This is a genomic window from Paenarthrobacter nitroguajacolicus (assembly GCF_007786235.1).
In the GTDB taxonomy this organism is placed as follows: domain Bacteria; phylum Actinomycetota; class Actinomycetes; order Actinomycetales; family Micrococcaceae; genus Arthrobacter; species Arthrobacter nitroguajacolicus_A.
Genome location: NZ_VNFK01000005.1, coordinates 113950 through 169411, shown reverse-complemented (window position 1 = coordinate 169411; position 55462 = coordinate 113950). Strand labels below are relative to the sequence as shown.

Below are 55462 nucleotides of genomic sequence, written 5' to 3'. Positions count from 1 at the left end.
ACTGAATGTGGCCGCGGCGGTGGCTGAGGCCGTGGGGAATTGGGACAACGTCCAGGTGCGGCTCACCGCGGACCCGGCCGCGGCGCTGACCACCCACATCATCGAAGCGAACGGCCCCAGTGGAGAGTATCGATTCGAAATGCGGAACAATCCCAGCCCGGACAATCCCCGGACCAGCGCGATAGTTCCATTCGCAGTGCTTCGATCCTTGGAGGCTGCCATTGGAGAGCGTGGCGGGCTGGTCTAGCGCACGCCTCTTCTGCCCAAGGCCGCTGCTGCTGAAGCCAGGGAGCGCTTGCCCCCAGGCCAGTATTGGATGGCGACATCGACGGCGAGTGCTAAGCCTGCTTACGATGGACTGGCGGGCCTTTCATACCCCACGAGCACGGACTACCGAACGCCGATTGGAAAGCTGAACTCACATGGCACAAAGAAACGCCAGGAAGCTGATTCACCAGAAGTCAGGAACCGAGCCCATTGCCGTTGGCAAGCGGCGTCCGGGACGGGCATTGTGGCTTGTGGCCGCGGGACTTGTCGCTGGTGTGGCGGGTGGAGTTTTTGCTTTCAGGATGCTGTTTCCGCAGGCCTCGACGCCGGAACCTTCGCCATCGCCGTTGGAGCAGCCCAAGGAAATCCTGGTCCCCGAAGAACCCGTAGAGATTTCCACCAGGATGCGGCCCGGCGAGTGGACCGAGGAGTCCTTGCAAGAGCACCTGGAGGACTACCGGCAGCAGATCCGGAACATGGGCGCCAAGGAATCGCAGATCGTCACCAACGTCGAGCGGACCGAAGAAGGCGCCGCCCGCGTGGTGGTCAGCTGGGACCGCAGCCGGGCGTAGGTCCCACAGTCAGCCGCGGCCCTCCCCCGCCCGCGGACGCCACACCACAACAGCCTGCGATCGTGCCCGGGGCCGTTGCCCGCGGGACAAGCTGACGACGTCGCCCGCGGCTCCCGCAGCAAAGATGCGGGCGTCCACTGGCGTACGGCGGCGTGTGAGCTCCTCCGTCAGTTCAGCCACGCGGTACTGCAGCGCGGCGACCTGGTTTTCAAGGTCGAGGATGCGCTTGATGCCCTCCAGCGAGACGCCGGACTGCGAGAGGCGCTGGACCTCCCGCAGCTTGTTGACGTCGTTCTGGGAGTAGCGGCGGGACTTGCCGGGCGCACGGCTGGGCGAGACGATGCCCAGGCGGTCGTACTGGCGCAACGTCTGCGGATGCATGTCGGCAAGCTCCGCAGCAACGGAGATGACAAAGATCGGCTGGTTGACGTCGATGCCCATGGCCGCCTCCTTACAACCGGGCCTTCGCGGTCAGATCGTGACGCGGGTTGGCGTCGGTGGTGGCAGCAGCGAAGGCCTTGACGGCTTCTTCCGCTTCCTTGTTGAGGTTCTGAGGAACCGCGACGTCGATTGTCACCAGCAAGTCTCCGGTCGCCTTGGACGTCTTCACGCCTCGGCCCTTGACCCGGAGGGTGCGACCCGAAGGTGTTCCGGCCGGGACGCGAACCTTGACGGTGTCGCCGTCCAGGGTTGGTACTTCGATCGTCGCGCCAAGCGCCGCTTCCGCGAAGGTGACTGGCACGTGGATGCGGATGTTGTCGCCGTCGCGGTGGAAGAAGTCGTGCGGCTTCACGCTCACCGTGATGATGAGGTCGCCATTGCCGGCCGGCCCAACGTTACCCTTGCCGCGCTGACGGACTTTTTGCCCATCCTTGATGCCTGCTGGGATCTTGACGTCGATCACGTTGCCGTTGCTTTCACGCAGGCTCACCGTGGTGCCCTTGATGGAGCCGGCGAAGGAGATGGACGTCGTCGCATTGCGGTCTGAGCCCTTCTGCGGTGCCCGCTGGAACCCGGTCTGGCCGGCACCTCCGAAGCCGCCACCAAACAGGTCAGCGAACTCGGGCGGAATGCCACCTCCGCCGCCCGCCGGTTGACGAGCGCCCGGCCCGCCACCGAACAGGCCGCCGAACAGGTCCTCGAACCCGCCGTTGGCTCCAGCACCGCCGCGACCAGCGCCGGCACCCGGAGCAAACCTGGCGCCGCCCATGGCACGGATGGCGTCATACTGCTGCCGGTCCTCAGGACTCGACAACACCGAGTAAGCCTCGGAAATGTCCTTGAACTTCTTCTCCGCAGCAGCATCCCCGGAATTCGTATCCGGGTGGTACTGCCGGGCTAGCTTGCGGTAAGCCTTCTTGATATCCGCGTCGGACGCGTCCTTGGCGATACCAAGGATCGCGTAAAAATCCTTTTCAACCCAGTCCTGGCTGGCCAAGAGCGTTTCCTTTCGATTGGGAACGAGATGGCAGTTCATCCCAATGTTTCAATGAAACACTGTCACGAACTGCCATCTCGAAGGGTACTAAGCCGGGACAGCCACGATCACCTGGGCTGCACGCAGGACCCGCTCACCTGAGCGGTATCCGGAGCGCAGCACCTGGCTGACCGTGTCAACCTCGATGTCTTCGCCGGGCTGCTGGATGAGTGCTTCGTGGATGGTGGGGTCGAATTCGACACCCGTGTCCGCGATGCGCTCCAGTCCGTACGTCTTCAGCGCGTTTTCCAGCTTGGTGGCGATGGCGGCGAAGGGGCCGTCTTCGAGGTCACCGTGCTGGCGTGCGGCGTCGACGTCGTCCAGCACCGGGAGCAGCGAGTTCAGGACGCCGATGACGGCCATCTCTCCTGCTACGGCGCGGTCGCGTTCGACGCGCTTGCGGTAGTTGACGTACTCAGCCTGAAGGCGGAGGAGGTCGTTGCGGAGCTCCGCTGCCTGGGCTTCAGCCGCGGCACCGGAGGCAACCGACTCCTCAGCCGGCACCTCTACCCCGTTGAGGATTTCCTCAGCCTGGGAGAGGGCGTCGCCGTCCGTGGGAGCGGCATTGCCTTCGGTGGGAGCCGCAGCTTCGCCTTCGGGGTGACGGGCCGCCCCGGTTTCCGGGTCAACCTTGCGGTTGTCACGAATAACCGGCTTGCGCGGCTCGTTGCCTTCTGAGTGCTCTGCTTCGTTGCCGTGGTGAGGCATGACTACTTCTTCGCTTCGTCTTCGTCGATGATTTCGGCGTCAACGATGTCTTCATCGTCGGCAGCCTTGTCACCAGCGGGAGCGCCTTCTGCACCGGCACCCGGAGCGTCAGCTGCAGCGGCCTGCGAGTAGATCGCTTCGCCAAGCTTGGTCTGGGAAGCCTGGAGCTTCTCGAACGCAGTCTTCACAGCGGCGTCGTCGGTGCCTTCCAGCGCGGACTTGAGGGCGTCGACGTCGGCCTTGACCTCGGTCTTGACTTCCTCGGGCAGCTTGTCGTCGTTGTCGGCGATAAGCTTCTCGACGGAGTAGGCGAGCTGCTCTGCGGAGTTACGGGTGTCCGTAGCTTCGCGGCGGGCCTTGTCCTCAGCAGCGTGCTCTTCGGCTTCACGGACCATGCGGTCGATGTCGTCCTTGGAGAGCGCCGTGCCACCGGTGATGGTCATGGACTGTTCCTTGCCGGTGCCCTTGTCCTTGGCGGACACGTGGACAATGCCGTTGGCGTCGATGTCGAAGGTGACCTCAACCTGCGGGACGCCACGGGGTGCCGGAGCGATGCCGGTCAGTTCGAACGTGCCCAGCGGCTTGTTGTCGCGGGTGAATTCACGCTCGCCCTGGAAGACCTGGATGGCCACGGACGGCTGGTTGTCGTCAGCGGTGGTGAAGGTCTCGGAACGCTTGGTGGGGATAGCCGTGTTGCGCTCGATGAGGTGCGTCATGACGCCACCCTTGGTTTCGATGCCGAGGGACAGCGGGGTGACGTCGATGAGGAGAACGTCCTTGCGCTCGCCCTTCAGGACACCGGCCTGGAGTGCGGCACCAACGGCCACAACTTCGTCCGGGTTGACGCCCTTGTTGGGCTCCTTGCCGCCAGCGAGTTCCTTGACGAGCTCGGAGACAGCAGGCATACGGGTGGAGCCACCGACGAGGACGATGTGGTCGATGTCGGAAACCTTGATGCCGGCTTCTGCGATGACGTCCTGGAACGGCTTCTTAGTGCGGTCCAGGAGGTCCTTGGTGAGGTCCTGGAACTTGGCGCGGGTCAGCTGCTCGTCCAAGTGAACCGGGCCGTCGGGGGTGACGGACAGGTACTGGAGGGAGATGTTGGTGCTGGTGGAGGAGGAGAGTTCCTTCTTGGCCTGCTCTGCAGCTTCACGGAGACGCTGGAGGGCGATCTTGTCCTTGGAGAGGTCGATGCCCTTGACCTTGAGCTGGCTCAGGAGCCACTCGACGACGCGGTTGTCCCAGTCGTCGCCACCGAGGCGGTTGTCACCGGCGGTTGCGCGGACCTGGATGGTGGAGAAGTTGTCTTCGTCCTTGCCAACCTCGAGGAGGGAGACGTCGAAGGTTCCGCCACCGAGGTCGAAGACCAGGATGAGTTCGTCTTCCTTGCCCTTGTCCAAGCCGTAGGCCAGTGCAGCCGCGGTGGGCTCGTTGACAATACGGAGGACGTTGAGGCCTGCGATTTCACCGGCTTCCTTGGTGGACTGGCGCTCGGCGTCGTTGAAGTAGGCCGGAACGGTGATCACAGCGTCGGTGACCTTTTCGCCCAAGTAGCTCTCGGCGTCGCTCTTGAGCTTCATGAGGATACGCGCGGAGATTTCCTGCGGCGTGTACTTCTTGTCATCGATGGCGACGTTCCAGTCGGTGCCCATGTGGCGCTTGACGGAAGCGATGGTGCGGTCGATGTTGTTGACGGCCTGGCGCTTGGCGATTTCGCCGACCAGGACTTCGCCGGACTTGGAGAACGCAACGACGGACGGCGTGGTGCGGCCGCCTTCTGCGTTGGCGATGACGGTGGGCTCGCCACCTTCGAGAACAGAGACCACGGAGTTGGTGGTTCCGAGGTCGATACCTACTGCACGTGACATATCTTGTTTTCCTTTCAATGGCCGATGTTGGAGATCGCGCCTGACAACGGTCCGCTGGGCGGTTTACGTGCTGGGAGCCTGCTCAACAATCGGCTAGTTGAGCGTTCTGCACTCAACTGTACTCAGCCTCAGATTTAAGTCAATCCAAAGTTGAGTCTAGTACGCTCAACTTTCTGAACCACGGCCCGGAAAGCCGCAGAATCACGCGGCAAAAAGGGGTGGTTTCGCCTACGGTGAACTGGCAGACGAAGCCTCAGGACACGCAAAATGCACTCCGCCACTCACCCGGAGCGGCGACACCCATATCCGGGTGTCACTACTGAATATGCGCGGCGTCAGCCGTTTGGGTGGCGTCAGCGGCGTCGAGCGGTTCCGGCTTGTAGACCCACGCCACCAGGACCACGGAGATGATCATCAGCAGGAACCATGCCAGGAGCTTGTCGATGGAGACCGCCTGCCAGCCCTCCAACTGGTTCGGATACAGCCACGCGCGGGACCACGTACCGATGTTCTCCGCGAACCAAATGAACAGCGCCACCAGCAGGAACGACACCAGAATCGGCATCTTGAAGCGGCGGCGGAACACCCGGAAGTGCATCACGCACCGCCCGTAAACAAGCACGACGGCGGCAAGCAGCACCCAGCGAAGGTCAAGGATGTAGTGGTGCGAGAAGAAGTTGACGTAGATCCCCGCCGCAACAAGGGCCGTGATCCAGCGCCGCGGATACCGATCAAAGCGGAGATCGAACAGCCGGAAGACCCGCACCATGTATGAGCCCACGGCTGCGTACATGAACCCACTGAACAGGGGAACCGCGCCGATCCGGAGGAAACCCTCGGCCTCGTAAGCCCACGAGCCAACGTCCGTCTTGAACAGCTCCATCACCGTCCCCACCACGTGGAACAGCAGGATCACCCGCAACTCCCGCAGCGTCTCCAACTTGAAGCTGATCATCAGGACCTGGATGACGATCGCGGCCATGGTCAGGAAGTCGTTCCGAGCCAACGCGGCATTGTCCGGATACCAGAGGCGGGCTGCGATGATCACGGCGAGCAACGCTGCACCGAACACGCAAGCCCACGCCTGCTTCAGCCCGAACACCACGAACTCGGTGAGTCCCGCCCGGGCGCGTCCTCCGGGGGCTCGGTCCAGGTAGCGGTGCGCGAGATCGTCGATGGACTGTTCCACGGACGTGGAGTTACGCATGGTCCGCCTTGGTAGACCCGAGTTGGCCCAGGTAGTAGTCTCGCGGCCAGTGGCGGATCCGTTGGGGCAAGCGAGGATAGACCTTGCCCACCATCCGCATGATCCGATCGAACCGGCGCGCCTGCCCCGGCCCCCAGTCAAGCCCGAAACCCTCCCGAAGATGGTCCGGCAACAGACCCGCAGTCAGGAACCGCGCCAAGGGCATGGCCAAACGTAGGAGTTGCGGCCCGGCCGCTGGGTAGAGGAGTTCCTGCGCTACCTTCAGTGCTTTGGCGTCCGGCTGGAGTTTGCTGACATGCGCGTCCCAGTACGTCGCGAACGCGCCCCGATCAACTGGCCACATCGTCGCCGGAAGCTGCAGAGCCGTTCCGATCCGCGCGTACTCGCTGTAAATACGGTCGGCAGTCTCGTCGTCGAGCGGTCCGTGAACCTGCTCATAAACAGTCACGGCGGTGTCGTAGAGGGTAGCCACCACCCATAGTTGAGACTCGGCGTCGAAAGCGTTGTAGCCCTTGGACGCCTCATCAGGTCCGCGACGGACCGGCGCATGGGCTCGGTTGACCGCGCGGCGAACGGCCTTCAGCTGCTCCTCCGAGCCGTACACCACCGCATACACGTACGTCATGGTGGCGCGAAGCCGGTCCATGGGGCGCTCCGCGAAGTTGCTGTGCTCGGCCACGCCGTGACCCACTTTGGGATCGGCGATCTGCAGGAGGATCGCCCTCCCCGCACCGGCGAGCAGGACGCCCTCAGCACCGATGTCAGCAAGTCCACGAACCATCTGAATACTGTAGCGCCCTAGCCTTGGAGCCCCACGACGCCTTGAAGCACGCCAAGTTGATGTTCGAAAAGTTGGTCGCGGGCTTTAAAAGTGTCTAGACCATATTGCCCAAAGACCTCAAAGCTGACAGCCCCGAACACCGACGTCCACGCCAGCACGCCCCGTGCGAGCGAAGCGTCCGGCGCCGCGAGGTTCATCTCCGAGCGGATGGCGGCCAGGTCTTCGGCCAGAGCGGGAGGAATCACGACGGCGGGACTCACGTGGGCGTCCAGGGCACCTGCGCGGTAGGCGGCATCGAAGATGCCCACCAGACGAAAGATCACACGGGTACCCGGGACGGTGGTGCGCTCGCCCGGAGCCTGATACCCGGGAACAGGACTGCCGAAGAGGAGCGAATAGCTGGCCGGCTCACGGAGGGCCCAGGCACGGACTGCCACGCCAAGGGCCTTGAACTGTCCGGGGAAATCATCCTCCGGTACGGCGTCAACGGCTGTGTCCACTTGGTCGCCGAGCTCGTTGTACCCGTCGATGAGCAGGAGCGTGAGAAGCTCATCCCGATTCTCGACGTACCGGTAGACGGCCGAAGATACGACACCCAGGTCCCGCGCTACTGCACGCAGGGAAAGGGCTGCTGCGCCATGGAGCGCCAGGTGCTCGCGACCGAGTCGGATGATGTCGGCGATGGTCTGCGCGCGGGCACGTTCGCGGGGAGTTGGGGGCTTGGCCTTGATTGCTTCGGCGGGCGTCATGCCCCCAGCTTGCCATAACAGAGAGCGCCGTCAACAAATGAGAGCATTGCTCTTGACTTTGAGGGGATAATCGATCACCCTGAATTCAGAGAGCACTGCTCTCGCTTTCAATCCAGAGCGTTATCTCCCGAAAGAAGGACCTCATGTACGTCGTCATTGGAGCAGGACCGGTGGGTTACACCATTGCCGAACTGCTCGCCGAGCAAGGCCACCAAGTCCGCATCCTGACCCGCTCGGGCAGCGGCCCGGACCATCATTTGGTGGATCGGATGCGGGTGGATGCCTCCGATCCCAGCCAGGTTTCCCGGGCCATACAGGGCGCCAAGGCGGTGTTCCACTGCATCCACGGTTCGGCGTACCGCGCCGCGGCCTGGGCAGCCGAACTCCCCCAGGCCGAGCAAGTGGTGATGGATGCAGCGGCAGCCGCGGGCGCCGTCGTCGTCTTCCCTGAAAGCCTTTACTCGTACAGCGAGCCGGATCGGATCATGACAGAGTCGAGCCCCCGGGAAGCTTCCGGTGGTAAGCGCGGCATCCGGACCGCATTGCTGAAGGCGCGGCAGGCGCATGCGGCAAACACCGTGAGCGTCGTGGCGGGCGACTTCTTTGGGCCGCGAGTCAAGATGGCGCATGCCGGCGAGCGCATGGTGACGCCCATCCTGGCAGGCAAGGCGGTGCAGGTCATAGGAAGTACCCGCCAGCCGCACTCCTTTACCTATGTACCGGACCTCGCAGCCGCCATGATCGCTGCGGCGAAGAAGCCGGAACTCTGGAACCGCGTGCTGCATGCCCCCACCGGCGCCGCCGTGACCCAGCGGGAAATAGCCGAAGCGCATGCGGCAGCCGCCGGTGTTGCTGCACCCAAGGTGAGCGCCGTGCCCGGATGGGTGCTTCGGATGGCGGGCATTTTGTCCACGGACATGCGCGAGCTTGCCGAATTGCTGTATCAGTTTGAGCGCCCGTTCGTGATGGATTCGTCGGAAAGCCAGCGGCTCCTGGGCCTGGAACCGACTCCCCTGCCCGAGGCCGCAGCGGCAGCGGTGGCCTGGTGGCAGGACGCTGCCCGGCTACCCAACTAACTGGCAGTAGTGGTTGTTCTGAGCGCTGAAAACAACCACTAATGCCAGTCAGTTGGGTGGCTCTGGCGAGCAATATCTTGCCTACCGGCGAAACGTCCCGGGGTGGTGGCCGCGGCTGACTCCGCGGCGGAGATCGAGGACTTAACCCTTCCCGGCTGGCATACTCATTCCCATCGCTCCACCGGCTCAACAATGGGGGCATGAGTGCCAAACGATAAAGACCTGACAGGGGTAGGCGTCCGTGTAGTGGGGTCCTCGGTGCAGGGACTCAGCACTGCCGAAGTCGCTGAGCGGGTGGCCGCCGGACAAACCAACGCCTTTGTCCAGGACACCAGCCGCAGCGTCTGGAGCATCGTCCGTGCCAATGTCCTCACCCTGTTCAATGGCATCATCCTGGCCTGCTTCATCGTCCTTTTCGCGATTGGCCGCTGGCAGGATGCCTTGTTCGGCTTCAGCGCCATCGCCAACGCTGTGATCGGCAGCGTCCAGGAGTACCGGGCCAAACGTGCCTTGGACCGTCTGGCGCTGCTGAACGCCCCACACGCGCGGGTGTTGCGTGAGGGGTCAGAGGCGGAAATCTCCTTGGACGATGTGGTGTTGGACGACACGCTTGTGCTGAGGGCCGGCGATCAGGTTCCCGCGGACGGGCTGGTGGCCGCATCAAAGGGACTGCAAGTGGATGAGTCCATGCTCACGGGCGAATCCGATGCCGTGGAGAAGAGCGAAGGCGACCGTGTCCTGTCCGGCTCAGTAGTGGTGGCCGGCGAAGGCACCGCCGTTGTGGACCGGGTGGGTGCGGACTCCTTCGCGAACTCACTCGCCGCTGAAGCCAAGCGGTTCTCGCTGGTGGCGTCGGAACTCCGCTCCTCGATTGACCGCGTCCTGAAATGGGTCACATGGTTCGTTGGGCCGGTGGCGTTGTTGGTTCTCAACGCGCAGATGCTGGCCCAGGGCGGGTGGGCCGAAGCTTCGGCGAGTGGAGCGTGGCGGGACGCAGCGACGGCGACTATCGCCGCCGTCGTCGCCATGGTCCCGCTGGGGCTGGTGCTCATGACCAGCATTACCTTCGCCGTTGGCGCAGTGAAGCTGGCCCGCCAGCAGGTGCTGGTGCAGGAGCTGCCTGCGGTTGAGGGCCTGGCGCGGGTGGACATCATCTGCCTCGACAAGACCGGCACGCTCACCCAGGGCGACATCGTTTTCGACGCCGCGCATCCCCTGACCGCCCGCCCCGGATGGGAGTCCGTGCTCTCCTGGTACGGGGTGCAGAAGGATGCCAACGCCACGGCCCGCAGTCTCGCCGGGCACTTCAACGAGCCTCCCGGCCTCCCGCTTGACCGCGTGCCTTTCTCCTCCGCCCGCAAGTGGAGCGCCGTGGTGTTCGACGATGGAATGTGGATCCTGGGCGGTCCCGAAATGGTGTTCCCGGCACGGCATTCCACCGATCCCGTGCTTCAACAGCTCGCCACCCAGGCCGCGGAGTTGGCGACCACCGGCCGACGGACACTGGTCCTGGCCCACGGCACCCCCACGGATGACGAAACCGTTCCGGCTGATGCCGTCCCCGTGGTTCTCCTGACCTTCAAAGAGAACATCCGTCCCGACGCTGCCGAGACGTTGAGTTACTTCGCCGCACAGGATGTGGATGTCCGGATCATCTCGGGCGACAACCCACAAACGGTGGCCGCGATCGCCCGCGAAGTTGGCCTCGACGCACCCCACGGCTTCGATGCCCGCGAGCTGCCTGAAGGGGACGATGAGTTTCTGGACGTTATCAACAACAACGTGGTCTTCGGCCGGGTGACCCCCGACCAAAAGAAGCGGATCGTGGTGGCGCTGAAGGCTGCCGGGCGTACCGTGGCCATGACCGGGGACGGGGTCAACGATGCCTTGGCCATCAAGGAAGCCGATATCGGTGTCGCCATGAATTCCGGCGCCGCGGCGACGAAGGCTGTGGCGCGGCTGGTGCTCCTGGACGGAAAGTTCTCCCACCTGCCATCCGTGGTGGCGGAGGGCCGCCAGGTGATCGCCAACATCGAGCGCGTTTCCATGCTGTTCCTGACAAAGACCGCGTATGCGACGTTCCTTGCCATTTCCTTCGGCATCCTCCTGCTGCCGTTCCCCTTCCTTCCCCGGCAGCTGAGCGTGACGGACGGCCTGACCATCGGCATTCCGGCGTTCTTCCTGGCCTTGCTGCCCAACGCCCAGCGCTATATTCCGGGATTCCTTCGGAGATCACTCACGTTCGCCGTGCCGGCGGGTGTGGCCGTCACGCTGGGGTTGGCGTCATATGCCCGCCTTGCCGCGAACCTGCAGATACCCGAGGCCGAGATCAGGACCGGGTCCACCCTCATCCTGGCGATCATCGGTATCTGGATCCTGGTGGTGTTGTCGCGTCCTGTCACCCGTTTCAAGGGGCTGGTCATCGGGGCCATGATGGTGGGGCTCATCCTCGTTTATTCCGTGCCGATCGCCCGGGACTTCCTGCAGTTCACGGATCCGACGCTGCCCACTGCTCTGCTGATCCTCGGAACATCAGCGGCCTGCATCGCGCTGATCGAGATTGTCCGGTTCGTCCACCGCCGTGTGGCGTATCGGGATGCCCAGGAAGCCTTGCATCAACGCGTCTCGAAGTAGCGCCGTCCACGGCCCACCCACAGCGGAACCACCACGGCCACCGTTGCGATGGACTGGGAAATCACAGCCGACCAATCTCCATCTGCCGCAATGATCAAATCCAGCACGGCAAAAGCCAATCCGAGCACCATGACCGCTGTAGCGCCACGGCGAGCAGCCTCGCTCCCCCGAGCCACTCCGGAGGCCAGCCCGATCACCAACAAACCGAACAGGATCATCCCTGCCCCGAGCAAAGTGATGGGCAGGGCGATGCCACCGGACTGGGCCTCCGGTGTGTAGCGCAGGAATATGGTCAGGATCCCCAGAATGATTTGAGCGATGCCACCGATGTACATCAGCACCACTGAAAACGTCACCGCACCAGGCCGCTTAGGGCTCTCCCCCGTCGTCATGAACTGAGCATAGACGAGCACTGCTCAGAGCGAGCTGCAAGTCAGCCCGGGATAACAACTTTTGTCACACAGTTAACCACTGATTCACACCACCCTTGAACCGAGTCAACCCGAGCCTCCTAGGGTCGGATGAATGGAAAACATTTCACGCAGGTCCCTCATCTCAGCCGGCCTCGGGGCTGGACTCGTCGCAGGTGTATCCGCCGCCCTGCCAGGCACCGCCGTCGCGGTTTCGACAGCGGACGACGCCGGGCTCCGCACCGATCCGTTCACCCTGGGCGTCGCGTCGGGCGAACCGTGGCCCGACGGCTTCGTCATCTGGACCCGGCTTGCCGTGAACCCCGTGGCCGAAGACGGCCTGGGTGGCATGCCCTCCCGCAACGTCGCCGTCGCCTGGGAAGTAGCGGAAGACCCTGCGATGCGCCGGGTGGTAGCCCGCGGCGTCGAACATGCCAGGATCGAAGCAGCCCACTCGGTTCACGTCGAACTGAGGGGCCTCAGGCCGGGCCGGGAATACTTTTACCGTTTCCGCACCGGACGGCACGTGAGCGAAGTTGGCCGCACGCTGACAAGCCCTGCACCCGGCGAGACCCCCGCCGCACTGGCCATGGCGTTCGCCAGCTGTGCCCAGTACGAACACGGGTACTTCACCGCCTACAAGCGACTGGCCGAGGACCACCCGGACCTGGTGCTGCACTTGGGCGACTACCTCTACGAGTACAAGAAGGACAGCTACGTGATCGGCGGTGGCAACCCCCGCGACCATGAGGGACCGGAGACCGTCAGCCTCGCCGGCTACCGGCAGCGCCACGCACAGTACAAGGCCGACGCCGAGCTGCAGGCTGCGCACGCAATCGCACCGTGGCTGGTGGTGTGGGATGACCACGAGGTAGACAACAACTGGGCCGATGACATTCCGGAGAACACGGACGCGGGCCAACAGAACGACACCACTGAGCACTTCCGGCAGCGCCGTGCAGCTGCATTCCAGGCGTACTACGAGAACATGCCGCTGCGGCCGTCATCTGTTCCTGCCGGTTTCGACATGAAGATCTACCGCACCATCCAATGGGGCCAGCTGGCCAATTTCCACATGATGGACACACGCCAGTACCGGGACGACCAGCTCGCAGGTGACGGCTGGCGGAAGAACGTTGCCGAGCGCCTGGACGAAAACCGCACCATCACCGGTGCCGAGCAGGAAAGATGGTTGCTGGACGGCTTCAAGAACTCCACGCAGCGCTGGGACATCCTGGGCCAGCAGGTCTTCTTCGCCGAACGGGACCGCGACAAGGCGCCAGGGATCGACGACGTCTCCATGGACGGCTGGGACGGGTACGCCGCCTCCCGCCGCCGCATCACCCAGGGCTGGGTGGACGCGAAGGTGCGCAACGCCGTCGTACTGACCGGCGACGTTCACCGCCACTGGGCGACAGACCTCAAGGTGGACTACAAGGATCCGGAGTCCCGGGTGGTGGGCTCCGAACTGGTGTGCTCGTCCATTACGTCCACAGGCGATGGCAGTGGCTCCACTACTGATCCCACCATGGCGTGGAACCCGCACTTGAAGTTCTACAACGACAATCGCGGGTACGTGAACACGCGCATCACCAAGGACGCTTTGACCGCGGACTTCCGCGTGCTGGACTACGTCACCACGCCGGGCGCCCCGGTCCGCACCAAGAAGTCCTTCACCATCAACGACGGCGTCCCAGGCCTCACCTGAATCCCCGTGCCGTCCCCTGTTTGGCCTAGCCGCCGAGAATCAGTTCAGCAGCCTTCTCGCCGATCATGATGGACGGGGCATTGGTGTTGCCGCTCGGCACGAACGGAATAATGGACGCGTCCGCCACACGGAGCCCCTCGATTCCCCGGACGCGGAGCTGCGGATCCACCACCGAGAGATCGTCCACGCCCATTTTGCAGGTGCCAACCTGGTGGTGATAGGTCCCGGCCACTTGACGGGCGAACTCGCGCACCTGGTCGCGGGTCTGAACGCCCGGACCAGGCGTGAACTCGTCCTTTCGAAAGGGTGCAAAGGCCTCCTGCCGGCCGATTTCACGGCACAGGATGATCGCGTCCACCAAGGCCTCAACGTCGTACTCGTCGGCCAGGATGTTCGGATCCACCAACGGCGCCGCAGCCGGGTCCGCCGAGGCCAACCGCAGTGTGCCTCGTGAGCGGGGTCGAACAATCCCGGGGGCGATGGTGTAGCCCTGTTCGGGCGCAGCGCCGCCGTCGGTGGGGTAGGGAAGGTGAAGGAACAGCGGCTGCAGGTCCGGCGCTTCTTCGTCCGTCTGGTTGCTGTGGGCGTAGAGCTGGCTTTCCAACAGGTTGTGCCGGCCGGCCACCAACGGTTGCTTTGCCTCGTAGATGTTGCCCGCCAGCAGGTGGTCGTGGAGGTTCTCGCCCACCCCGGCCAGGTCCACCACCGAATCAATCCCCAGCGCCCGTAGCTGCACTGACGGACCGATGCCGGAGAGCAGCAGGATCTTCGGGGAGCCAATGGCGCCTGCGCTGATGATCACCTCAGCGCCCGCTTCGGCACGAAGCACCTCACCGTCGAGTTGATATTCGACGCCGGTGGCCCGTCCGCCGTCGACGACTATCCGCGTCACCAACGCGTCAGTGGTGACCTTGAGGCCGGGGTCTTCCAGCACAGGAGCCACAAAGCTCTGCCACGCGCTGGCACGCTTGCCGTCCTTGGTGGTGGTGTGGTTGAACCCGACGCCGGTCATCTGGATGCCGTTGAAGTCTTCCGTTTCCGTGTGGCCCAGCGCCTTGGCAGCGTCTACGAAAGCTTGGGCAACCGGGTGCCGCTCGGCGATCCGTTCAACGTGGAGCGGCCCGCCCTTGCCGTGGAATTCACTGGCGCCGTCCTGGTGGTCTTCGGACTTCTTGAACAAGGGCAGGACCTCGTCCCAGGACCAACCCTCCGCCCCGTTGGCTGCCCAAGAGTCGTAGTCATTCTTGTGGCCGCGGATGTAGATCATGCCGTTGAGGGAGCTGCTGCCGCCGAGGACCCTGCCGCGTGGCCAGTAGAGGCTGCGGTTATGGGCGTGCTTCTGCGGCGTAGTCATCACTGCCCAGTCGTTGGCTCCGGTCAGCAGCAGCGGCCACCCTTGCGGGCTGTGGATGTTGGGATCGGTGTCCACGGATCCGGCCTCGACAACGTGGACCGTGTGTCCGGCGTCGAGCAAGCGCCGCACAACAACGCTGCCTGCCGAGCCTGCACCTACTACTACATAGTCAGCGCTGTGGGTTGGGTTTCCAGCCATGGGGTTCCTCCTTGAACGGGCATGAAAGTGAGCTTCTCCAGCAGTCTGCCGCGGTCCGCCGTCGGGAATCTTGACCCGGCGCGCACAGCACTGCGCACCATCCGCACGCTTGTGATCCGGATCACGGCGCAGCCCGCAATCGTGGGACACTAAGGAGGCCGCCACCAAGTTCCGCAGCGTCATTTCAAAGGAGAGCCGACGTGACCGGTGCCATCGCCAAGCAACCACGAGAAGAATTCAGCACCACGGCCCTCGCCAGGACCGATCGCTTTGATGCCTGGAACCAAGCGGTCAACAGCGCGTTCGTGCCGCTCTCCGTGGCGGCCCGTGAGCCGGAACAGTTCGACGGCGGACTCATCAACCAGACAGTCGGCCCGGTGTTCCTCAGCGCGGTCTCGGGGACGGCGAGCCATGTCAGCCGGGGCCAGAAGGAGATTCAGGCCAACGATCCCGGACTGGTCAAACTTGGCCTACAGTTGCGGGGTTACTCGGTGGTGGCCCAGGACGGACGCGAAGCCGCGCTCACCCCCGGGGACTTCGCCATCTACGACACCACACGCCCCTACGATCTCTATTTCGACGACGCCTTCCGGATGATGGTGGTCATGTTCCCACCGGAAGCCCTCCACCTGAACCGCAAAAGCATCGCCACGCTCACGGCGTCGAGGGTGTCCGGACGCCAAGGACTGGGCTCGCTGACATCGGCGCTGCTCGGCGCAGTGGCCAAGCAGTTGCACGAAGGGTCCGTTGCCGAGGCCGCTACCGTTTCGGATGCCTTGATGAACCTGGTCTCCGCTGTCTTCGCCGAGCGGGTGCCGCCGTCGTCGCCGTTATCCCAGGAGCGACTCGCGCTCATGGAACGGATCGAAGCGTTCGTCGTGGCGCGCCTGGGCGACCCGGAACTGACCGTCAGTGACATCGCCGCCGCCCACAACGTCTCCGTCCGATACCTCCAGAAGCTGTTCGAAGAGCGCAACGACACCGTGAGCGCCTGGCTGCGCCGGCAGCGGTTGGAGAAGTGCCGGACCGACCTCGTGGACCCCCGCCTGCAGATGCGGCCGGTGTCCGCCGTCGGAATGCATTGGGGCTTCACCGACGCCTCCAGCTTCTCCCGTGCCTTCAAGAGTGCCTTCGGCTACTCACCGTCGGAGTACCGATACTCCTACCGGCCGGCGTGAAGGGTGCCCGATCGATTGGAGTTACCCCCTCATCCCAGTGACTACGGGGATTTGCGGGAGTAGCCTAGTTCCAGTTGAAGTTGTGGATCTTTGTCCGGCTGGGGTTCTGCCGTGGGCCATGTGCATTCGTCGCTGTCCGACCTTCTGGGGGTACTTTCCAACGCCGTCGCTCCCCAGCATGTCAGGTTCGACGACGGGTCCCCCACTGCCGGCGTTCCCCCACCGGACGCTCCGGTCACCGTCCGCGCAGTCACGCTCAATCGCGTGGGTAGGTCGCGGCGGGAGGGTCCTGTCCTTGATCTCGAGCTGAGGGTGGCTGTGGAGTGCCACGGCCCGGAACAACTGGACAACATGGAGCAGTTGCTGCTGGCCGTTGAAATCCACAGTCAGTATTCAGTGGTATCCAACGGCGAGTTCCGGCCCGAGGAGTACTCCGGCGCCATCCGGCAAGGGCTCGGATTCCTGGTCCGCATTCCGGTGGCGCTCCCGTTCGAAGAACCCAGTGAACCCCGCGCCCGGGAGCCCGTGATCGGCAAGGCCGGAGCGGGCCGGCGAATCCGTGGGCGGCTGGTGGACGCCCACAACAAGGGCATCCCCGATGCCTACATCCACGCCCATTCATCAGCCACGGCCGTGGTCAGCGATGCCACCGGGCACTTCGAGGTCCTGGCCTCCCCTGATGACCTCCAGCACTTCGCGGTTGCGGTGGACGGTACCGAACGGGAAATGTCGACGCGGACCAGCAGCCTTCCAGTCATCATTCGCTGGGTCTGATATCTGGACCGGTTGCCTGCCCGGGCCAGTGCCATGAAAAGATCAACCATGCGTCCGATGCAGCACTCCAGCAAACTCCAGAACGTCCGCTACGAACTCCGTGGGCCCATCCTCCAAGCCGCCAAGGCCATGGAAGCCGAGGGGCACCGCATCCTCAAGATGAACCTCGGCGATACAGCGCCGTTCGGGTTGGAGGCGCCGGAGTCCGTGGTGGTGGATATGATCCATCATCTTCGTGGCGCGCAGGGCTACAGCGATTCCAAGGGCATCTTTTCCGCCCGGACCGCCATCTCGCAGTACTACCAGACCCGCGGACTGATGAACATCGGCGTCGAAGATGTCTTCATTGGCAACGGCGTCAGCGAACTCATCTCCATGACCCTGCAAGCGTTCATGGAGAACGGCGACGAGATCCTCATCCCCGCACCCGACTACCCCTTGTGGACAGCTGCCGTGACGCTCACCGGCGGCAACCCGGTGCACTATCTGTGCAACGAGGAAGAGAACTGGTGGCCGGACATGTCGGATGTCGAAGCCAAGATCACCCCGCGCACCAAGGGCATCGTGATCATCAACCCGAACAACCCCACAGGCGCCGTTTACCCCCGGCACATCCTGGAGCAGTTCGCGGCGTTGGCCAGGAAGCATGACCTCGTCCTGTTCTCGGATGAGATCTACGAGAAAATCCGCTACGTCGATGCCCCGCACATCCACACTGCCGGCGTGGCCGACGACGTCTGCGTCTTGACCTTCAGCGGGTTGTCCAAGGCTTACCGGATGCCCGGGTACAGGGCGGGATGGGTGGCTGTGACCGGGCCCTTGGCGGCGACGGCAGCCTACCGGGAGTCATTGGAACTGCTGGCCTCGCTCCGCCTGTGCGCCAATGTTCCTGCGCAGCACGCCATTCAAACCTGCCTTGGCGGTTACCAGAGCATCGAGGCACTGATCCGCCCCGGCGGCCGCCTCCGGGAGCAACGGGATCTGGCGTGGAAGCTGTTGACGGCCATCCCCGGTGTTTCCTGTGTCCCCGCAGCCGGTGCGATGTACCTGTTCCCGCGGCTGGATCCCGAGATCTATCCCATTGAGAGCGACGAGAAGTTCGTCCTTCAACTCCTCCAGGAACAGAAGATCCTGGTCTCGCACGGCACCGCCTTCAACTGGCCCACCCCGGACCACTTCCGGTTCGTGATCCTGCCGGCGGTGGAGGACATCGAGGAAGCCGTCCGCCGGATCGACCATTTCCTGGCCGCGTACCGGAACCGCCCCACTGATGCCCCCAACTAGGGGTACTTACAGCGCCGGGTCCACCATGGTCATGCCTGCCGGGTTGGATTTGTCGAAGCCGGGCAACAGTGCAGCAGCGTCTCCCAGCCCGATAGTGCGTTCGATCAGCAGCTGCGGCTGAAGCGCACCCTGTTCAATGAGCGCCATCATTCCCGGGTAGTCCACCGCGGCCATGCCATGGCTGCCCAGCAAATCCAGCTCCCAGCCGATCACGCGGGCCATGGGCACCTGCGGGTTGCCGTCGATGGAGGGCAACAGGCCGATCTGGACGTGCCGTCCCCGCCTGCGAAGGCTGAGGATTGCGTCGGCACAGGTTTGTTCACTTCCGACGGCGTCAACCGCCACGTGGCTGCCTCCGCCGGAGAGGACGTTGACCGCGGCGGGGATGTCCGAGCCGTCGGCAAGGACGGTGTGGTCGGCGCCCAAGCGTGCGGCCACGGCCAGGGCGTCCGGGTTCCGATCCACGGCAATGACCTTGGCTCCCATGGCTTTGGCGATCATCACAGCACTCAGCCCAACACCGCCCGCGCCCACCACGGTCACCCATTCGCCGGCTTTCACCTCGGCACGGGCTGCCAAGGCACGGTATGCCGTGGCGAAGCGGCAGCCGAGGCTTGCCGCCGTCGTAAATTCGATGCTCTCCGGGATGGCAACCAGGTTGCTGTCGGCGGCGTGCAAGGCGACGTATTCGGCGAATGATCCCCAGTGGGTGAACCCGGGCTGCTGCTGCTCGGGGCAGACCTGCGCGTCGCCGGCCAGGCACCATTCACAGGCGCCGCAACCGCAAACGAAGGGGACGGTGACGCGATCGCCGACCTTCCAGCGCTGGACGCCTTCCCCGACAGAGTCGATCACGCCGGCGAGCTCGTGGCCCGGAACGTGGGGCATCTCAATGTCATCGTGGCCGGCCCAGGCGTGCCAGTCGCTGCGGCACATGCCTGTGGCCAGGACTTTCACCACCACACCACCGACGGGGGCTACCGGCTTGGCGACCTCCCTGACATCGGGCTGGGTCCGGACTTCGTCGAAAACTACTGCGCGCACGGATTGACTCTAACAACTGTCACACTTCCGGCGCCCCTTCCGACATTCCTCATGTAAGCACCAACTCTGAAGGGAAGTCAGCATGACCCGCATCAACATCGGCCGCAGCAACAAACTCGGCTACGCTGCCGTCATTGGCCTGGAAGGTTACGCCCGCACCTCGGTCGATCCCGATCTGTACGAGCTGATCAAGCTCCGCGCCTCCATCCTCAACGGCTGCGGATTCTGCGTGGACATGCACGCAACGGACGGCAGGAAGCGCGGTATCCCGGACCGGAAACTGCACGCGGTGGCAGCCTGGCAGCACTCCAAGGTGTTCTTCGATGCCCGTGAGCAGGCTGTGCTCGCCCTGACCGACGCCTTGACTCAACTTGGGCCGGAAACGGTGACGGACGAGATCTGGAACGCGGCCGCCACCCATTTCGACGACAGCCAGATGGGTGGCCTGATCCTGGCGATCTCCACCATCAACGTGTGGAATCGGATTGCCATCAGCACACAGATGGAGCCGCCGGTGGATGAGAAGAATCCGCTGGTCTGAAAGGTAACGTGGGCAGCATGACCCTTGCAGTCTCCGCCACTACGGCGTGGCAAAGCGAACGGAACCGCCTGTTGGGGATTGCGTACCGGATGCTGGGCGACTTCGGCCACGCCGAAGACGTGGTCTCCGAGGTGGCGATCGAGGCGGTGCGCCAGGAACGGAACACCGCCTCGGGCCACGTGGACTCGTGGCCGGCGTGGCTGACGACGGTGTGCGTGCGCCGCTCCATCGACCGGGTGCGCCAGCTCGCTGCGGTGCGGGAGGACTACACAGGGCCGTGGTTGCCCGAGCCTGTGGACAACGCTCAATTGCCCGAGGAGACCGTGGCCAACCGGGAATTATTGTCCTTGACCCTGTTGCACCTGGCGGAGCAGTTGGCACCGGAGGCCCGGGCAGCGTTGGTGCTGCACCGCGCCTTCGGGATGCCCGCTCCGGAAATCGCGGCCATCCTGGACAAGACACCCGCTGCCGTGCGCCAGATGATTTCGCGTGCCGAACGCCGCCTGGACATCGACCCCAATGCGCCCGCACCCCGGGCCAAGGACCGTGCCGTCCTGGAGAAGCTCGTGCAAGCCATCGAACAGGGCGAGATCGGCACGGTTGTGGCGATGCTCCACCGGGACGCGGTGCTGTGGGCCGACGGCGGCGGCAAGGTCAAGAGCGCCATGAACCCCTTGTTCGGGTCGGCGAGGATCGCACGCTTTTTTGCGGGCATCCTGGGCAAAGCGGTTGTTTTCGATCCCGTGGAGCCTGTCCGGGCATGGGTCATTGGGATCAACGGCGGAGCGGCTTTGGTGCTCAGGCACCACGGCCGTTCCGACGTTCTCGAAGTGGATGCGGGTCCCGACGGGAGCATCCGCGGGCTCCGGCAACTGTCCAATCCGGACAAGCTGACGCGGCTTTCGCAGCTTACGTAGCCCGGCTCACGATTTCACCATGCTGCGGTCCGTCGCGGCAACAGCCGAACGCCAGCCGCCAGCCCGAACGCGGTGACAGCGGTGAAGCACGCGGATGCTGCTCCGATCTGGAACTCAATGCTGCTGCCGAATTTTCGTGAGCCTGTTGCTTCCTGACCTCCTTTTGCCCCAGAGCGGCGGAAAATCAGCCTTTTAGGGTTGGGGTTCCGTGCTTCTGGCGGCAAAGAGGGTCAGGACGCTACAGCCGCTCGACGCCTCAGGCGCGCCACCAGCGTGGCGGCGAGGAACGCCGTCGTGATTTCCAGTCCGATGACCAGCAGCAGTTGCGCTGCGCCGGATGAATCTACAGCGTTCGACGACGGCCTGCCGCCGTGGGTGGTCCGGCACCGCCCGCTCCCAGCAGCAGGAGGGCGTGCAGTCCCACCATGGCGAGGGCAGAGATAGTCACTTGGTGGAGCGCGCCCACCCTGCTGTGCCGCCAAATGTGGACTGTGCACGGAATGCAGACAGCGGCCAGGCCGATCATGAGAATGCCCAGCCAGGCGGCGTGGTGTCCCGAAGTCGCGAGCCAGAGATGCACGGCGCAGGAGACCGCTGTCAGCGCCGCACAGAAGCGGGGATGGAGGACGGGCCCGCGTGAACGGACCCGCCCTGCAGTGGTTGTCATGGTCCCGGTTGGTGGCGTGCCGGTTAGTGGCAGTGCCCGGCGGGTTCGCCGTGGTGGTCGTCGTCGGAAGAGGCTACGCTGTGGCAGCTTGAGCCTGAGGTGTTGGCCGGAACATCCAGAACGGGGCTGCGATCGAAGAACCCTTCGGGGCGGAGTTTGAAACCAACCGTGTCCACGGGCATGATCGGCCAGTCCTCCACGCGCGGGAAATGTGTGAGGCCGAAGGTGTGCCAGAGGACGATGTCCTGGCCGTCGATGTCGCGGTCCTGGGCAACGTAGGCCGGGAGGCCGGCGCCGCCTGAGTGCTGGTTCACGAAGTCGCCCGTCGGGTAGCGCTCCTCGTCGGCGTAGCGGGTGACCCATACGTCCTTGGTGGCGAAGGCCGCGCGCTTGGCGATGGAGGAGCCGGGATCGGCCAGCAGCGTGGGCTGGTTCTCGGAGTGGAGCTTGTAGCCGACCGGTTCACCGAGACGGTTCTTGGACTCCGGGTTGGAGATGATCCAGGTACGGCCACTGCGGGCATCGGCTTCGCGGACGGCCTGGGATTCTTTGGTCAGGAGCGTGCGCTTCCGAGAGAACGCGTTGCCGCGCTCGTTGCCTTCGCCCATGGCCTGGCGGATCACGTCTTCTTCCTCCACGCGGTTGGTGAAACCGTCGATGGCCATGTCCAGGCGGGCGCTGAAGAGGTGCTGGTGGAAGGGTGCGCCGAGGCCGGGGGCCAGCTGGGAAATGTTGTCCGAGCCGCCTTCCGGGAAGGCACTGGTGAACACGACGCCGGTGGCTTTGGCTTCGAACTCGATGGTGCCGTCCAGGTAGAGGTACCAGTAGAAGCCGTAGTCGTAGTTGCCGATGGTGGTGAAGAAGGAGATCACCAGGCGGCGGTTGCGGCGGGTGTAGTTGATGCCGGTCCAGAGGTCGGAGTGCTTGGACAGGATGCCCCAGTCTTCCTCGTGCATGCAGATGCCGTTGCGGATCTCGCGGGGGTTGCCGAAGGCGTCACTGATGACCGGGCTGAGGTAGGTGATGTCACCCAGGCAGTCGCAACCGAGTTCCAGCGAGTTGGCGTACTGGCCCACCAGGTATTCGCCGGTGTCGAAGTAGTTCTGCCACGACCGGATAGGCGAAGGGTCGCCGTAGGGAACCACCATCTCGGCGATGGAGGCGCGGTTGATGATGGGCCGCTTCTTCTCGCCGTCCTGAAAGGCAAGGTTGTGGAGGACAACTCCTTCGCGGACATCGAAGCCGACGTCCACGCTCCACTTTTCCCACTCGACATGGTTGCCGCCCGTGACGGTGAAGCTTGGACCTTCGGGCTGGGTGATGCTGATGGGTTTCTGGGTTTCCCGGAGCGGGCCGGTCAGTTCAGGATCCGTGTAGTTTCCGTGTTCTGCAGGGATGGGCATGGCGCCGAGGTCGATGACCTGGGTGACTTCCTTGTTGACCACGTCCACGTACGCCACCAAACCATCCACCGGGTGGGCCCAGGCGCTGTCCTCGGGGAAGTCCTGTACGAAGGCCAGGCCGCGGAGGATGCGACGGCCGCGTTCGTCGTCGTATTCAAAGACGCCGGCGGACAACGGAGCGACGCGGACCTTTTCCACGTCCAGGTTCCGGGCGGCGAGGGCTGCCAGCCAGCGTTCATCTGTGGCGAGGAGCGTTTCCACTACCTCAAACTCTTCCTCCAGCACGGGGAGTTCGCCGGAGACCTTGGTGTCCAGTTCCTTGGCAGTGAGGATTTCGCCGCGGGTCACCGAAACCAGGACGTCCGTGGGTGCTCCGCCGGAGATGTCGTGGATGAACACCCGGAATCGGCGGTCTGCCTCTGCCTGCCCACGGGAAGGATCCACCAACCCCAGGTAGGCGATCCGCTTTTCGGAACCGAGGTGTCCGGCGGCCTGCAGGATTGCCTGGACCTCGGAGATCTCGGTGCCCGTGGCCAGGCGGTACTGGGTGGCTGTCTCAGTTGCTGTGGGCGTCATGGCTGCCTCTTGTCCGGGACCTATGATGGGTCGGGATTTATTTTCTATAGGTGTAGAGAATAACCAAAACGTAAGATGGGTCACAAGACCTTTCCGCCAATTATTTTTCCGGGAGCCCAGCCAGTGCCAAAGATTGTGGACCACGATCAACGACGCCTCGAACTGGTGGATGCAACGTGGCGGATCATCGCAAGGCTCGGCATGGAAGGCGCCACCATGCGGGAGATAGCCGAGGAAGCTGGCTTCGCCAACGGCGCCCTCAAGCCCTACTTCCCCACCAAGGACCTGCTGCTGACGTCGGCTTTCGGGCACGTCTTCAACCGCACCAACCAACGCATCGCCACCATAACCGACGGACTCTCAGGGGTGGCGGCCCTCCGCGCATTCTGCGCCGAAGTCCTGCCCCTGGATGAGGAACGCGTCAACGAAGCCCGCATCGTGATCCCGTTCTGGCAGAAGGCACTCAACGACGCCGACATGGCCGCCCTCCACAGCGAGTCCATGAGCCAGTGGCACACCACCATCACGGCCCACTGCGCAGCAGCCCGGGCGGCCGGTGAGATCGCCACCCCCATCGGGGACGCCGCCGTCGCCGATCACCTGCTCAACATGATGCTGGGCGCACAGATCGTGGCCGCGCTGTCCCCCAACGAGCACTTCTCGCTGGACCTCGAGGGGCAGTTGGACAATTACCTGGCACTGCTGGCGCCGTAGGCAGCAGGCGGCGCCATTAGCTCGTGGCGCCCGATGCCACCACGCCGACGCCCAGCCCGGCAATCACGCCGCTGCTGACACGCTCGACGACGGTGCCCACCTTGGGCCGCTTGAGCCATCGCATCGCTTTGAACGCCACCACGGCGATAATCGAGAGATACGCGAAGGCGATGACGGCCACCACCACGCCCAGAATGAGCGAGGTGCCCATGGTGTCGCCGCCGTGCGGGATGAACTGAGGGACCACGGCCAGGTAAAAGAGGCCAACCTTCGGATTGAGGAGGGTGGACAAGGCTCCGGCGCCCAAGGCCGAGAGTCGGCTGTACGGAAGTGGCTCATTGGCGCGCTCACCGCCGGCAGCTGACTTGGCCGCCTTGCGGGATTTGATGAACGACGACACCCCCAGATACAGCAGGTACAGGCCGCCTGCAATCTTGACCCAGCGGAACAATTCCGCGGACTGCTCCAAGATGGCGGCGAGTCCAACGCCCACCAGTCCAGCCCAAGCAATGGCGCCCACGGCAGATCCCGCGGCAGCCGCAATACCGGCACTGGGACGGTTCAACGCGATGCGCAGGACAAGGAACGTGTCCGGTCCGGGCGTTACGGACAGGACCAGGCAGAGGCCAGCGAAGGCTGCGAGGGAAGCAAGAGTCACAAGGTCGATTATCAAGCAGGACCGTCGTAACTGAAAGCGTTCACTTCCCGTCAAGGGCTGTTCGTGCATAGACAAGGCCCAGCCGCGTGACGCCGACCACACTGGGAATATCGCCGCGCGCCTTACTGGCCGCCAAGACTTACTACCCGAGCGGAGTACCAATGGAGACTTACGACGCCCTGCTGGCCTCGATCACCCCAGCCCCCGGCCAGAACAGCCGCACCATCCTTGACCCGGCGACGGGTGAGGCTGTTGGCGAAGCACCAGTTCACACCGTCGAGGACCTCGAAGCCGCCATCACCGCCGCCACTTCCGCGCAACCTGCGTGGGCTGCCTTGGGCCACGACGCCAGGTCCGCTGCACTCATGAAGGCCGCCGACGCCGTCGAACGTTCCGCTGAAGAACTCGCCCAACTGCTCTCCCGCGAGCAAGGCAAGCCGCTGAACGGCCCGAACGCGCGCTTCGAAGTCGGTGCCTGCGCCGCTTGGCTCCGCGCCACCGCCGCCACGCCTTTGGATCCCGAGACTGTAGTGGACGACGGCGAAACCCGCGCCGAGCTGCACTACCGGCCCATCGGCGTCGTGGGTGCCATTGGGCCGTGGAACTGGCCCATGATGATCACGGTCTGGCAGATCGCCCCGGCCCTGCGCATGGGCAACGCCGTGGTGGTCAAGCCGTCCGAATACACGCCGTTGTCCGTGCTGGCACTGGCTTCGATCATCAACGAAGAGCTGCCCGAAGGTCTGCTGTCCGTGGTCTCCGGCGGCCGCGAGGTCGGCGAAGCGCTCGCCTCCCACGACGCCATTGGCAAGGTCATGTTCACTGGCTCCACCGCCACGGGCAAGGCGATCATCCGTTCGTCGGCCGATACCGTCAAGCGGCTCACATTGGAACTCGGTGGCAATGACGCCGGTATCGTCCTGCCGGACTCCGACCCCAAGGCCATCGCCGAGGGCCTGTTCTGGGGCGCGTTCATCAACACCGGTCAGACCTGCGCCGCCCTGAAGCGCCTGTACGTCCACGAGTCGCAGTACGACGCCGTGTGTTCAGAGCTCACTGCTGTTGCTGCTGCGATGCCCATGGGTAACGGCCTGGATGAGAACAACGTTCTGGGCCCGTTGCAGAACAGGCAGCAGTACGACATCGTGGCCCGACTCGTGGACGCCGCTAAGGCTTCGGGTGCCCGCGTGCTGATCGGCGGCAACCCGGACGCCGAGCAGCCCGGCAACTTCTACCCCACCACGCTGGTGGCGGACATCGACAACGACAACCCGCTGGTGGCCGAAGAACAGTTCGGACCCGCGTTGCCCATCATCAAGTACAGCACCGTTGACGAGGCGGTGGCCAAGGCGAACGCGCTCGACGTCGGCCTGGGCGCCTCGGTGTGGTCCTCCGACGTGGGTGCCGCACGGGAAGTCGCCTCACGAATCCAGGCCGGCACCGTGTGGATCAACAAGCACGGCGCCGTGGACCCGCGCATCCCGTTCGGTGGCGCGAAGCAGTCCGGCTACGGCCTGGAATTCGGCGCCGAAGGCCTCAAGGCACTCGGCGTCCCGCAGATCATCAACGGCTAGCACTTTTTGTTTCCCCCAACTGACTGGCATTAGTGGTTGCTATGAGTCCTCATTCCAACCACTAATGCCAGTCAGTTCGCTTTCCAGCCACAGGGTGGACGCGGTTGGGTTGCCGGGGGTTCGGCGTGTAACTATGAGCACCATGCCCCAGAAGATTGCGTACCAAGGTGAGCCGGGAGCCAATTCGGATCTCGCGTGCAAGGAAATGTTCCCCGAACTCGAGAGCGTTCCGTGCGCGAGCTTTGAGGACGCCTTTGACTTGGTAGCCTCGGGCGAAGTCGATCTGGCCATGATCCCGATTGAGAACTCCATCGCCGGACGAGTGGCCGACATCCACGTCCTTCTGCCCCAGTCCAAGCTTCAGATCGTGGGCGAGTACTTCCTGCCCATCCGCTTCGACCTCCTGGGGATTCCGGGCAGCACCATCGAAGGCGCAACAGAGGTCCACAGCCACATCCATGCGCTGGGTCAGTGCCGCAGGATCATCCGCGAAGCCGGGCTCAAGCCTGTTATTGCTGGCGACACAGCGGGATCAGCCCGTGAAGTCAGGGATTGGAACGATCCCCGAAAGCTGTCTCTCGCTCCGCCGCTCGCCGCCCAACTGTACGGGCTGGACGTCTTGGCCTCCGGCGTCGAAGATGACCCCACCAACACCACCCGTTTTGTTGTTTTGGCCCGTGAACGCGAGCTCCCCACGAAGGCAGAACTACCGGGGCCCGCGATCACCAGCTTCGTGTTCCGCGTCCGCAACGTTCCTTCAGCCCTTTACAAGGCACTGGGCGGCTTCGCGACCAACGGCCTCAACATGACCCGTTTGGAGAGCTACATGGTGGGCGACGAGTTCGCTGCCACCATGTTCCTCTCGGACGTCGAAGGGCACCCGGAGGATGCCCGGCTCCGCCGGGCATTGGAAGAGTTGGAGTTCTTCACCACTGAGGTCCGGGTCCTCGGTGTTTACGCCGCTGACGGGTACCGCGAGCGAAATACCGTCAGCGCCTGACTCAGCCCTTGGTCGAGGCAGTTATCCGCCGGAACGGCCGTGGGCCAGCCCGGTGGGGATACCGATCAATACAGGTTCAGGGGTGCCGCAGCAGCCGCCGGCCTCCTCGATCTCTTCAGTCGCAGATGAGGCGGCAGGAACGTCGCAACTGGTACCAGCGTCGGATGAGCAGACACCGGTTTCCGGTAGTTCCAAGTGCACCGTGTCAGCCGCCACCTGATCTCCAGCCAGTGCAGCAGCTACAGAGCGAACCTGCTCATAACCGGTGGCCAGCAAGAACGTTGGAGCGCGTCCGTAGGACTTCATGCCAACGATGTAGAAGTCTTTCTCCGGGTGGGCGAGTACCTTGGCGCCGTGTGGTGGGACGGTCCCGCAGGAATGGAACTCGGGGTCAATGAGCGGCCCCAGCTCCGTGGGCGCTTCAACAGCAGGGTCCAGGTTCAGGCGCAGTTCCCGGAGCATGTCCAGATCAGGGCGGAACCCCGTACAAGGCACGACGACGTCCGTCACCAGGGCGCGTCCATCGCCTGACGTTACTGTCAAGCCGTGCTCCGAATCAGTGAACGAACTGATACCGAAGCTCGTGTGCAACTCGATCCTGCCCGACTCCACCAAGCGGCGAAGTCGAGCGCCAAGCTGTCCACGCGCCGGTAATCCATCGGCATCGCCGCCGCCGTACACCTTCTCTGCTGAGGCTCCCCGCACCGCCCAAAGAATGCCTGTCTCCGGCTCTTCCTTTGCCAGGTCAGCGAGGTTGATCAGGGTGTTGGCTGCAGAGTGGCCCGCTCCGACTACCAGGACGCGCCGTCCGGCGAAGGAGCCTCGGTCGCGGCCGGAAACATCCGGCAGCGGCGAGGAGATCCGGACCGCCGCACGGTCCTCACCAATGGCCGGCAACCCCGAAGTTCCCAACGGATTGCGCGTGGACCACGTGCCAGAGGCGTCGATGACTGCTGACACGGTGTAGTCGCGCACCTCCCCCGAAGTGTGTTCAACGCGCACGGTGAAGGGGGTAGCATCGCGGTCACGCACGTGGGTTTTGTCCATGCCCTTACGGGTGACCGCCACGACCTTGGATCCTGTCTGGAGCCGGGCGGCGATCTCCGGGGTCGCAGCCAACGGTGCCAGGTAGTTGTCGACGAGTTCTCCGCCATATGGCAGGGCGGTCAGCCGAGGCGACTCCCAGCCCGTGGGCTCCAGCAACCGTACTGCCGCTGCGTCGAGATTGAACCGCCACGGGGAGAACAAGCGGATGTGCCGCCACTGCTCAATGGCGGCGCCCGCTGAGGGCCCGGCCTCAAAAATCATCGGCACCAGGCCTCGCTCGAGCAGGTGGGCCGCTGCAGCCAAACCGATAGGGCCGGCGCCGATTACGGCAACAGGAAGGTTCTCATCCATGGGTTACTCGTACCTCCGTAGGGGATTTGCTCAGAAGTGCGTGGGCTCTTCGACCAGTGCCGTGGCGATGCTGTCAGCGTCGTCCAAGGCGGCAAGGTAGCGCTCGGCGTCCAGTGCCGCCGAACATCCAGTGCCGGCCGCTGTGATGGCTTGCCGGTAGCGGTGATCCACGGCGTCGCCGCACGCGAAGACGCCGGAGAGATTGGTGCAGGTGGTGGGTGAATCCACCTTGATGTAGCCCTCGGCGTCGAGGTCCACCTGTCCTTCAACCAGTTCGGTCCGCGGCAGGTGACCGATGGCTACGAAGATTCCGGTTGCAGCCTGCTCACGGGTCTCACCGGTTCGCGTGTCCTTGAGCGTCACGCCCGTGACCTTGGTGTCCCCGTGGATGGCCGTAATAGCGGAATTCCAGGCAAACTTGATCTTGGGATTGTCCTTGGCACGCTGGGCCATGATCCGGGAAGCCCGCAATTCTCCCTTCCGGACCACTACCGTGACGGACTTACCAAAGCGCGTGAGGAAGGTGGCTTCTTCCATGGCTGAGTCGCCGCCGCCGACAACAATGATGTCCTGCTCGCGGAAGAAGAAACCATCGCACGTGGCGCACCAGGACACTCCGTGGCCACTCAGCTTCTTCTCTTCCGGCAGGCCCAGCTCTTTGTAGGCCGAGCCAGTGGCGAGAATAACGGCAGTTGCCTCGTGGGTCTCACCGGCTCCGGTGACAACACGCTTCAGGTGACCCTTGAGATCAACCTCAGTGACGTCGTCGAAGACTATGCGGGCGCCGAACTTTTCTGCCTGTTCCTGGAGACCGTCCATGAGCTCGGGGCCTTGAATACCACCAGGGAACCCGGGGAAATTTTCCACATCCGTGGTGTTCATCAGGGCGCCACCAGCGGTGACGGAACCGGCCAGAACCAAGGGGTTCAAGCCCGCGCGGGCGGCATAAATGGCCGCCGTGTAGCCGGCAGGACCGGACCCGATGATGATGAGTTGTTCGTTGCTCACGAGAGTCGCTCCTGGTAGTCGTGGTTACTTGGCGGCGGGGATCAGTGACGCGATCAGAGCCTCGATGCGGGTCTTGATATCGTCGCGGATCGGCCGGACAGCGTCCACACCCTGCCCGGCAGGGTCCTCAAGAACCCAGTCCTCGTAGCGCTTGCCGGGGAAGTACGGGCATTCGTCACCGCAGCCCATGGTGATGACCACGTCCGATTCCTTGACCGCCTCAGTGGTGAGAACCTTGGGGATTTCCGCGGACATGTCGATGCCGAGTTCAGACATCGCCTCGACGGCAGCCGGGTTAACCTTGTCGGCCGGCTGAGAACCGGCGGAGCGGACCTCGATGGCTCCTTGGGCAAGGGTGGTGAGGAAAGCCGCGGCCATCTGCGAGCGCCCCGCATTGTGAACGCAGACAAAGAGAACGGACGGTTTCTTGGCGGTTTCGGTGCTCACGGGGTTCTCCTGTATCGAGTGGGTTGGTCTGGTTGGGGTCGTTCCGCACCAACGCCGCGATGATATTGATATCTATCGATGCATTGAGTATCGGTCAATAAATTGATGATTGTCAATATTCGATTTTTGAGGGACTACGCTGCGCGCAACCTGGGGGCCAAGTCGTTGACGCGGCGCGAGATGTCGGCGAAGGCATCCTCGAATGCTTTCTCATTGTCGAGGCGCACCGGGTCCGGAATGGACCAGTGGATGCCACGCAACCCCGGCAGTTCCTCATGGGCGTTATCGCAGACGGTAATCACCAGATCTTCATCACGCGCTACCTGGTCCAGCCGCTGGGGCTTGGAACCCCCAAGGTCCAGGCCATGGCGGAATGCAACGTCCACAGCCCCCGGCGCTACACGTTCTGCGGGATGGGTTCCGGCCGACGCCGACGGGATGTCACTGGCTGTTCGCCACAACGCAGTTGCCAGTTGGGAGCGAGCGCTGTTGCGTGTGCACACAAACAGGACCCGACGCGCGCCGTGCTGGTGCCCCGGAATGAGGCCTTCCAGCGCACCGGGCGCCAGTCGAACGTAGCTACGCCGCTTGTCAGCCTCCGAGCGATGCCGGACCGCGAGCCCCGCATCCTCCATGGACCGCAGGTGGTGCGACAGCAGATTTGCAGGCATGCCCAACTCCGACTGCAACTCCGTGGGGGACAGGTCTCCCAGGGTCAGCAGGTCCACGATGCGCAGACGCGCGGGATCGGCGAGGGCCGCATATTTGGCAGCCCTCTCCAAAAGGCTGGAGTTTTGCTCAATAGTCATTGATTCAATTTTGACTGAAGTAGTTTCATCGGTCAAGCTATTGGCATGACTTCACACCCGCCTCTCCTGTGGCGTCGCGCGCTCGCCGAAGCCTTGGGCACCTGCCTGCTGGTTGCCATCGTTGTCGGCTCCGGCATTGCAGCGCAGCAACTCTCCCCGAGTGACGTCGGCCTGCAATTGCTGCAGAACAGCACCGCCACCGTGCTGGGCTTGACGGTCCTCATAGTGATCTTCGGACCAGTCAGCGGGGCCCACTTCAACCCGGTCATCTCACTGGTTGACTGGGTCCTGGGGAGGCGGAACGGCAGTGGACTCTCGCCGACGGAACTTTGCACATATGTTGTGGCGCAGACTGCTGGGGCAATCGGCGGCAGTGTGCTCGCGAATACCATGTTTGAGGTTGGAACCTCGATCTCCGGCAAGGAACGCGCCACCCCCGGCCACCTGCTGGGTGAAGTTGTGGCAACAGCCGGACTGGTTCTCCTGGTCTTCTCCCTTGCTGCCACCAGGCGAGGCGCCCTGGCTGCCCCTGCCGTCGGCGCCTACATCGGTGCGGCGTATTGGTTCACGTCCTCGACGTCCTTCGCGAACCCGGCCGTGACCGTAGGACGCATCTTCAGCGACACGTTCGCTGGAATCGCCCCCAGCTCCACTCCGGGCTTTGTCCTGGCCCAACTGATGGGCGCGGCCCTTGGGCTCGGCCTTCTGCTGCTACTTTTCCCCATGGGCTCACAGGTCCCCGCGGGCTCACGGGCCGCTGACGATGTCGTCGCGCCCCGCGCTACGGACAAGCACGCGTGACCTACCCTTATACCCGGGGGTAAAGGGTAATTGAGGAAGTTGAACCAGTGGTCCGCGCAAATCTTTTACGGCGGATTGATCGCGGTCATCACGGCTGTCTTTGTGTGGATGGCCCACAGCGTATTGCTTGCGGCATCGCTGTTCTTTGCCCCGGCAGTCGTCTACGCGTTCCTTCTTTTCCGCGTAGTATCGCGCTCGGCTCGCGCGTCCACGGTCATGCACTTCGCTGTACTCCTGATCCTCTACTCTTTGCTGTCGATACAGGACCAGCTGGGAGTCCCGGTAGCCGCCGCATGGCTCCTGGGGTTCATCGCAGGAGCAATCGCCGGTGGGTACACATGGTCAGGGAAGCGCCCCGGCTCCGAAGTTCGCCGGAAGCGTGAACGCAACGGCGAGGGATTCACAGGGGGCTGGCACCTTGCGTTGATCAACGCTGCCTGCGCTGTCGTCCTGATGGGAATTGGCATCGCCCACCTCTCCCTTCAAACGCCGACGGCGCCAGTCGGCGCCGTGTTAGCGGGCGCCTTGATTGCTGGATGGGCTTTGTTCCGCTTTCCACCATCGCTTCGGACCAGGAACGTGCTCCTTTTGGTGATACCCGTGGAGTTCTTGCTACTGATTTTCGTGGGCGGCAATACCGGGCAGCAGGCCCTTCCGTTTGCGTGGGCGTACGGCACCCTCGCCGGCATCTTGCTGGGTGGGCGGCACTGGAGTGGCCCCAAGGTTGGCGAACCCAGACCACCGTTCAACGGGCAGGCCTTGCCGAAACGAAAAGTTAGAACCGTACGGCGCTCGCAGGACGAACTGAAAAAGCAGGGTGAGGTACCCACGGAGCGCCGTTGACCCGGCTGTTAGGCGCCCGCCTGTCCCGCGGGGCCAACGTCGTAGGCGGCCAGGCCGTCAACGCCGGAGCGGCTCTTGCAACGCCGGAGCGGATCCTGCAATGCTGGTGCGGCTCTTGCAACGCCGGTGCAGCTCTTGGTGATCCGGTAATAGGCACCCCCGTCAGCGCCTTGCATTTCAACTACGGGCCCAGCAGATCGCGGTGACCTCCAAGCTCATCAAGGGAACGCCCCACTCGCATGAATCTGAAAACAGTGGACGTGAACAACAATGACGGCCCACGCACCGGGTTAGTCGTCAAAACACTGGGCAAGAGAATCAGAACATGTGGTGATCCGGCCATTCTCCCGCAAGTGGGTCATCATTTCGCGCCCCATGCTTCACCCTGTCTCAGGGGGCGGTAGGCGCAATAATGGGAGCGCCCTTCCCGTCGACGCGGAAGTCCTCAATGACTTTGCCGGTGGCCGTTTCGATGATGACCACCGAATTCCTAGGCCATGCTGGATCGGGGACTACCTCGAAGTCCACATCCGACACCAAGGTGACCAGCCCGGCGTCGTTCATGGATCTATTGAACGCGTCCACAACTTTGCCCGTGGCGGTGTTCACGGCCACAGTCTCCTGTGGCAGCCCTTGAGCACTCCCATTGACAGGAGTGGCATTCCACCAGCCTTCGTAACCGCCAACCGGTCGATCCTCTCCCGGCCCTTTGAACACGGACGCTTCCGCCTGCCCATGAGTTCCTGATTCCATGCTGACCACGGCTCCCCCAGCCAGGACCACGGCAGCAGCCATCATGCCTACGACAAGTTTCATATTTTTCCCCCTTGTAAGACGTGAGAGCAGGACGCTGCCACATCGGATTGACTCATAAAACCTTGCGGTGGCCGATGAACAAACAGCACCCAACAACAACGACGACGGTGATATCCCCATGGCAGGACCGTCCCGAAGATCCGCTTTCCACTGCTCCTCCCGGACGGCGCGGAGTGGCTCGGGAGTCAGTGCCACACAAAGAGCCAAGAGAATGCCCCGAACGTTCACCCTGCCCTCCAATGTCCGGCATTCATCGACGGCGACGGCCGAGACGCCAAGCGCACCCTCCCCCGCTGGGCTCTGACGTAGTCAAGCGCCAAGGGGCGCGCGTCGGCCATCAGCCGGTAGTAGCGCCGACGGGGTCCTTTGCGGTCCTCCGTTGTGTCCCATTCCCCCTGAACCCATCCCGCCGCCTCAAGTCGGTCCAGGATGGGATAGACAGTTCCGGGCTTCTTGCCGACATCCTTGACAATTTGCAACCCCCAGACTTTCTCCGCCGACAACAGAGCTTCAAGGACCAGCGCAGTGGCCGGCGTGACACGTCCCAGATTCTCCATGCACCAAATCTAGCTATATAGATTTAGAAGTCAAGCGGTCACCCCATGAAGCCACGCATCACGTACCGCGAGGAGGGAACTTTTCGGCGCGCATCGGACACTACTAGGTATGAACCACTTGGGGGATGAAGATGCTGCGCTATGGAAGAGGTGCGTTGAAGGTGATGCGGATGCGCTCGGATTGCTGTTTGACCGGCATTCGGACGCGGTCTTTCGATATTGCCTGAGTCGCACGGGGTCCTGGCACGATGCCGAAGAACTCGTCTCCGTCACGTTTCTGGAGGCGTGGCGTCAGCGTAGAAACTTGGCCTTGCAGCGGGATTCGCTGCTGCCGTGGTTGCTGGGCGTCGCAACCAACGCTGCACGAAACAGCGCACGGTCCATTCGCAGGTACGAACAATTCCTGGGACGACTCCCGCACTCGCCGTCCGTTCCGGACCACTCCACAGCAGCTGACGAGCGCCTGGACACCGAGCGGCAGGTAAGGGAACTGCTCGAGGGAACCACAGCACTCACCGGCGGTGAGCGGGATGTGTTGCTCTTGTGCGTGATGAACGGCTACAGCTACGAAGAGGCTGCCGCATCACTGGGTGTCCGTATTGGCACTGTCCGCTCCAGGGTGAATCGGGCCAAGAAGAAACTCCGGTCCGCCGCTCCGCACCTCCTCGTCGACGCCGCGGATACCCCCACAACCCTGGAATCGAGGTTGTCATGAACCTTTCAGACGTCCGCTATCCCGCAGACACTAAACAAGCTGTCCGAAATCTACTCCTTCAGGAAGCCCGCAAAGAGCCCAAACACGTCCCGTGGTGGCGGAAACCTGCCGCCCTGACTTTCGCTGGGCTTGCCCTCGCCGGCAGCACGGCGGCCGGAGTCTACGTCGCGCTGGCACCAGTGGACGACAAGCGGGAGATCCGCTGCTACTTCCGAGCAGACCTGACCACCGAGCACCCAATCGCCGGGTCTCCGGGTGACGTCTGGCCTCCCTACATGACCACCGGGATTATGCAGAGTGGGTTTGACGCGAAGAACAACCCCGCGCCGGAGGATCCCAACGCGGGGATGACACAGGTTACGGACCCCATTGCCAGCTGCGCGGCGCTCTGGGACACGAACGCCATGAACCCTGACGGAATCACCGAAGACCTGATTCCAAAAGAATTCGTCAGGCCGATCGAGGTTCAGGCACCCCAAACATGGTCTGGTGACCTGGATGCCGAAGGCAACCCGATGATTCCCTCGGGAACACTCGTTACTTCGGGCCACTATGTCCCTGAGCTCACTGAATGCGTGGTGGAGAACTCCGTTGCGGTCATCCCCGGCCCGGCTGAAGTATGCGCCAAACTCGGCATCCCTGCCCTCGAAAAATAGCCGAAACTGACGGAAAAAGGTATTGAAATGAACAAATCCACCACAGCACTGACGCTGGCCGCCCTTGTAGCTGCTGGCGGGATCTATCTGTCTTCGGCAACACTGACCAGCGCCTTTGCCACATCGGCAAGCCAAGCCAACATCAGTACCGCGTCCGCGGACGCGCCAGCCAACCCACCCACTTTTGTTGCCCTACCTCGATCCACATCACATCACCCGCCCCAGCCCGCACCGGTGTCAGTCGCGGTGGAAGACAGACGCGACATTCGCTGCTACTACAGGGCGGATCTCACCTCTGAGTACCAGGTTCCAGGATCGACTGAGTCGCCCAGGCCGCCTTTCGTACGAACCGGCATCGAGGAAGTCGGGTTCGATGCCAAGACCAATCCCACCTCCGCTGATCCCAACTCCGGGCTGTTGCAGGTCACTGATCCCATCAACCAGTGCAGCCGTGTGTGGGATGGCGGCATGATCCTGGAGGGAATCAACGACGAACTGGTGCCCGACGGTTTCGTCTCCCCTCCCCCGGGCGAACTGTCCGAGCGCACCTCCGTCCCGGGATCAGGCAAGGACCAGAACGGGAAACCACTTTACGACGATCCCAATATCAGGACCTTCGGGAACTTCATTCCTTTCCTCACCGCGTGCGTCGTGGACGGACGAGTAGCCGTCATCCCCGGCCCCGCCGATATCTGCAGTGGGCTGGGTGTTCCCTCGCTCGCCGCGTAGCACGCTGAGATATATTGATGAATGTCAATGTTCGGGCATAATAAATACATGACCGCACTGCCCACCCTCGAGCCCGCCACGCCCCCGGACCGCTGCACCCCGACGGGCAGGCCGGCCTTGGGTGCCGAAGCAGCAAAGCGGAAGGCTTTGGTTTTCAAGGCCCTCGCTGATCCCAACCGGCTACGGCTCCTCTCCATCGTCAAGGCGGAACCCTCCGGCGAATCGTGTGTCTGCGACCTCACGGAACCTCTGGGACTGGGCCAGCCCACCGTGTCGCACCACCTGAAAATCCTTGTTGACGCAGGGCTGCTGCACCGGGAGAAGCGCGGAACGTGGGCCTACTACTCCTTGGTTCCCGGAGCCCTGGATGATGTAGCCGCCATCCTGGCCAAGCTGTGACGGTGTCGCTCAGGGGCATGCGGCCTGGGGATTGGCCGGCCGTGAGGGAGATCTTCCAGGAAGGCATCGACACCGGCTACGCCACCTTCGAGACAAAAGCCCCGGAATGGGATGCCTTCAACAACTCCAGGCTTCCGGACCATCGTCTGGTGGCGGTCGACGAAACAGGCCGTATCCTGGGCTGGACTGCCGTCTCCCCGGTTTCCTCGCGTCCGGCCTACGCGGGCGTGGTTGAGCATTCCATCTACGTTGCCGGTGCAGCGCGAGGACAAGGCATCGGCGCCCGGCTCCTGAAAGCCCTCGCTGCCTCTACCGAGAAAAAGGGAATTTGGACCATCCAGTCCAGCGTTTTCCCCGAAAACGAGGCCAGCATCCGGTTGCACCGGGCCCACGGCTTCGCAATCGTCGGGCGGCGGGACCGTATTGCTCGCGTGAGCATCGGACCCGCCGCCGGACAGTGGCGCGACACCCTGCTGCTGGAGCGCCGCTCGCCCATCATTGATTGACGGCCTACCGCCCCACTGAGGCCTCTTCCTCCTCGCGCGGCCCGACCGAGCCGGTGGACGACTCACGCGCCAGCTTCCCCGGCCACCAGATCTTGCTGCCGATGTCGTAGGCGAGCGCTGGGACCAGTAGGGAGCGCACCAAGACGGTATCCAGCAGCACTCCGAACGCCACAATGAACGCCAGCTGCACCAGGAACATGATGGGGATGACGCCCAAGGCAGCGAACGTGGCGGCAAGCACCACGCCTGCGGAGGTGATGACGCCGCCGGTGACAGCCAACCCGCGCAGGATTCCCGGACGTGTCCCGTGCTTCAAGGATTCTTCCCGCACACGGCTCATGAGGAAGATGTTGTAATCCACACCGAGCGCCACCAGGAACACGAATCCGAACAGCGGCACGGTGGCGTCAGCCCCGGAGAATCCGAAGACCCCGTTGAACACCCACGCTGAGACACCCATCGCTGCCCCATAGGACAGGACCACGGACAACACCAGCAGTACCGGAGCCACCACCGATCGCAGCAGGAGCATCAGGATGAACAGGATGACCACCAGCACAATCGGGATGATGACCACCAAGTCGCGCTGCGCAGTGGTGTTCGTGTCCAGCGCAGTGGCCGTCACTCCACCCACCAACGCCGCGGAATCCACGTCACGTACTGCCTCCCGCAGCGACTTCACTGCTTCCTCTGCCTCGATCGAGTCAGCCGCAGAGTTCAGCGTCGCGTTAATCAGGACCTTGCCGTCGCGGACTGCCGGATCAGCAGGAGTGCCCGGAGCGCCGGTGATGGGTACATTCCCTTCAGCCAGCAGGTAGGCCTCACCCACGCCGTCGGCCGCTTTGACCTTGTCCAGGACCTGCTGCGCGGCACCTTGGGAGGCGACCACGACGGCGGGGCTGCCGCTGCCGGCGTCAAAGTGGCGCGCCAGCGCGTCCTGGCCGTCAACGGCGTCCGATTGAGACAAGATGACATCCGTTTGCGGGACGCCGTTGGCCTTCAACTGCAGGATGCCGGTGGACGCCACCAACAGCAGCAGGACGGAAGCGACCCACACAACCCGGGGCCGCTTGGAGACCAGGCGACCCGTGGCGCGCCACAGACCCTTTTGCCCCTCAAGTCCAGTAACAATCTCGGGTTCGCGTTCGTCGTCGGGCAGCAGCTTGGGGCGGAACGGCCAGAAGGCGGCGCGGCCCAGTAACGCCATCAGCGCGGGCAGAAGCGTGAGCGCGGCGAACAGCGAGCAGAGGATGCCAGCAGCCGCGACGGGACCGAGCGCCTTGTTGGAGTTCAGGTCGGAGAAAAGCAGGCAGAGCAGGGCGATGATCACGGTCGCACCTGAGGCGAGGATCGGTTCGAACGACGCCTTCCAGGCGGTGATAACGGCCTGGGTGCGGTTGGTGGTGTGGGTCAGCGCCTCACGGAACCGCGCCACGTACAGCAGCGCGTAGTCGGTCGCCGCACCAATGACCAGGATGGAGAGGATGCCTTGGCTTTGGCCATTGAGCTGGATCCAGCCCATCTTGGCCATACCAAAGACCAGCAAAATGGCGGCGCAGAGAGCAAACACCGAGGTGAACAGCACTGCGATAGGCAGCACCACCGAACGGTAAACCAGCAGCAGGATCACGAACACGGCACCCAAGGCAACCAGCAACAGGATGCCGTCGATGCCGCCGAACGCATTGACCAGGTCGGCGGTCAGGCCAGCGGGACCCGTCACGAACGCCTGCATGCCATCGGGGGCGCCGGGCTGGACCACGTCCCGCAGCTCCTGGACTTTCTCGCGCAGCTCATCGGAGGACGCCATGGGAACGATGAACTGGACGGCTTTGCCGTCTTCGGACGGGATGGGCCCGACGACGGCGCTCCCCAGCTTGAGTGCCTCAATGTCGGCTTTCAACTGGGCTGCTTCGCCCAGCTGCGCCTGGGTAAAGGCGGCGTCGTTCTCCACGACCACCACCGCCGGAATCTCGTCGGAATCCCGGAACTTGGCCTGCCAGTCGCCCGCCTCAGTGGCTTCGGCGCCAGCGGGGAGGAAGGAGGCCTGGTCATTCGAGGAGACTTCCTCCAGGCGCCCAAATGTTGGGCCACCGACGCCCGCGATGCCCAGCCAGGTGATGACCAGCACCACGGGTATCAGCCAGCGCAGCCAGAACGGTACCTTCTGCGAGTTCATGAGTCCTTCTTCTCCGTGGATGTGTGAGGGCTTTATTCCACCATAGATTATCTCTATCATGGAACTAATCCAAGGCCGGATCCGTACAGATGCCGGATTCCCGGACCGCTGGGAGTAATATCCGGAAGGCAGTAACCACAAGACAACGCTGGCAGGAGGGCGGACATGTCGGAGCCAACAAACCCCCGCCCCAAGGCGAACCACCCTGAAACAGGCCGTCCCGAAAACGCCGCTCCGCAGGAATTGGTGCGGCTCCTCCAGGACTTCACCCTCGAAGCCAACCACTACGTGGACGCCGCGGGCGGCCGGAATGACATGCACCGGACGGATCTCAACGCGCTCGCCGTCATCATGCGCCACTCCGCAGCGGGCAAGGTGGTGACACCAGGCGTGCTCCGCAGCGAACTCAGGCTTAGCTCCCCTGCCACCACGGCATTGGTCGATCGGCTGCACGCTTCCGGACACGTGGTCCGCGAGCGCCTCGGTACGGACCGGCGCCAGGTCCAACTGCACATGACGCCCAAGGCCTTCCGGGACGGCAGCGCCATGTTCATGCCGCTCGCCATCCGCATGGGCAAGGCGATGGCCGCTTACAGTGCCGAGGAACTGGAGCTCGTCACCCGGTTCATGACCGACATGGTGGAGGCCACCCTCGCCGCACGCGAGGAAGCGACCCAAGCTGACGGGACGCGTTCCACCTAATTCCACCTTCCAAGTTGTAGCGTTTCCCTATGAACGCGCAGCAGCCTGAAGATGTCTACACCCACGGGCACCACGAGTCGGTTGTCCGGGCCCACGCCTCACGGACGGTCGAGAATTCGGCCGCGTTTGTGATTCCCCATCTCACCGCCGGGACCTCAGTGCTCGACGTCGGGTGCGGACCTGGCAGCATCACCTGCGATTTCGCGGGGCTGGTGGCGCCGGCGCAGGTGATCGGCCTGGACCGGGCCGCGGATATCGTGGCTCAGGCAACCGAACTGGCCACCGAGCGTGGCGTGGACAACGTGACCTTCCAGACTGGCAACATCTACGATCTCGACTTCGAGGATGAATCCTTCGACCTCGTCCACGCCCACCAGGTCCTGCAGCATTTGACCGACCCCGTGGCCGCACTCCGTGAGATGCGCCGCGTCGCCAAGCCCGGCGCAATCGTTGCTGTGCGCGACGCCGATTTCCACGGCATGAGCTGGTACCCGGAGGTCCCCGAGCTCGACGACTGGATGGAGCTGTACCAGAAGATCGCCCGCCGCAACGGAGCAGAACCCGACGCCGGGCGCCGCCTGGTTTCCTGGGCCCAGCAAGCAGGATTCACGCAAGTAGCGCCCACCAGCAGCAACTGGCTCTACGCAACCGCCCAGCAGCGCGCCTGGCAATCCCGGGTATGGAGCGAACGCGTGCTGCACTCAGCCTTCGCCGAGCAAGCCCTTGAGTATGGTTTCGCCAACGAGGCCGACCTCGCCCGGATCGCCGCGGGGTGGCATCGCTGGGGAGCCAGCGAGGACGGCTTCTTCCTCATTCCCAACGGAGAGGTCATTGCCCGTGCCTGAACAGCCCAGGCAGCGGGCCGCCGTCGTGCTTCTCAAAAAAAAGTTTGCCGAACCATGTAGAAAAAGCCGCAGCAGTTCCGACCCATGAGTGAAGGCGCCCACAAAGGGAGCCCCCTCACAAGGAGTTTGACATGAAATACATGATCATGATGTTCGGATCGGCCGAGGGCATGATGGAAACCGCCGACCCCGCCTGGATCCAGGAAATGATCGGGTTCATGATCCAGATCGACAAGGACCTGACAGAGTCGGGCGAGATGGTTTTCAATGCCGGCCTGGCCGATGGCAGCACAGCAAAGCTGGTGAAGCAGACCCCGGACGGCGTCATCACCACTGATGGTCCCTTCGCTGAGTCCAAGGAGTCGCTGGTGGGTTACTGGGTGGTGGATGTTGCCAGCGAGGAACGCGCCGTGGAGATCTGTTCAAGCATCGTGAAGTACGCACAGGTGGTGGAGCTCCGCGCCGTGCAGGAAGCTCCGCCGGAGGTCTGACTGGCATTCCCGGAGGGCACACGAATCGAGGACCTGCTGCGCACCTTGGCGCCGCAGGTCCTCGGCGTGCTGGCACGCACCTACGGCCAATTTGACGCATGCGAGGACGCCGTCCAGGAAGCACTTTTGGAAGCCGCCCTGCAGTGGCCGTCCGAGTTACCGCGCGACCCGAAAGCCTGGCTGATGGCGGTCGCGTCCCGCCGGCTGGTTGATTACTGGCGAAGCGAAAGCGCCCGACGCTCACGGGAGGAACGCGTTGCGGCCATGGAGTTTCAGCACAGCGCCGTCCCGGAAACAGACGACACCCTTATTCTCATGTTCCTCTGCTGCCACCCTGCACTATCGGCACCATCGCAACTCGCTTTAACGCTGCGCGCAGTTGGAGGACTCACGACGGCGGAAATCGCCTCTGCCTTCTTGGTCCCCGAGGCGACCATGGGCCAACGCATCAGCCGCGCGAAGCAAGGAATCCAAAAAGCCGGAGCCACCTTCAGCATGCCGCCAGCGTCCGAGCAGAAGGCAAGGCTCGGCGTCGTACTTCACGTCCTGTACCTGATCTTCAACGAAGGCTACGCAGCAAGCTCCGGCCCCTCCTTGCAGCGAGAGGACCTCACCACGGAGGCCATCCGACTGACGCGCATGGTGGTGGCTGCCGCGCCACGTGAGCTGGAGGCGGCCGGGCTGCTGGCGCTGATGCTGCTGACGGATTCCCGTCGTGCCGCCCGGGCGCTGGCGGACGGGATGCCGGTGCCGCTGGCTGAGCAGGATCGAAGTTTGTGGAATCGAGGGCAGATCGAGGAGGGCATCGCGCTGCTCTCTTCCGTCTTGGGACGTGGCGCGGCTGGGCCGTACCAACTTCAGGCCGCGATTGCCGCCGTGCATGCGGAAGCTGCGTCTGACGCCCAAACCGATTGGCCGCAGATCCTGGCCCTGTACACAGTTCTTGAGGCCGTCGCGCCCGGCCCTGTGGTGACGCTGAACCGGGCAGTTGCTGTCGCCATGGTGCACGGACCTGCTGCCGGGCTGGAGTTGTTGGCCGGGTTGGATTCCGCGCTGGCGCGGTCACACCGTTTGGACGCTGTGCGGGGCCACCTGCTGGAAATGGCGGGCCGGTATGTGGAGGCGCGCGCCGCGTACCTGGCCGCTGCGAAAAAGACGGCCAGTTTGCAGGAGCGGCGGTACTTGATGGGCAAAGTGGCGGGGCTGGACACCACATGAGCGCCTATAGTCGAACCCATGGAACAGCGCATACTTGGCAAGACCGGCCGATCCGTCTCCACCGTGGGCTTGGGCACATGGCAACTCGGCGCCGACTGGGGTGACGTCACCGAAGACGACGCCTTTGCCGTGCTGGATGCCTCAATAGAAGGCGGCGTCAATTTCTTCGACACCGCCGACGTCTACGGAGATGGGCGGAGCGAGGAATTCATCGGTCGCTTCCTCCGTGCCCATCCGGACCTCGACATCACGGTGGCCACCAAAATGGGGCGCCGCATGGACCAGGTTCCGGAGAACTACACGCTGGACAACTTCCGCGCCTGGACCGACCGCTCGCGCCGCAACCTGCAGCAGGACACCCTGGACCTCGTCCAACTGCACTGCCCTCCCACCGCCGTCTACAGCAACTCGGAGGTCTACGACGCACTGGATACCTTGGTCAGCGAAGGAGCCATCCGCAACTACGGCGTCAGCGTCGAGCGGACCGATGAGGCCCTCGAGGCCATCAAGCGCGGGAACACTGCCTCCGTGCAGATCATCCTCAACGCCTTCCGCCTCAAGCCCCTCGATGAGGTGCTGCCGGCAGCGAAGGAAGCCGGCGTAGGCATCATCGCGCGAGTGCCCCTGGCCTCCGGTTTGCTGTCCGGAAAGTACACGAAGGACACCGAGTTTCCCGCCGACGACCACCGGAACTACAACCGCGATGGATCTTCCTTCGACGTCGGCGAGACGTTCTCCGGCGTGGACTTCGCCACTGGCGTCAAGGCCGCCCAGGAGTTCAGCGCTTTGGTGCCCGACGGCGTCACCACCGTGCAAGCGGCCCTCGCCTGGGTCATCGCCCAGGATGGGGTCACTGCGGTGATCCCCGGCGCCCGGTCCGCGTCCCAGGCACGTGCCAACGCCGAAGCCGGGGAACTGCAGGCCGTCGGAGCTGGATTGGCCGACGAAGTCCGGGACATCTACGATCGTTTCTTCCGCGCAGCGATTCACCCGCGCTGGTAGGCGGCAGGCCGGCGTCGGGCGTTCTCCTGCTACCAACCGCCTCGCGTTGGCGTGTGACCCTTCCGGGCCTCTTCCGGCATGGCCATTTCTGCGCGCAGTCCCAGGAGCCGGATGGGGCGGTCGGGCTCGATCTTGGCAGTGAGGTCAAGGACCCGGGCCAAGACCTCTTCGCGATCAAAGGTCTCGGCGATCTTCCGTGCATACGTCTTGGTGAAGAACGGCACGTACCGGACTTTGAGGGTCAGCCCGATTACCGGGCGCCCCTCCGCTGCGACGTCTTCCAGGACGCGTGCGGTCAGCTCCCTGAGAGCGTTCTCGATTTGCCCGGCCTCGGTCAGGTCCTGCTGAAACGTTGTCTCACGGCCGTGCGCGCGGGCCACCCAGGGAGTGTCATCCACTTCGCTGGAACCTTCTCCGCGCCCTAATTGCGCATACCAAGGGCCCATCTTGGGGCCGAATTCCGGGACCAATTCCTGGGGATCCACCGCCGCGAGCTCAGCGACAGTGGTGATGTCATGCTTCGCCAACCGCTGGGACACTTTGGGCCCGACGCCCCACAACTCCCTGGTGGGCCTGTGGCCCATGACGTCAAGCCAGTTCTCTTTGGTGAGCCGGAAGATGCCTGCTGGTTTACCGAAGTCCGTCGCGTTCTTTGCCCGGACCAAGGTGTCGCCGATGCCCACGCTGCAGTGCAACTGCGTCTGCTCGAGGACGGCAGCCTGGATCTGCTTGGCATAGGTTTCTGCGTCCTCGGTCTCGACGCCTACAAAAGCTTCGTCCCACCCCAGTACCTGAACAGTGGCGCCGGGCTGCTCCCTGAGAGTAGCCATCACGACTTCCGAAGCCGCAAGGTAGGCTTCCTGGTCGACCGGCAGGATGATGGCGTCCGGCACTTTCCGCGCCGCGATGCGCAGCGGCATCCCTGAACCAACACCGAAGGCCCTTGCTTCGTAAGACGCCGTGGACACCACAGCACGTTCGGTGGGATCTCCCCTGCCGCCCACTATGACCGGTTTTCCGGCAAGCTCGGGCCGCCGGAGTATCTCGACAGCGGCAATGAACTGGTCCAGATCGACGTGCAGCACCCACGGGATTCCGCTCACGGCACCAGTGTGCCTCACCTGGCCCGCTGAGCTGTACCTTCACCACCTTCTTTGAACTTCCCCGGCCGGGAAATCAACCTATCCCGGGTGCATTCCTTGTCCCCCGCCGTCAAAGTGGGTGGCGAAGGCCCGCGTCCGGGGCACCCCCTTCACCGGCATAAGCTGAGGTGGTGCAGTTTTCACTTTGGCTGGCCCTGGTTGGCGCTGGCACCCTGATCAGTTTCACTCCCGGCGCCGGTGCAATTTTCACCATGAGCAACTCGCTCAATTCCGGCTTCCGACGCTCCATCTGGGGCATCCTCGGCCAACAGGTGGCCCTGGTCATCCACATCGTGATCGTCGCCTTGGGCGTGGGCGTGCTGGTGTCCAACTCGCCGGTGATCTTCAACGTCATCCGCTACGCCGGTGCGGCCTATTTGGTGTACCTGGGCATCCGGCAGTTCCTGCACAAGCCTGATCTGGACAAGGAAGAGGTTGCGAACAAGAAGAACGAGTCCGCCCTGTCCATGTTCCAGCGCGGTATCTGGGTGAACCTGCTGAACCCGAAGGCAATCGTCTTCTTCCTGGCCTTCATGCCGCAGTTCATCAGGCCGGACCAGCCGCTGCTTCAGCAATACGCGGTGCTGACCACCACGGTCATCATCATCGACATTATGGTGATGTGGTTCTTCTTCGCCCTCGCAGCCCGGTCCTTCCAACGGTTCACCCATGACCAAAAGGGCCAGAAAGTCCTCAACCGCGTCTTCGGCTGCTTGTTCGTCCTGGTCGGCATCCTGCTGGCGGTCATCCACTAACCCCGGTGCTACCGTCGAAGTCATGGAAGCTGACTGGATTGAGCACCGACGTGCGGACGACGGCGAACACGTGGGGTGGATGAAGCCGGTAAGCGACGGATTTGTCGCTATCGACATGCTGGGACGCCCACGCACAGATGTCGTGGACTGGTTCACCGCCGAGGAAACACTCGATGACCTCGGCCTGCGCTACCTCGCCGAACCCCACGAATTACTCCTCGACGACGGCGCTTGGCTGCGTGTTCGGATCGCCGAAGTGACGCCTGACGCGGTTCGGGTGAAGAAGGAAGACTGGGGAGACATGACGGCGCCTCAGGTCTATTTCACCGTGACGAACCCCATCTCAGAAGAGCAACTCCGCCCGCTGGCTCCGTAGTTCGCCATCTCGTGTGCGAGGCTTCACTCATGGAACCTTTGAAGTCGGAACGTCGGGTCATCGAGGCGGCTGAAGCGCTGGCCAAGACCCTCGGCCGCGACACGAACCATACCGTTGCTGCGGCCGCGATGGACACGAACGGCCGCATCTACGAGGCCGTCAATGTTCATCATTTCACCGGCGGCCCCTGTGCCGAGCTGGTCACGTTGGGTGTTGCGGCCGCTGCCCAGACGGGACCACTAGTAACGATGGCAGCGGCTGGAAGTGACGGCCGCGGGTTGATTCCACCGTGTGGTCGATGCCGCCAAGTGATGCTCGATTTGCACCCGGACATACTCATCGCTGTACCAACCGCGGTCGGTCCACAAATGCACTCAATACGGAAACTGCTTGCGGAATCGTATGTTCATCCAGAGGCCGACGCCGAGCGGATTTTCCGCTTCAACAAGCGCTACTACGATGCAATTGTGAGCGGCGTGAAGACTTCGTCGGTCCGATGGGACGAGCACCTGTCCGTTGGTCCTGCACTCTTCTACTTCGAGGACGATGACGCCCACAAACCGCTTCAGGGACAAATTCTTACGGTCCAGCGATATCGCCTCAGCGAACTGACCATCGAGCGGCTCCGTCTAAGGGAAGACGACACTGTCGAGAATTACGTTGACGACCTGCGAACCCACTATCCACTCATGCCTGACGACACCTTTGTTGACGTCGTGGACTTTCGCGTAGCTACGCCGTAGATCCCCGCACCACCAGCGTACTCTCCAGCGTCACGTGGGGCTCGTCCAAAGCAAGGCCCTCCATCAGACCCTTCAGCTGCTCCCCCGCCTTGCGTCCCAGCGGGGTTGCCGGCAGGTGCACCGTGGTGAGGCTGGGGTTGCTGGTGGCGGAGTATGGCAGGTCGTCGAAGCCAGCAACAGCCAACTCGTCGGGGATGCGGACACCCGCCACGCGCGCTTCCTGCAGCACGCCATAGGCGTGCGTATCGGTACCGCAGACGACGGCGGTCACACCTGCGCGCTGCCAGTCCGGCCAAGCGTCGGCGAAGGCGGCGGCAGCAGCACCGACGTCGATGGAGGTACTGATGACGTGCCCGTCAGCCACCGAAAGTCCGCAGCGGGAAGCTTCCTCCAGGAAGGCTTCCCGGCGCAACTGGAAGGTGGCGGTCCCAGTAACGCCATCCACGTAAGCGGCATGCGTGTGCCCGGACGCGGCCAGGTGCCGGGCCAACTCGCGGGCACCTTGCGCCACATCGAGGTTCACGGATGGCGCGTAGGACTCCAGCCCGGGCGCGTCCAACAACACCAAGGGTCCGGCTGCGGAAAGGTCTTCCAGAAATTGCGCGCTGGGGGCGCCCACCAACAGGCCGGCGGGACGGAGCGCCAACAATTTACGGACGTCGTCGGCCTGCGGTGATTCACCGGCATCAGTCACTGAAAGCAACAGTTGGTACTCGGGTCCCAAGGATTCCCTAACACCCGAGATCACGTTGGCGAAGAACGGGTTGGACACGTCCGGGGTGACCAGGATGACGATTGAGCTGACGCCGCGTGCCAGTGAACTGCCGATGCTGTCCACCACGTAGCCCAGTTCGGCGATCGCGGTGCGGACACGGGAGATGTTGTCGTCGGATACCCGCCCCTGCGTCTTGCCGTTGGCCACCAAGGAGACCGTCGCGGTGGAAACTCCGGCACGTGCGGCCACCATCGCAGCGGTGACGCGGGGCGCGCGGGCGTTGCGCCGATCCAGGGTATCCATGCATCGATCGTAGCGGGATTGTGCCGATCAGGCCCGCCGCATGGCATCAAGCGCTTGACGCGATCTACGTTAAGCGTTTGACGTAACCCATCAAGCAGTGCCAGAATTCCCCTGAATGCTTAGCGCCCTGCCCCGGGCAAGTTCCAGGCAGGCCCCAATGACGTGGAGAGAAACGTGGATCCCAACACCATGACACCGGCACGCAAGAAGATCATTCTTGACTGCGACCCTGGCCATGACGACGCAGTGGCATTGCTGCTGGCGCACGGCAACCCGGACATCGACCTGCTCGCCGTGACCACAGTGGTGGGCAACCAGACACTCGAGAAGGTCACCCGGAACGCCCTCTCCGTCGCCACGATTGCGGGCATCACCGGCGTTCCGTTCGCCGCTGGCTGCGACCGCCCCTTGGTCCGCACCATCGAAACCGCCCCCAGCATCCACGGCGACTCCGGCATGGACGGCCCGGAGCAGCCCGAGTCCGCCATCGAACTGGACCCGCGCCACGCCGTCGACCTCATCATTGAAACTGTCATGGCTCACGAGCCGGGCACCGTCACTTTGGTCCCCACGGCGGGCCTCACCAACATCGCCATGGCCGCCCGCAAGGAACCCCGCATCGTGGAGCGAGTCAAGGAAGTTGTCCTCATGGGTGGCGGTTACCACGTGGGCAACTGGAGCGCCGTGGCCGAGTTCAACATCATCATCGACCCCGAAGCCGCACACATCGTCTTCAATGAAAAGTGGCCCGTGGTGATGGTCGGCCTCGACCTCACGCACCAAGCACTGGCTACCGACGAGGTAGTGGACCGTATCGCGGCCATCGGCACCAAGCCGGCCAAGTTCGTCCTGGAACTGATGGAATTCTTCAAGAAGACCTATAAGGACGCCCAGGGCTTCGACTTCCCGCCGGTCCACGATCCCTGCGCCGTGGCCTACGTGATCGACCCCACCGTCATGACCACCCGCAAAGTTCCCGTAGACATCGAACTGCAGGGCAAGCTCACCCTCGGCATGACCGTGGCCGACTTCCGCGCGCCCGCGCCGGAGGACTGCCACACCTCGGTGGCTGTTGACCTGGACCACAAGAAGTTCTGGGATCTGGTCACCGACGCAATCGTGAGGATTGGCGAACCAACGCTCGACGCCGGCGCTAACCCCACCGCAGAGGCCATCCTGGCAGGAGAAGCCAAGTAATGTCGTCGCTCGCATCTGAAACCAAGTCCTCCCGCGGCAACGTCACCGCACTGATGGTTGCCCTGCTGGCAGCCTGCGTGGCATTCCAGCTCAACGCCTCCATGCTCAGCCCTGCCTTGGTCACCATGGGCAACGAACTCAACACGGATCAAGCCACCATCGGCCTTTCCCAGACCTGGTTCTTCACGGCTGCCGCCCTGTTCTCGCTCTTCCTTCCGCGCCTGAGCGACATCGTTGGCCGCAAGAAGATCCTGGTGGGCATGATGCTCCTCATGGCCGTCGGTTCCGTCATCGCCGCCATGGCCCCTGACGTCACGTGGCTCTTCGTGGGCCGCATCATCCAAGGTGTCAGCGGCCCCACGGTTCCGCTGTGTCTCATCATGCTTCGCTCCGCGGTCAGCAACCCGCGCAAATACGGCACCTTGATGGGCCTCATTACCGCAGTCAACGGCGGCGTGGCCGGTGTCGACTCGTTCGTGGGCGGTTACTTCGCTGAAAACTTCGGCTTCCGCAGCATCTTCTGGCTCATGGTCGCCCTGGCGCTGGTCGCCACGGTCCTCATCGCCATCCTGGCCGGCGAAAGCAAGCCCGCTGCCGGCACCACCATGGACTGGCTGGGTGTCTTCTTCATTGTGATCGCCGTGGGCGCACTGCTCACGGCACTGAACGAAGGCTCCAAGCTGGCCACGGCCTTCGACGCCGGCACCCTGACCCTGGCGATCGTACTCACGGTGGTTGCCGCCGTCGCGTTCTTTGCCTTCTGGACTGTTGAGAAGCGGGCCAAGCAGCCCATGGTGGAAACCGTGCACCTGCGCCAGCGCTCCACGTGGGCCCCGCTGCTGACCACCACCCTCACCATGACCGGCATCTTCGCGGTCATCAACGGCATCGTTCCGGCCTACGTCCAAGCAGCGGATCCGGGCTTCGGCGTTGGCCCCACGGAGATGTCCCTCATCATCCTCACCCCGTATGCGCTCCTGGGCTGGCTCTTCGGCCCGATCAGCGGCCGCCTTGCACCGGTCCTCGGCTACACCAAGGTCCTGCGTATCGGCTTGGTAGGCAGCCTTGTTGCACTGGCCATCATCGCGTTCTTCGGCCTCAACAGCCTGCCCATGATGATTGTGGGAACGGCCTTGCTGGGCATCATGTACGCCGGTACCGTCAACATCATGCTGAACGGACTCGGCGTGGTCCTCTCGCCGCAGGGCAACCCTGGCTTCCTGCCGGGCATGAACGCCGGCGCCTTCAACCTCGGTGCCGGGCTCAGCTTCCTGGTCCTTCCCGCGGTCCTCGTCGCCACGGCCTCGCTGAATGACGACAAAGCCTCCTACCTGACCGTTGTGGTGGTGGGGCTCGCCATCACCTTCGCAGCCTTCGCCGCTTCGCTCCTGATCCCCAAGCCGGTGGACGCAGAAGTGTCCGACAACGAGAAGGTGACCGCATGACCAACGCACCCAAGGCGGGAATCGTCGTCGTCGGCTCCCTCAACGCCGACCTCACCATCTACTGCGACCGCCTCCCGCAACCCGGTGAGACGGTCCACGGCGACGGCTTCGCGGTGAATCCCGGCGGCAAGAGCGCCAACCAGGCGGTGGCTGCCAGCAAGCTCGGTGGTCAGGTCAGCCTGATCGGCGCCGTGGGCAACGACCCCAATGGCACCATGCTCCTGGACTCGACGGCGAGCGCGGGGGTGGACGTTTCCCGCGTCCAGCGCTCCGATGCCTCCACCGGCGTAGCGGTCATTTCCGTGGACGCGAGCGGGGAGAACAGCATCATCATCTCGGCAGGGGCCAATGGGACGCTGAGGCCTTCCGACGTGGATGTCGCTGCTTTCGCCGACGCCGCTGTGGTCTGCCTCTGCCTGGAGGTGGGGATCGATACCGTGATTGCCGCCGCGCAAGCAGGGCACTACGCCGGAGCTGCAGTCTTGCTGAACCTCTCGCCCTACGCTGAGGTGCCGGAGGTTCTGGCCGGGTTGAGCGACGTGCTGCTGGTGAATGCGCACGAGGCTTCACTGTTCCTGGGCTCGGAGGCTGACATTCCCGACGCCGACGCAGAGGCCGAAGCCTGGGAGCCGGTCCGGAGCCAGTTCGCCGACCGGGGTTTGCGGCGCGTGCTGGTGACCCTCGGCTCCCAGGGTTCCGTGGTGCTCGATTCACAGGCCCGCGGTGCCGAGGATCAAATCACCCGCATCCCTCCGACGCGCGTCAACGCCGTGGATACTACCGGGGCCGGCGACGCCTTTACGGGTGCCGTGGCCGCGCGGCTGGCCGCTGGTGATTCCCTCGCGGCTGCCGCAGCGTTTGCCTCGGTGGCCGCAGCGTTGGCTGCCACGAAGAAGGGCACGCAGGCCGCGTACGCGAGCCGCGAAGAAGTCGAGGCTGCGCTGACGTCCTAACCGAGCGCGGCACCCAAGCAGGGGAAAGCACACGTTCTCATGAGCCCTCATTTGAGCATGTGCTGTCCCCTACTTGGGTTAAGCGGACTTACGGGCAGCGCGTTGGGCAGCGCGTTCCACGACCTTGCGACTCAGGACGCCGTGGCCGGCCATGAGCCGAGGGACCACAACGTAGACCGCCGCGGGGACCACCAGCGCAGTCAGCAGGAGTGCGCGCAGGACGGGGTGCCATGGTTCCATGATGGGACCGAGCAGCAGCATCCCCAGGGAAACGAGGGGGAAGATCGCTAGCCACGTGATGAGGGCACGCATGTGAACGGACGGCACCTTCGGGCGGGCCGGGGCCACGGCGGTGGACTCAGCAGGAATTTCAGACGATGCTTGGGCTGTCATGGCATTCTCCAACTAAACGGTTGCTTTTGGCTTGGAATCACCATAACCGCGTCCGGGAACAATTACAACCAGCTAGTTGGAAACTGCTAATATGACCCTATGGCATGGGACACAGAGCGAACCAAGGGACTGCTGCTTCAGGCAGCCACGTCCGAGTTCTGCACGCGTGGACTGGCGGGTGCCCGCATTGACCGCATTGCGGCGGAAGCAGGCGTCAACAAGGAGCGGATCTACCAATACTTCGGCAACAAGAACGCGCTGTTCGATGCCGTCATCGTCTCCGCCCTCAGCACCCTCATGGACGAGGTTCCCATTGAAGGCAGCGGACCCGAGGCCATGGCGGACTATGCCGGCCGACTCTTCGACCATCACCAGAAAGATGCCACGGCACCACGCCTCCTGTTCTGGGAAGGACTGGAGCGGGGCACGGAGGTCGTCGGCCTGCCGAAGCGAATGGCCAACTGCGCATCGAAGGTCAACAGCACCATCGCTGCTCTCCCCGGCATCTCACGGGAAGATGCCGGCGATCTCCTCATCACCATTGTGAGCCTCTGCGACGCCGCCCCGGTACTGCCCGCCCTCGACGGATTGATGGCTGGTGCCGAGCCGGGACGGGCCGAAAGGCGACGCGCCGCCGTCGTACGTACCGTTTACCTGGCAGCCGCAGCGCTGGCCGCCGAAGCGCAAGAAGTCAGCAACGCTTCGGCGACCACCCCCTAGCTTCTACTGGGCGCCGGCCTCGTCGAACTGCGAGCGCGCGGCGAGGGACTTCTGCGCCTGGATCTGCTTGGCCAGCATGAGCTGCGCTTCATCACGGATCAGCGTGGGATCGCTCGACGGCGGCACGAGACCTGCCGCTGCGATCTGGGCACGGGCGTCGTCGTCCACCGCGAAGCCCCACTTGAGGAAGAAGTCGCTGAGGTCCGCCTTTGCCGCTTTGCTCGCCCAGACCACGAAGTTGCGCAGGCGGTAGGCCTCATCCCAATAGTCGCCCTTGGGAGGACGTTCTTCGCGGATGATCTTGTGCATGGTGGGCCAGAAGTTCTTGAAGCCCAAGCGCAGCTGTTCGAACATCACAAGTCGCTCCATGCCGTCGAACGTGGTGCCGTACACCACGCCTTCACTGCCGATCATCGGCACTGCAGACTCCCACGGCGTGAGGCCAGTGGTCCCATCCGGCACGTGCAGCCGGGGCTGTTGACCATATTTCTTGGCGAAACTGGCATTCACGGCGAGGGAGTAGATGTTCACGGTGACCTCGGTGAGGGAGGTGGGCTTGTAGGTCACCTGTTGATGCTGGTGACCCAGTTCGTGATAGACGCCCCATCCCCGCATGCGCAGCCCTTCCACCGTCAGGAGCCGATCCTGGATGGGCGGCGGATAGGACGTGTGGCCGTGGGTGGCATACGCTCCCACGTTGGCGATTGCCGAGGGGTACCCCACCAAATGGTAAGGGTGGGCTTGGCGGGCATGGAGCGGGCTGGAACCGTCGTACCCACTGGTCACGTCCTCGATGGAGATCAGGTCCTCGAAGGTGAACATCAAGTCGGAGTGATTCTCGGATCGGTACCGCAGGGCGGATGCGCGCTCCACGGTGACCGTGGCGTGGGAACTGACCAGTTCCACGAACGGAGTTGGCCGTTCATCGAGCTGGCGCTGGAATTCGAGTTCGCTGGTTCGTCCGTACACGAAGTACGGCATGGGCTGCGCCACGGCGTCGAGTGTGGCATTCACGTAGCCGCTGGTTCCCATCACTTTGTAATAGATCACCCCTCCGCCGGCATCGGTGATGACGTTCTTACCCTTCTTCAGCGCATACTCACGCGGCTTCTTGAATTCCGGGCGGGCGTCGGCGTCGGGGGCTCCGACCACCAGCACCGCGTTCGGCGCTGTCATGGCTTTGACCGTCACGGTGAGGGCCGTTCCGGCGGGCAGGTAAAAGCCCGTGGATTGCAGGTTGGTGTTGCACAAGGAAATCTGGAGCCTGTCCTCCTCAGCGCCGTGCGCATCCGGCATCGCGGTGACGATCTGGCTGCGCGATTGACTGGTTCGGGTGTCGGCCGTGGCGGGCGCGGCGGCCCACGGCACCATCACGCCTCCAGCAACAACCGCCAGGGCGCCCAATGCGCCCCGCCTGCTGATGGTGGCCTGCCCCAAGGACAGCAGCGCCGCGCTTTGGACTTTATGTGAATTGGGGACAGTGCTATGGCTTTCACTCATGGATCATCCTTTAGTCCGGGCCAATCACTGTGACCAGCCTCACGGGTTAAAATGAAAGCGCTTACTATTGATTAACGCAAGACTTCCCCGCAAATAAGACCAAGAGAGATGCTAAAAACGGCAAAATAGAAAGCGTTTACTGCCGCAATAGCGGACTATGTGACAGATTCGACACCAAAAATGACTTTCATGTGTAGTGGCCCCCTAGCCAAGGAGGGGTGCTATCACCCATGCTTGCAGCATGTACTCAACGTCGAGCCCATACCGCATCATCACGGTCTGCACTGGAAACATCTGCCGCTCGCCCATGGCAGCACTCATGCTCACCGAAGCCTTTGAAGCGGAGGGGCTCGGCAAGCTGGTAGCAGTCGATTCTGCGGGCACCACAGGGTACGAGGTGGGGCATCCCATTGACCCCCGAGCCGCCCGCGTCCTGACGGCCCAGCACATAGCTTCCGAGGACCACATCGCCCGACAGTGGAGGCGTGAATGGTTCGCCGAGAGGGACCTTATCCTCGCGCTCGATGTAGACCACTTCGGCTGGCTCCAGGAAGGCGCTCCAGACCGCGCGTCGTTGGAGAAAGTACGGATGTTCCGTAGTTTCGACCCGCGCATGGCGGGCCGCAGCTCCCTTGATTTGGGCATCGAGGACCCTTGGTACGGCGGCCACACAGACTTCGACAACACCTGGACGCTGATCAAGGCCGCCATCCCAGGGATCGTCCAGCACGCCAAGGCAGCGATCGCGGCCGCGGACAGCGCCAAAGCCCCGGAGCACCAGCAGGTAACCTCTATGTCATGACCCCTGCACCCGTGATCATCGCTGTTGACGGCAGGTCCGGCGCAGGCAAGACCACGCTGGCCGTTGAACTGGCGGCCCGGTTACGGCAGCACCACAAAGTCTCGCTCTTCCACCTGGAGGACATCTACCCTGGCTGGAATGGCCTCATGCCGGGCATTGAGCGCTACGTCGCCACGGTCCTCAAGCCGCTGAGCGAAGGCCTGGCCGCGGAATGGACCAGCTGGGATTGGGAAAAGCACTACGACGGCGGACTCAACGTCACGCTGCCCGCCGAGATCGTCATCGTTGAAGGCGTGGGAGCGGCAGCGGACGCAGCCCGATCCATGCTGGACGCCGTGGTGTGGGTCGAGTCCCCCGGCGACGATCGCCGTCGTCGTGCTTTGACGCGCGACGGGAGCACCTACGAACCGTACTGGGACAGCTGGGCCGCCCAAGAGGATGACTGGCTTGAGGCTGATTCGGTGGTCAGCGCTGCAGACGTCCACGTCCGGAATCTCGCCGACGGAAGCGCGCCGGACGATGTCCTGCAGGCCCTCATGTATCTGCCACCGCTCGCGGCGATCCTCTCACCCGAGCTCAGCGCACGACGCGGATTGCAGCTTCGCTCCGAGCGTCTGGATGCAACGCCTGACGCGGCGCTGCTGTTCGAGGCACTCTACGGCCGCTCGGCGAACGCCGCCTGGCTCGATTCCTCCAACGCCTCGGTGGTCGCCGGCAGGTCCCAGGCCGCTGCCCGCAGCCGCTTCAGCATCCTGGCCGACGACGGCGGCACGTACGGCCAGTCGGTTCTGCACCGGTCCGGGGCTACCCAGGTGACCGCAGGCACCGCCACGGTGACCACGTCCGGGCCATTTTTCCGCTGGCTCGATTCCGTCTGGGGCCGCCGGGCCGTCCGCGCACCTCGCGGCTACGACGGTCAATTCACGCTCGGCTGGCTCGGCTTCCTGGGCTACGAACT

Annotated in this window: 58 protein-coding genes (2 of these 58 running past the window's edge); 34 read left to right on the top strand and 24 right to left on the bottom strand. The window is 63.6% G+C overall.

The window, feature by feature from the left end:
• A protein-coding gene (locus FQP90_RS08350; RefSeq protein ID WP_144649266.1) for an aspartate dehydrogenase domain-containing protein crosses the window boundary here: on the top strand, window positions 1–247 show its end. Its footprint begins 572 nt before the window's first position; only the last 247 of its 819 coding nucleotides appear in the window; its start codon lies beyond the left edge, outside the window; its stop codon occupies window positions 245–247.
• A gap of 175 nt (window positions 248–422) precedes the next feature.
• Window positions 423–839, top strand: coding sequence for a hypothetical protein (locus FQP90_RS23610; protein ID WP_244296602.1), 417 nt, complete (start codon window positions 423–425; stop codon window positions 837–839).
• Window positions 840–848: 9 nt separating this feature from the next.
• Here FQP90_RS23610 and FQP90_RS08340 read toward each other — a convergent pair whose 3' ends face one another.
• The 7 genes from FQP90_RS08340 to FQP90_RS08310 form a co-directional block, all read right to left on the bottom strand.
• Complete coding sequence (locus FQP90_RS08340) at window positions 849–1280, bottom strand: heat shock protein transcriptional repressor HspR (RefSeq protein ID WP_144649265.1); 432 nt, start codon at window positions 1278–1280, stop codon at window positions 849–851.
• A 10-nt stretch (window positions 1281–1290) separates the two neighbouring features.
• Entirely contained in the window at window positions 1291–2277 is a 987-nt protein-coding gene (locus tag FQP90_RS08335; RefSeq protein ID WP_208759968.1) for a DnaJ C-terminal domain-containing protein, read from the bottom strand.
• Window positions 2278–2364: 87 nt separating this feature from the next.
• Entirely contained in the window at window positions 2365–3024 is a 660-nt protein-coding gene (locus FQP90_RS08330; protein ID WP_144649263.1) for a nucleotide exchange factor GrpE, read from the bottom strand.
• A gap of 2 nt (window positions 3025–3026) precedes the next feature.
• A complete protein-coding gene (gene dnaK, locus FQP90_RS08325; protein WP_144649262.1) occupies window positions 3027–4892 on the bottom strand; it encodes a molecular chaperone DnaK in 1866 nt (621 codons plus the stop codon).
• Between the two features lie 316 nt (window positions 4893–5208).
• The gene (locus tag FQP90_RS08320) at window positions 5209–6099 is read right to left on the bottom strand and encodes a DUF817 domain-containing protein (RefSeq protein ID WP_144649261.1); all 891 of its coding nucleotides are present in this window, start codon (window positions 6097–6099) and stop codon (window positions 5209–5211) included.
• A complete protein-coding gene (locus tag FQP90_RS08315) occupies window positions 6092–6880 on the bottom strand; it encodes an oxygenase MpaB family protein (protein ID WP_144649260.1) in 789 nt (262 codons plus the stop codon). Before FQP90_RS08315 ends, FQP90_RS08320 begins: the two co-directional genes overlap by 8 nt.
• 17 nt (window positions 6881–6897) lie before the next feature.
• Window positions 6898–7629: a TetR/AcrR family transcriptional regulator gene (locus FQP90_RS08310; protein WP_144649259.1), complete on the bottom strand. Its 732-nt coding sequence runs from the start codon at window positions 7627–7629 to the stop codon at window positions 6898–6900.
• A 143-nt stretch (window positions 7630–7772) separates the two neighbouring features.
• On the opposite strand from FQP90_RS08310, the gene FQP90_RS08305 reads away from it, so the two are divergent.
• Window positions 7773–8705, top strand: a complete 933-nt coding sequence (locus FQP90_RS08305; protein ID WP_144649258.1) for an NAD-dependent epimerase/dehydratase family protein — start codon at window positions 7773–7775, stop codon at window positions 8703–8705.
• 204 nt (window positions 8706–8909) lie between these two features.
• Entirely contained in the window at window positions 8910–11339 is a 2430-nt protein-coding gene (locus FQP90_RS08300) for an HAD-IC family P-type ATPase (protein ID WP_144649257.1), read from the top strand.
• Here FQP90_RS08300 and FQP90_RS08295 read toward each other — a convergent pair.
• On the bottom strand, window positions 11321–11731 hold the full coding sequence (locus FQP90_RS08295) for a hypothetical protein (RefSeq protein WP_244296600.1): 411 nt from the start codon (window positions 11729–11731) through the stop codon (window positions 11321–11323). The two genes, FQP90_RS08300 and FQP90_RS08295, sit on opposite strands and share 19 nt — an antisense overlap.
• Window positions 11732–11864: 133 nt before the next feature.
• Here FQP90_RS08295 and FQP90_RS08290 point away from each other — a divergent pair, with 133 nt between their 5' ends.
• Window positions 11865–13457: an alkaline phosphatase D family protein gene (locus FQP90_RS08290; RefSeq protein ID WP_144649256.1), complete on the top strand. Its 1593-nt coding sequence runs from the start codon at window positions 11865–11867 to the stop codon at window positions 13455–13457.
• A 25-nt stretch (window positions 13458–13482) separates the two neighbouring features.
• On the opposite strand, the gene FQP90_RS08285 is transcribed toward FQP90_RS08290, so the two are convergent.
• Window positions 13483–15009: a GMC family oxidoreductase gene (locus tag FQP90_RS08285; RefSeq protein WP_144649255.1), complete on the bottom strand. Its 1527-nt coding sequence runs from the start codon at window positions 15007–15009 to the stop codon at window positions 13483–13485.
• Between the two features lie 200 nt (window positions 15010–15209).
• On the opposite strand from FQP90_RS08285, the gene FQP90_RS08280 reads away from it, so the two are divergent.
• The 3 genes from FQP90_RS08280 to FQP90_RS08270 all read left to right on the top strand — a co-directional run bounded on the left by FQP90_RS08280 (window position 15210) and on the right by FQP90_RS08270 (window position 18245).
• Window positions 15210–16187, top strand: a complete 978-nt coding sequence (locus FQP90_RS08280; protein WP_208759967.1) for a helix-turn-helix domain-containing protein — start codon at window positions 15210–15212, stop codon at window positions 16185–16187.
• Between the two features lie 111 nt (window positions 16188–16298).
• Window positions 16299–16961 (top strand): hypothetical protein, encoded by a 663-nt coding sequence (locus FQP90_RS08275; protein WP_144649254.1) that lies wholly within the window; start codon window positions 16299–16301, stop codon window positions 16959–16961.
• A gap of 48 nt (window positions 16962–17009) precedes the next feature.
• Complete coding sequence (locus FQP90_RS08270; RefSeq protein WP_144649253.1) at window positions 17010–18245, top strand: pyridoxal phosphate-dependent aminotransferase; 1236 nt, start codon at window positions 17010–17012, stop codon at window positions 18243–18245.
• Window positions 18246–18251: 6 nt separating this feature from the next.
• Here the strand turns inward: FQP90_RS08270 and FQP90_RS08265 are convergent, their stop codons facing one another.
• Complete coding sequence (locus FQP90_RS08265; protein ID WP_144649252.1) at window positions 18252–19289, bottom strand: alcohol dehydrogenase catalytic domain-containing protein; 1038 nt, start codon at window positions 19287–19289, stop codon at window positions 18252–18254.
• An 82-nt stretch (window positions 19290–19371) separates the two neighbouring features.
• Between FQP90_RS08265 and FQP90_RS08260 the strand changes: the two genes are divergently transcribed.
• Together FQP90_RS08260 and FQP90_RS08255 are read left to right on the top strand one after the other, a co-directional pair.
• Window positions 19372–19830, top strand: coding sequence for a carboxymuconolactone decarboxylase family protein (locus FQP90_RS08260; RefSeq protein WP_144649251.1), 459 nt, complete (start codon window positions 19372–19374; stop codon window positions 19828–19830).
• A 17-nt stretch (window positions 19831–19847) separates the two neighbouring features.
• On the top strand, window positions 19848–20747 hold the full coding sequence (locus tag FQP90_RS08255) for a sigma-70 family RNA polymerase sigma factor (protein ID WP_144649250.1): 900 nt from the start codon (window positions 19848–19850) through the stop codon (window positions 20745–20747).
• Window positions 20748–21090: 343 nt separating this feature from the next.
• Here FQP90_RS08255 and FQP90_RS08245 read toward each other — a convergent pair whose 3' ends face one another.
• Window positions 21091–21414 carry a hypothetical protein gene (locus FQP90_RS08245; RefSeq protein ID WP_439898639.1) on the bottom strand — a complete coding sequence of 108 codons (324 nt, stop codon included), beginning with the start codon at window positions 21412–21414 and terminating at the stop codon, window positions 21091–21093.
• A gap of 23 nt (window positions 21415–21437) precedes the next feature.
• Window positions 21438–23393 (bottom strand): primary-amine oxidase, encoded by a 1956-nt coding sequence (locus FQP90_RS08240; RefSeq protein ID WP_144649248.1) that lies wholly within the window; start codon window positions 23391–23393, stop codon window positions 21438–21440.
• Between the two features lie 123 nt (window positions 23394–23516).
• On the opposite strand from FQP90_RS08240, the gene FQP90_RS08235 reads away from it, so the two are divergent.
• Entirely contained in the window at window positions 23517–24107 is a 591-nt protein-coding gene (locus FQP90_RS08235; RefSeq protein WP_144649247.1) for a TetR/AcrR family transcriptional regulator, read from the top strand.
• Between the two features lie 16 nt (window positions 24108–24123).
• On the opposite strand, the gene FQP90_RS08230 is transcribed toward FQP90_RS08235, so the two are convergent.
• Window positions 24124–24765: a LysE family translocator gene (locus tag FQP90_RS08230; RefSeq protein ID WP_144649246.1), complete on the bottom strand. Its 642-nt coding sequence runs from the start codon at window positions 24763–24765 to the stop codon at window positions 24124–24126.
• A gap of 161 nt (window positions 24766–24926) precedes the next feature.
• Here FQP90_RS08230 and FQP90_RS08225 point away from each other — a divergent pair, with 161 nt between their 5' ends.
• Window positions 24927–26339, top strand: a complete 1413-nt coding sequence (locus FQP90_RS08225; protein ID WP_144649494.1) for an aldehyde dehydrogenase family protein — start codon at window positions 24927–24929, stop codon at window positions 26337–26339.
• Between the two features lie 142 nt (window positions 26340–26481).
• Window positions 26482–27339 (top strand): prephenate dehydratase, encoded by an 858-nt coding sequence (locus FQP90_RS08220; RefSeq protein WP_144649245.1) that lies wholly within the window; start codon window positions 26482–26484, stop codon window positions 27337–27339.
• Window positions 27340–27360: 21 nt separating this feature from the next.
• Here the strand turns inward: FQP90_RS08220 and FQP90_RS08215 are convergent, their stop codons facing one another.
• The 4 genes from FQP90_RS08215 to FQP90_RS08200 all read right to left on the bottom strand — a co-directional run bounded on the left by FQP90_RS08215 (window position 27361) and on the right by FQP90_RS08200 (window position 31001).
• The gene (locus FQP90_RS08215; RefSeq protein WP_144649244.1) at window positions 27361–28737 is read right to left on the bottom strand and encodes an NAD(P)-binding domain-containing protein; all 1377 of its coding nucleotides are present in this window, start codon (window positions 28735–28737) and stop codon (window positions 27361–27363) included.
• 30 nt (window positions 28738–28767) lie between these two features.
• Entirely contained in the window at window positions 28768–29745 is a 978-nt protein-coding gene (trxB, locus tag FQP90_RS08210) for a thioredoxin-disulfide reductase (protein ID WP_144649243.1), read from the bottom strand.
• A 24-nt stretch (window positions 29746–29769) separates the two neighbouring features.
• Window positions 29770–30192 (bottom strand): arsenate reductase ArsC, encoded by a 423-nt coding sequence (locus FQP90_RS08205; protein ID WP_144649242.1) that lies wholly within the window; start codon window positions 30190–30192, stop codon window positions 29770–29772.
• 134 nt (window positions 30193–30326) lie between these two features.
• A complete protein-coding gene (locus FQP90_RS08200; RefSeq protein WP_144649241.1) occupies window positions 30327–31001 on the bottom strand; it encodes an arsenate reductase/protein-tyrosine-phosphatase family protein in 675 nt (224 codons plus the stop codon).
• A gap of 45 nt (window positions 31002–31046) precedes the next feature.
• Here FQP90_RS08200 and FQP90_RS08195 point away from each other — a divergent pair, with 45 nt between their 5' ends.
• Both FQP90_RS08195 and FQP90_RS08190 read left to right on the top strand, forming a co-directional pair.
• Window positions 31047–31802: an aquaporin gene (locus tag FQP90_RS08195; RefSeq protein ID WP_144649240.1), complete on the top strand. Its 756-nt coding sequence runs from the start codon at window positions 31047–31049 to the stop codon at window positions 31800–31802.
• Between the two features lie 30 nt (window positions 31803–31832).
• Entirely contained in the window at window positions 31833–32645 is an 813-nt protein-coding gene (locus FQP90_RS08190; protein ID WP_144649239.1) for a hypothetical protein, read from the top strand.
• A gap of 390 nt (window positions 32646–33035) precedes the next feature.
• Here FQP90_RS08190 and FQP90_RS08185 read toward each other — a convergent pair whose 3' ends face one another.
• Complete coding sequence (locus FQP90_RS08185; protein WP_144649238.1) at window positions 33036–33461, bottom strand: hypothetical protein; 426 nt, start codon at window positions 33459–33461, stop codon at window positions 33036–33038.
• 224 nt (window positions 33462–33685) lie between these two features.
• A complete protein-coding gene (locus FQP90_RS08180) occupies window positions 33686–34018 on the bottom strand; it encodes a PadR family transcriptional regulator (protein ID WP_144649237.1) in 333 nt (110 codons plus the stop codon).
• Window positions 34019–34127: 109 nt separating this feature from the next.
• Here FQP90_RS08180 and FQP90_RS08175 point away from each other — a divergent pair, with 109 nt between their 5' ends.
• From FQP90_RS08175 to FQP90_RS08155, 5 genes are read left to right on the top strand one after another with little or no spacing between them, the layout of a single operon-like run.
• Complete coding sequence (locus FQP90_RS08175) at window positions 34128–34733, top strand: RNA polymerase sigma factor (protein ID WP_144649236.1); 606 nt, start codon at window positions 34128–34130, stop codon at window positions 34731–34733.
• The gene (locus FQP90_RS08170) at window positions 34730–35389 is read left to right on the top strand and encodes a hypothetical protein (protein WP_144649235.1); all 660 of its coding nucleotides are present in this window, start codon (window positions 34730–34732) and stop codon (window positions 35387–35389) included. Before FQP90_RS08175 ends, FQP90_RS08170 begins: the two co-directional genes overlap by 4 nt.
• 27 nt (window positions 35390–35416) lie before the next feature.
• Window positions 35417–36118, top strand: a complete 702-nt coding sequence (locus tag FQP90_RS08165; RefSeq protein WP_144649234.1) for a hypothetical protein — start codon at window positions 35417–35419, stop codon at window positions 36116–36118.
• 48 nt (window positions 36119–36166) lie between these two features.
• Window positions 36167–36517, top strand: coding sequence for an ArsR/SmtB family transcription factor (locus FQP90_RS08160; protein WP_144649233.1), 351 nt, complete (start codon window positions 36167–36169; stop codon window positions 36515–36517).
• Window positions 36514–37023 carry a GNAT family N-acetyltransferase gene (locus tag FQP90_RS08155; protein WP_144649232.1) on the top strand — a complete coding sequence of 170 codons (510 nt, stop codon included), beginning with the start codon at window positions 36514–36516 and terminating at the stop codon, window positions 37021–37023. The genes FQP90_RS08160 and FQP90_RS08155 overlap by 4 nt, the downstream gene beginning before the upstream one ends.
• Before the next feature lie 4 nt (window positions 37024–37027).
• On the opposite strand, the gene FQP90_RS08150 is transcribed toward FQP90_RS08155, so the two are convergent.
• Window positions 37028–39202 carry an MMPL family transporter gene (locus tag FQP90_RS08150; RefSeq protein ID WP_144649231.1) on the bottom strand — a complete coding sequence of 725 codons (2175 nt, stop codon included), beginning with the start codon at window positions 39200–39202 and terminating at the stop codon, window positions 37028–37030.
• Between the two features lie 165 nt (window positions 39203–39367).
• On the opposite strand from FQP90_RS08150, the gene FQP90_RS08145 reads away from it, so the two are divergent.
• From FQP90_RS08145 to FQP90_RS08125, 5 genes are all read left to right on the top strand, one after another.
• Window positions 39368–39904, top strand: coding sequence for a MarR family winged helix-turn-helix transcriptional regulator (locus FQP90_RS08145; protein ID WP_144649230.1), 537 nt, complete (start codon window positions 39368–39370; stop codon window positions 39902–39904).
• 29 nt (window positions 39905–39933) lie between these two features.
• Window positions 39934–40749 carry a methyltransferase domain-containing protein gene (locus FQP90_RS08140; protein ID WP_144649229.1) on the top strand — a complete coding sequence of 272 codons (816 nt, stop codon included), beginning with the start codon at window positions 39934–39936 and terminating at the stop codon, window positions 40747–40749.
• Between the two features lie 131 nt (window positions 40750–40880).
• A complete protein-coding gene (locus FQP90_RS08135) occupies window positions 40881–41240 on the top strand; it encodes a YciI family protein (RefSeq protein WP_026543372.1) in 360 nt (119 codons plus the stop codon).
• 45 nt (window positions 41241–41285) lie between these two features.
• Window positions 41286–42458, top strand: coding sequence for an RNA polymerase sigma factor (locus tag FQP90_RS08130; protein WP_144649228.1), 1173 nt, complete (start codon window positions 41286–41288; stop codon window positions 42456–42458).
• Window positions 42459–42476: 18 nt separating this feature from the next.
• Window positions 42477–43460: an aldo/keto reductase gene (locus FQP90_RS08125; protein ID WP_144649227.1), complete on the top strand. Its 984-nt coding sequence runs from the start codon at window positions 42477–42479 to the stop codon at window positions 43458–43460.
• Between the two features lie 29 nt (window positions 43461–43489).
• Here FQP90_RS08125 and FQP90_RS08120 read toward each other — a convergent pair whose 3' ends face one another.
• Window positions 43490–44545 carry a DNA polymerase IV gene (locus tag FQP90_RS08120; RefSeq protein ID WP_144649492.1) on the bottom strand — a complete coding sequence of 352 codons (1056 nt, stop codon included), beginning with the start codon at window positions 44543–44545 and terminating at the stop codon, window positions 43490–43492.
• A 188-nt stretch (window positions 44546–44733) separates the two neighbouring features.
• Between FQP90_RS08120 and FQP90_RS08115 the strand changes: the two genes are divergently transcribed.
• Genes FQP90_RS08115 through FQP90_RS08105 form a run of 3 tightly spaced genes read left to right on the top strand, consistent with a single transcriptional unit; the run spans window position 44734 to window position 46476 of the window.
• Window positions 44734–45357: a LysE family transporter gene (locus FQP90_RS08115; RefSeq protein WP_208759966.1), complete on the top strand. Its 624-nt coding sequence runs from the start codon at window positions 44734–44736 to the stop codon at window positions 45355–45357.
• Between the two features lie 22 nt (window positions 45358–45379).
• Entirely contained in the window at window positions 45380–45733 is a 354-nt protein-coding gene (locus tag FQP90_RS08110; RefSeq protein WP_144649225.1) for a hypothetical protein, read from the top strand.
• A 29-nt stretch (window positions 45734–45762) separates the two neighbouring features.
• On the top strand, window positions 45763–46476 hold the full coding sequence (locus FQP90_RS08105) for an ASCH domain-containing protein (RefSeq protein WP_144649224.1): 714 nt from the start codon (window positions 45763–45765) through the stop codon (window positions 46474–46476).
• Here FQP90_RS08105 and FQP90_RS08100 read toward each other — a convergent pair.
• A complete protein-coding gene (locus tag FQP90_RS08100; RefSeq protein WP_144649223.1) occupies window positions 46466–47494 on the bottom strand; it encodes a LacI family DNA-binding transcriptional regulator in 1029 nt (342 codons plus the stop codon). The genes FQP90_RS08105 and FQP90_RS08100 overlap by 11 nt on opposite strands.
• 189 nt (window positions 47495–47683) lie before the next feature.
• Between FQP90_RS08100 and uriH the strand changes: the two genes are divergently transcribed.
• Genes uriH through FQP90_RS08085 form a run of 3 tightly spaced genes read left to right on the top strand, consistent with a single transcriptional unit; the run spans window position 47684 to window position 51089 of the window.
• Window positions 47684–48691, top strand: coding sequence for a uridine-preferring nucleoside hydrolase UriH (gene uriH, locus FQP90_RS08095; protein ID WP_144649490.1), 1008 nt, complete (start codon window positions 47684–47686; stop codon window positions 48689–48691).
• Window positions 48691–50136, top strand: a complete 1446-nt coding sequence (gene uriT / locus FQP90_RS08090; RefSeq protein WP_144649222.1) for a uridine transporter UriT — start codon at window positions 48691–48693, stop codon at window positions 50134–50136. Before uriH ends, uriT begins: the two co-directional genes overlap by 1 nt.
• Window positions 50133–51089: a ribokinase gene (locus FQP90_RS08085; RefSeq protein WP_144649221.1), complete on the top strand. Its 957-nt coding sequence runs from the start codon at window positions 50133–50135 to the stop codon at window positions 51087–51089. Before uriT ends, FQP90_RS08085 begins: the two co-directional genes overlap by 4 nt.
• A 78-nt stretch (window positions 51090–51167) precedes the next feature.
• On the opposite strand, the gene FQP90_RS08080 is transcribed toward FQP90_RS08085, so the two are convergent.
• Window positions 51168–51482 (bottom strand): hypothetical protein, encoded by a 315-nt coding sequence (locus tag FQP90_RS08080; protein ID WP_144649220.1) that lies wholly within the window; start codon window positions 51480–51482, stop codon window positions 51168–51170.
• A gap of 99 nt (window positions 51483–51581) precedes the next feature.
• On the opposite strand from FQP90_RS08080, the gene FQP90_RS08075 reads away from it, so the two are divergent.
• Window positions 51582–52202 carry a TetR/AcrR family transcriptional regulator gene (locus FQP90_RS08075; RefSeq protein WP_144649219.1) on the top strand — a complete coding sequence of 207 codons (621 nt, stop codon included), beginning with the start codon at window positions 51582–51584 and terminating at the stop codon, window positions 52200–52202.
• A gap of 3 nt (window positions 52203–52205) precedes the next feature.
• On the opposite strand, the gene FQP90_RS08070 is transcribed toward FQP90_RS08075, so the two are convergent.
• Window positions 52206–53702 (bottom strand): M60 family metallopeptidase, encoded by a 1497-nt coding sequence (locus FQP90_RS08070; protein ID WP_144649218.1) that lies wholly within the window; start codon window positions 53700–53702, stop codon window positions 52206–52208.
• Window positions 53703–53943: 241 nt separating this feature from the next.
• On the opposite strand from FQP90_RS08070, the gene FQP90_RS08065 reads away from it, so the two are divergent.
• Window positions 53944–54504: a low molecular weight protein-tyrosine-phosphatase gene (locus FQP90_RS08065; RefSeq protein ID WP_144649217.1), complete on the top strand. Its 561-nt coding sequence runs from the start codon at window positions 53944–53946 to the stop codon at window positions 54502–54504.
• A protein-coding gene (pabB, locus tag FQP90_RS08060; RefSeq protein WP_144649216.1) for an aminodeoxychorismate synthase component I crosses the window boundary here: on the top strand, window positions 54501–55462 show its start. The gene runs 1117 nt beyond the window's last position; the window shows 962 of its 2079 coding nt (coding positions 1–962); its start codon is at window positions 54501–54503; its stop codon lies off the right edge, out of view. Before FQP90_RS08065 ends, pabB begins: the two co-directional genes overlap by 4 nt.

Excerpts from the sequence above, each read along its gene's own strand:
- FQP90_RS23610 (WP_244296602.1), top strand. The coding sequence starts at position 423 with ATGGCACAAAGAAACGCCAGGAAGCTGATTCACCAGAAGTCAGGAACC.
- FQP90_RS08340 (WP_144649265.1), bottom strand. The coding sequence starts at position 1,280 with ATGGGCATCGACGTCAACCAGCCGATCTTTGTCATCTCCGTTGCTGCG.
- FQP90_RS08330 (WP_144649263.1), bottom strand. The coding sequence starts at position 3,024 with ATGCCTCACCACGGCAACGAAGCAGAGCACTCAGAAGGCAACGAGCCG.
- dnaK (WP_144649262.1), bottom strand. The coding sequence starts at position 4,892 with ATGTCACGTGCAGTAGGTATCGACCTCGGAACCACCAACTCCGTGGTC.
- FQP90_RS08320 (WP_144649261.1), bottom strand. The coding sequence starts at position 6,099 with ATGCGTAACTCCACGTCCGTGGAACAGTCCATCGACGATCTCGCGCAC.
- FQP90_RS08315 (WP_144649260.1), bottom strand. The coding sequence starts at position 6,880 with ATGGTTCGTGGACTTGCTGACATCGGTGCTGAGGGCGTCCTGCTCGCC.
- FQP90_RS08310 (WP_144649259.1), bottom strand. The coding sequence starts at position 7,629 with ATGACGCCCGCCGAAGCAATCAAGGCCAAGCCCCCAACTCCCCGCGAA.
- FQP90_RS08305 (WP_144649258.1), top strand. The coding sequence starts at position 7,773 with ATGTACGTCGTCATTGGAGCAGGACCGGTGGGTTACACCATTGCCGAA.
- FQP90_RS08295 (WP_244296600.1), bottom strand. The coding sequence starts at position 11,731 with ATGACGACGGGGGAGAGCCCTAAGCGGCCTGGTGCGGTGACGTTTTCA.
- FQP90_RS08290 (WP_144649256.1), top strand. The coding sequence starts at position 11,865 with ATGGAAAACATTTCACGCAGGTCCCTCATCTCAGCCGGCCTCGGGGCT.
- FQP90_RS08285 (WP_144649255.1), bottom strand. The coding sequence starts at position 15,009 with ATGGCTGGAAACCCAACCCACAGCGCTGACTATGTAGTAGTAGGTGCA.
- FQP90_RS08270 (WP_144649253.1), top strand. The coding sequence starts at position 17,010 with ATGCGTCCGATGCAGCACTCCAGCAAACTCCAGAACGTCCGCTACGAA.
- FQP90_RS08260 (WP_144649251.1), top strand. The coding sequence starts at position 19,372 with ATGACCCGCATCAACATCGGCCGCAGCAACAAACTCGGCTACGCTGCC.
- FQP90_RS08255 (WP_144649250.1), top strand. The coding sequence starts at position 19,848 with ATGACCCTTGCAGTCTCCGCCACTACGGCGTGGCAAAGCGAACGGAAC.
- FQP90_RS08245 (WP_439898639.1), bottom strand. The coding sequence starts at position 21,414 with ATGACAACCACTGCAGGGCGGGTCCGTTCACGCGGGCCCGTCCTCCAT.
- FQP90_RS08240 (WP_144649248.1), bottom strand. The coding sequence starts at position 23,393 with ATGACGCCCACAGCAACTGAGACAGCCACCCAGTACCGCCTGGCCACG.
- FQP90_RS08225 (WP_144649494.1), top strand. The coding sequence starts at position 24,927 with ATGGAGACTTACGACGCCCTGCTGGCCTCGATCACCCCAGCCCCCGGC.
- FQP90_RS08220 (WP_144649245.1), top strand. The coding sequence starts at position 26,482 with ATGCCCCAGAAGATTGCGTACCAAGGTGAGCCGGGAGCCAATTCGGAT.
- FQP90_RS08215 (WP_144649244.1), bottom strand. The coding sequence starts at position 28,737 with ATGGATGAGAACCTTCCTGTTGCCGTAATCGGCGCCGGCCCTATCGGT.
- FQP90_RS08200 (WP_144649241.1), bottom strand. The coding sequence starts at position 31,001 with ATGACTATTGAGCAAAACTCCAGCCTTTTGGAGAGGGCTGCCAAATAT.
- FQP90_RS08195 (WP_144649240.1), top strand. The coding sequence starts at position 31,047 with ATGACTTCACACCCGCCTCTCCTGTGGCGTCGCGCGCTCGCCGAAGCC.
- FQP90_RS08185 (WP_144649238.1), bottom strand. The coding sequence starts at position 33,461 with ATGAAACTTGTCGTAGGCATGATGGCTGCTGCCGTGGTCCTGGCTGGG.
- FQP90_RS08180 (WP_144649237.1), bottom strand. The coding sequence starts at position 34,018 with ATGGAGAATCTGGGACGTGTCACGCCGGCCACTGCGCTGGTCCTTGAA.
- FQP90_RS08175 (WP_144649236.1), top strand. The coding sequence starts at position 34,128 with ATGAACCACTTGGGGGATGAAGATGCTGCGCTATGGAAGAGGTGCGTT.
- FQP90_RS08170 (WP_144649235.1), top strand. The coding sequence starts at position 34,730 with ATGAACCTTTCAGACGTCCGCTATCCCGCAGACACTAAACAAGCTGTC.
- FQP90_RS08165 (WP_144649234.1), top strand. The coding sequence starts at position 35,417 with ATGAACAAATCCACCACAGCACTGACGCTGGCCGCCCTTGTAGCTGCT.
- FQP90_RS08160 (WP_144649233.1), top strand. The coding sequence starts at position 36,167 with ATGACCGCACTGCCCACCCTCGAGCCCGCCACGCCCCCGGACCGCTGC.
- FQP90_RS08150 (WP_144649231.1), bottom strand. The coding sequence starts at position 39,202 with ATGAACTCGCAGAAGGTACCGTTCTGGCTGCGCTGGCTGATACCCGTG.
- FQP90_RS08145 (WP_144649230.1), top strand. The coding sequence starts at position 39,368 with ATGTCGGAGCCAACAAACCCCCGCCCCAAGGCGAACCACCCTGAAACA.
- FQP90_RS08140 (WP_144649229.1), top strand. The coding sequence starts at position 39,934 with ATGAACGCGCAGCAGCCTGAAGATGTCTACACCCACGGGCACCACGAG.
- FQP90_RS08135 (WP_026543372.1), top strand. The coding sequence starts at position 40,881 with ATGAAATACATGATCATGATGTTCGGATCGGCCGAGGGCATGATGGAA.
- FQP90_RS08125 (WP_144649227.1), top strand. The coding sequence starts at position 42,477 with ATGGAACAGCGCATACTTGGCAAGACCGGCCGATCCGTCTCCACCGTG.
- FQP90_RS08110 (WP_144649225.1), top strand. The coding sequence starts at position 45,380 with ATGGAAGCTGACTGGATTGAGCACCGACGTGCGGACGACGGCGAACAC.
- FQP90_RS08105 (WP_144649224.1), top strand. The coding sequence starts at position 45,763 with ATGGAACCTTTGAAGTCGGAACGTCGGGTCATCGAGGCGGCTGAAGCG.
- FQP90_RS08100 (WP_144649223.1), bottom strand. The coding sequence starts at position 47,494 with ATGGATACCCTGGATCGGCGCAACGCCCGCGCGCCCCGCGTCACCGCT.
- uriH (WP_144649490.1), top strand. The coding sequence starts at position 47,684 with ATGACACCGGCACGCAAGAAGATCATTCTTGACTGCGACCCTGGCCAT.
- uriT (WP_144649222.1), top strand. The coding sequence starts at position 48,691 with ATGTCGTCGCTCGCATCTGAAACCAAGTCCTCCCGCGGCAACGTCACC.
- FQP90_RS08085 (WP_144649221.1), top strand. The coding sequence starts at position 50,133 with ATGACCAACGCACCCAAGGCGGGAATCGTCGTCGTCGGCTCCCTCAAC.
- FQP90_RS08080 (WP_144649220.1), bottom strand. The coding sequence starts at position 51,482 with ATGACAGCCCAAGCATCGTCTGAAATTCCTGCTGAGTCCACCGCCGTG.
- FQP90_RS08075 (WP_144649219.1), top strand. The coding sequence starts at position 51,582 with ATGGCATGGGACACAGAGCGAACCAAGGGACTGCTGCTTCAGGCAGCC.
- FQP90_RS08070 (WP_144649218.1), bottom strand. The coding sequence starts at position 53,702 with ATGAGTGAAAGCCATAGCACTGTCCCCAATTCACATAAAGTCCAAAGC.
- FQP90_RS08065 (WP_144649217.1), top strand. The coding sequence starts at position 53,944 with ATGTACTCAACGTCGAGCCCATACCGCATCATCACGGTCTGCACTGGA.